Raw genomic sequence first — 57,671 nt, 5'->3', positions numbered from 1 at the left:
GACAAGGTCGCGGCCGAGATGGTCTTCCCCACCGATCCGGTGGTCGCGGACGCGTTCAAGGGCAAGGAGGACTTGGTCTCCGGCGAGATCCTGAGACAACTCGCGGGAAGGGACCCGATGCCCCCTGCCCCCGCCGGGACCGCGGCGTCCGCCTGCCCGGTCCGGAAGGAGACGTCTCGGGCGTGACGACTCGGGCGTGACGGCGTGATGTGCGGGTGGCCGGCCCCATCCCCTCCGAGGTTCACAGAGCAGGCTGGTGGTCCGGGGTGTAGGCCCACGGGCGGAGCTGTTCCAGCGCCTTGCCGATGCGGAAGACGGTCGCGTCGTCGTAGGTGTGACCGACGATCTGGACTCCCGTCGGCAGGCCCCAACTGCAATGGCCGCTGGGAACGTTGAGGACGGGGCAGCGATTGTTGATGTTGAAGGGAATGGTCATCGGCGCCCACAGCGGCTCGCCGTGGTCCTCGCCGTTCACCACCAGTCGTCCCAGCAGGTCGTCCCCCGCGGGCAGGCCGGGGACGGCCGACGTGGGGCAGATCAGGGCGTCGAAGGGTGCCATGGCCTCGCCGAGCTCGCGCTGCAGTGCGGTCTCGGCCCGCAGGCCGTCCAGGTAGCTGATCCGCTCACGGGCCACAGCCATGGTGTCGGCGAAGGCCACCGCGTACGCCGACATCTGCTCGCGGTGTTCCGCCGCGATCTCGGAGACGAGGGCGCCGAAGATGGTGGAGAAGTGGGCCGCGAGGCACTTCAGGATGTCCTCCCTGGTCCAGGGAAGCTCGATCTCCTCGACCACCGCGCCGGCGTCCCTCAGTGCCTGGGCGAGGTCGCGGGTGTTGGCCTCGACCTCCGGGTGGACGTCGTACGCGCCGAGGCGCACGCACAGGGCGATACGCATCCCCGCGACCGGGTCGTACGCGGTCGGCAGGACGAGCTTGGGGCGCAGCGACACATGGTCGCGCGGGTCCGGGCCCGTCAGTACGTTGGCGAAGGCGAGGCAGTCGTCCACGGTCCGGGCCATCGGCCCGTCACCGCGGTAGTGGTCGGCGGACAACGGCGCGACCCCCGGAACACGTCCGTAGGGGGCCTTGAAGCCGACGGTGCCGGTGAAGGCGGCGGGAATGCGGGTCGATCCGCCGATGTCGGAGGCGGAGGCGAGCAGCGCGGTGCCCGCCGCGAGTGCGGCGCCCGCCCCGCCGGAGGAGCCACCGGGGGTGAACCGGGGGTTCCAGGGGTTGCGGGTCACGCCCCAGAGGCGGCTGTGCGTGAAGGTCGCGATGGAGAACTCGGGGGTGGCGGTGCGGGCGTGGATGATGCCGCCGGCATCCAGGACGCGGTCGATCACGGGGGCGTTCTCGGTCGCCACGGTGCCGACGTTGACCAGCGAACCCTCGGTGAGCGTGCGTCCGGCGATGGCGTGCTTCTCCTTGGTGGCGACCGGGATGCCCTCCAGGGGACGCGGCGCGAGTCCGCCCTTGCCGAGGAAACGGTCCTCGGCCTGCCGGGCTCCTTGCAGTGCCTCGTCGAAGAGCCGCTCCGTGAAGGCGTTGACGACGGGCTCGACCTTCTCCGCGCGGTCGATGACCGCACGCATCAGCTCCACCGGGGACAGCTCGCGGGCCTCGAAGAGCCGTCGCGCCTCGGTCGCACTGAGATAGACGAGGTCGCTGCCGGAGCCGTACGAAGTCATGGGAGTTCCCTTCCGGGTGGTGTCCGATGCCGTGTGCTCCACGTGGTGCGGCGGGCCGCCGCCGTTGTGGTGCCCCGTCAGGGTCCGGGGCCCGCCGCCCGCTCCCCCGCGATTGCATGAATCCGCCAGCGGGGGCGGCAGACTGCCGGAATGCGCAGCTCCGGCATCCCCGCTCAAGCACGGCCTACGCCCGCACGTCGGCCCAGACGTCCATCGGCACACATCCCTGGCTGCTGCCGTCGGGCCCTATGACGCGACCCATGCGTTTGATCCAGCGCAGGGTGACCGCCCTGTTGAGAATGCGCAGGTCCCGGAAGTTCGCGGCGATTCGGGCCTCGTAGCGGGCGATGTCATTCGTCCCGTGGGCCCACACCACAGCCAGGAGATTGGCCTCGGTGGCCGTGGAGGCCGACAGGCGGGTGTCCCGGAGTGCGGCCAACTCCGACGCCACACGGCCGAGTTCAGTGGGAGGCACGCTGATCCACAGCGTGACGCTGGTGTGCCAGCCGGTGTACGGCTGGGCCGCCTCGCAGCGCAGCACCGCCTTGCCGCTGCCGAGCACCCCGGCCAGGAGGCGGCGCACCGTCGACTCCGGGCGGTCGAGCTCGGTGGCGAGCGAGACGAGGGAGCGGCGGCCGTCCGGGGCGAGGGCGAGCATCAGGCGTCGCTCCTCCCGCGTGACCGGACCGGGGTCGGGGCCCGGTCCGGGACTGTGGTCGGGGAGGCCGCGCCGCTGGTCGCGGGAGAGCGAGTCGAACCGCCACTGGCTGCCCTCGCGGTGGAGGTGCTGCACGAGGTGGGTGCGGGTGCCGGTCACCTCGGGGATACGGCCGAGGGCGAGGACGTACTCGGTCATCATGTCCCTGCTGGTCGTGGCTACGGTGAGGAGCAGGTCACCTGAGCCGGCGACGAGTTCCACGCTGAGCGCCTGGGGGTGCAGGGCGCACCGGGCGGCGAGGGCTTCCCGCGCCTGGGGCAGGCAGGTGACCTCGATCAGGGCCAGGGCGCCGTACGCCACCTGGGAGGCGCCGCTGTAGCAGGTGACCCAGGCCGCGCCGGAGTCCCGGAGTCTGGCCCAGCGCCGCGAGAGGGTCGCCGCGTCCACGCCGAGGGGTCCGGCGAGCTGGGCCCACGGGGCCCGGGGGGCGGCCTGGAGAGCGGTGATGAGCTCCAGGTCGAGTTCGTCCATTGTCGCGGTCGTTGCGTATTCCTGCATCCGATCCACCTCCGGAGTCGGATTCTTGCAATTCCCGGGTGCCGATGGAAGGGGGCTGATCCTTTAGCCCATCTCACACCAGCCCCCATTCTTCCGGGAGTATCGCCATGCACCGTCCCCGGTTTCTCAGCGGCGCCACCGCGGTTGTCGCCGCCTCGCTCCTGACCACCTCATGTACCACCGGATCGAGCCCCTCCGCGGAAGGCGGAGGGGCGGGGGGCCCCTCGGGCGGCGGGACCGTCAGGCTCGCCCTCACGTCGGACGTGACGACCTTCGATCCCATCAAGCAGCAGGCCGCCAGCGACTACGTCGTGGGGCGTCTGATGTACGAGACGCTGGTCGGGCAGGACGACGGCGGCCGGATCGTGCCCCGCCTCGCCGAGAAGTGGGAGGAGTCCCCGACCGGTGCGACCTTCACCCTGAAGAAGGGCGTGACGTGTTCGGACGGCACGCCGCTGACGGCTTCACAGGTCGCGGCCTCGCTCAAGCGCTATCAGACGGACTCGGCCGGCACGGCGATGACCTTCGGACCCGGCAACACCGGGAAGGGGACGAGGATCACCGGCGACGACGGGGCGGGCACCGTCGGCATCGAGCTGGCCAGCCCCTGGGGCGAGCTGCTGCCCGGTCTCGCGAACACCACGACCGGCATCGTCTGCTCCTCGGGCCTGCGGGCCGGGGACGGGCTGGGCACCGGTCCGGTGGCGGGCGCGGGCACCGGCGCGTACGAGATGGTGCGGACCGAGCGGGGCTCGGCGTACGAGCTGAAGCTGCGCGAGGGGTTCGACGCCTGGCCGGAGTACGCGGCGATGCCCGCGGGGAAGGCCGCGGGCACCCTGAAGGTGTCGGTCGTCAAGAACGAGTCGACGCTCGCCAACCAGCTCCGGACGGGCGCCGTCGACTACGGCGGGTTCACCGGCCCGGACGCGGCCCGCTTCACCAAGGGCGGTTTCACCGTGGAGGCGGCCCCTCTCATCCGTAACTTCGTCGCCTTCAACCAGCGCGAGGGCCACCCGGGCGCCGATCCCCGGGTCCGCAGGGCGGTGGCGCAGGCACTCGACGCCGAGGCGTTCAACAAGGTCTTCGGCGGGGCGGGCGATGTCATGACGTCGTACGTCGACGACGAGGCTCCGTGTGTCTCCACGGACGCCTCGCTCCTCACGAAGGCCGACCCGACCGCCGCGAGGAAGATCCTCAAGGGTGTGAAGATCAAGCTGGTCGGCTCCAACGCCGTCGGCCAGGGCGCGGGCAACACGTATGTCCAGGAGGCTCTGCGCGCCGCCGGCGCCGACGTGAAACTCACCAACGCCGACAACGGCACCTGGGCCACGCAGGTCACCGGCAACCAGGGCGACTGGGACCTCACGGTCTTCCCGTTCATCTCCGGCCAACTGGCCCGCGGGGGCGTCTACTTCATCGGTGACGAGCCGGCCGCGGGCCGCAACTTCGGCGCCGTGGACAACAAGGCGTTCCTCGCCGGGTACGGGGCGGCGACCGCCACCGTCGACCGGAACGCCAAGTGCGCCGCCTGGCAGCAGGCCCAGGACGCCCTGCTGCGGGCGAACGACGTGGTGCCGCTGGCCACCGTCAACGTGCACTACGTCTTCCGCGAGGGCATCTCGGCGGCTGTCCCCGCGGGCTCCTTCGACCCGGCCACGCTGCGGATCGCCGACTGATGGCCGCCCCCGCACAGGTCCCCCGCCAAGAGGCCCCGGACGCGCGGAAGGGCGCGGGCCCGTACCGGCCCGCGTACCGACCGGGCTTCGCCCCCGGGCCGTGGGGCGTCTTCCTGATGCGGCGGCTCGGCGGTCTGGTCGCCGTCGCCGCCACCCTGGTCGTCGTCACGTTCCTGATCGTCCAGCTCATCCCCGGCGACCCGGCCCGCGTCCTCGCGGGCGCCGACGCCTCGCCCGGGGACATCGAGCGGCTGCGCGGGCAACTGGGGCTCGACCAGCCCCTGCTCACCAGGTTCGTGGACTATGCGGGCGGGCTCTTCCACGGCGACCTCGGCCTGTCGTTCCAGACGCGCGAGCCGGTCGCCGACATCATCGCCGCCCGGCTGCCCTTCACCGCCGAACTCGCCCTCCTGGCCGTGCTGGTGGTGCTGCTCGTAGCCGTTCCACTGGGCCTGGCGATCGCCGTACGCGGAAACCGCCGTACGGACAGCGCCTTCACGTTCACCACTTCGCTGGTGGGCGCGACCCCCGAGTACGTCATCGCCACCCTGCTGGTGCTGGTCTTCGCGATCACCCTGGGGGTGTTCCCGGCGGCGGGCGCGGAGACGCTGATGTCCCTGGTCCTGCCCGTGGCGGCGATCGCTCTGCCCGGCACGTCCGTGATGGCGCGCATCGTGCGCCGGGAGGCCGCCTCCGTACTCGCCCAGGACTACATGCGCACCGCGCGCGGCCGCAGGCTGCCGCCGCTCACGCTGTACACCAGGCACGCCCTGCCCAACCTGCTCACCGCGACGCTGACCCTGGGCGGCCTCATCCTCACCTCCCTCCTCGGCGGCACGGTGATCGTCGAGTCGGTCTTCGCCTGGCCGGGTATGGGCCAGCGCGTCGTCGAGGCGATCCTGGCCCGCGACTACCCGGTCATCCAGGGCTGCGTCCTCGTCCTCGGACTGCTGGCCGCTCTCCTCAACCTCGTGGTCGACGTGGTGCTCGGTCTGCTCGACCCGCGCACGCTGGCCGGAAAGGGCGGTCACTGATGCGTACGGCATCCGCGCGCCCCACATCCGCACGCTCCCCGCACCGTCCGCGCCGGAACCCGGCCCTGTGGGCCGGGGTGACCGGTCTGGCCCTGATCGGTGTGCTCGGCGTGATCGGCCCCCTGTTCTGGAACGATCCGGCGACCGCACTGTCCGGCGCCGCCCGCGAGGGGGCCGGCGCCGGACACTGGCTCGGCACCGACGCCCTCGGCCGCGACGTCTTCGCCCGTACGCTCGTCGCCACCCGGCTCACCCTGCTGATGACACTTGCGGCCACCGCGATCGCGGGCGTCTCCGGCATCCTGCTCGGCACGGTGGTGTGGGTGTCGGGGCCGCGCGTCCGCGAGTTCGGGCTCCGGCTGATCGACGTGATGGTGTCCTACCCCGCGCTGATTCTCGCGCTGGTCGTCGCGGCCGTGCTCGGTGCGGGACCGACGGCGGCCGTCGTCTCCATCGGCCTCGGCGGCTGCCCCGCCTTCGCGAGGCTCACCGCCAACATGGCCGCATCCGTCGCCCAGCGGGACTTCGTCCCGATGGCCCGGCTGATGGGCGTACCGCCCCACCGGGTCCTCGCACGGCACCTGTTGCCGAACATCTCCGGTCCGCTGCTCGTCCTGCTCTCCGTGGCGTTCGCCCAGGTGCTGACCGCCCTGTCCGGGCTCTCGTTCCTCGGACTCGGAGTGCAGTCACCCTCGTACGACTGGGGTGCGCTGCTGAGCACCGGCCTGGAGGCGCTGTACACCAACCCTGCCGAGGCGGTCGGCCCCGCCGTCGCCATCACCGTGACCGGCATCCTCGCCTCCTTCGTGGGCGACGGACTCGCGGCTGCCGCCGACCCCCGGAGTGGTCCGGTGACCAGGGCGGCCGCACGGCACCCCGAGCGGGCCGAGCCGTCCGGCCTGGCACCCGACGACGCGCTGCTCACCGTCGACGGCCTCACTGTCGAGCTCCCCGACGGCACCCGGCTCGTGGACGGCGTCTCCTTCCACGTCGTGCCCGGCGAGATCGTCGGCCTGGTCGGCGAGTCCGGCTCCGGCAAGTCGCTCACCGCGATGGCGGTGGCCCGGCTGCTGCCGGACGTACTCACCTCGCACGCAGCCCGGCTCGCCCTGGACGATCTGGACCTGGACGCCCGGCGGGTCGACGCGGCGCGGCTGGCGACCGAGATCGGCATCGTCTACCAGGATCCGTCGGCGTCCTTCAACCCGGCCCTGCGGATGGGCGGTCAGCTCACCGAGGTGCTCCGCACCCACCAGGGGGTGAGCAGGGCACAGGCGCGTGCCAAGGCGGTCGAGGCACTGGAGAAGGTACGCATCCGGGACCCGGAGGCCGTCGTCCGGCAGTACCCGCACGAACTGTCCGGCGGCATGCGGCAGCGCGCGATGATCGCCTCGGCCGTTCTGCCCGACCCCAAGCTGATCGTGGCCGACGAGCCGACGACGGCGCTCGACGTGACCGTCCAGGCCGAAGTCCTCGATCTGCTGCGTGAGATCAACGGCCGACGCGGCACCGGGATGCTGTTCATCTCCCATGACATCGGGGTCGTGGGCACCCTGTGCCACCGGATCGTCGTGATGTACGCCGGGCGTGTGGTGGAGGAGCTGTCGCCTGCCGACCTGCGCGCCGGCCGCGCCCGCCACCCCTATACCCGGGCCCTGCTGGCAGCCGCTCCCCGGCTCGCCGACAACGACGACGGATGGGACGAGACGGGCCGCCCCGGGCCCCTCACCACCATTCCGGGACGCCCGCCGGCCCCGGCCGACCGCCCGGCGGGCTGTGCGTTCGCCGCGCGCTGTCCCCTCGTCCATCAGAGGTGCACGGACGAACTCCCGCTGCTCCGCGGCGGTGTCGCCTGCCACGCCGCGGCGGCCGGTGCCCCGGCCACGACGACTGTGCGAGGTGAGGCATGACCGCCGCGCTCGCCAACCCTGGAGGTAGCCCCGTGATGGCCCGCAAACTCGCGGTCGAGGATCTGACCGTGGTGTTCGGACACGGCTCGCGCGCCAAGACCGTCCTCGACGGGGTGTCGGTGGGCGTGCGGGCCGGGCAGACGCTCGGTCTGGTCGGTGAGTCGGGGTCCGGGAAGTCCACCCTGGCCAAGGCGGTCGTCGGCATCCACCGGGCCCGTTCCGGCCGGGTCACGCTCGACGGCCGGGACGTCACGGGTCTGCGGGGCAGGGAGCTGACGGCCGTTCGGCGCCGTGTTCAGCTCGTCTCGCAGGACCCCTACGCCTCCCTCAACCCCCGTATGACCGTCGCGCAGGCGATCGCGGAGGCCGTCGACCCGGTGCGTGCCGATGCGAAGAAGCACGGGGAGACGGTGACACGCTGGCTGGAGACCGTGGCTATGGACGCCTCAGCCGCCGACCGCTACCCGCACGAGTTCTCGGGCGGGCAGCGCCAGCGCATCGCCATCGCCCGCGCACTCGCCGTCGAGCCGGAGGTCGTCATCGCCGATGAGATCACCTCCGCGCTCGACTGCTCGGTGCAGGCCGAAGTACTCAATCTGCTCGCGGAGTTGAGGCAGACACTCGACCTCACCATGGTCTTCATCTCGCACGACCTGGCCGTCGTGCGCCACGTCAGCGACGAGGTGGCCGTGCTGCGGCACGGCGAGCTCGTCGAGTACGGGCCGTGCCGGGAGGTCTACCGCGCCCCGGCGCACCCGTACACCCGCCGGCTGCTCGCGAGTGTGCCGAGCCCGACCGCCCACGCCGCCGACCAGGAGAGTGCCGCATGACCGCAGCCCGCCTCACCCACGAGCTCACCGCCGACCTCAAGGGGGCCGGACTGGAGGACTTCTACCGGGATCTGCACCGCCACCCCGAACTGTCCATGCGCGAACACCGCACCTCCGCGACGCTCGCCGCGCGCCTGCGCGCCGCCGGGTACGAGACCACCGAGGCGGTCGGCGTGACGGGCGTCGTGGGCGTCCTGCGCAACGGCGAGGGCCCCACCGTGATGCTGCGGGGCGACATGGACGCCCTGCCGGTACAGGAGGCCACCGGCCTCGCGTACGCCTCCGAGCACGACGGGGTGATGCATGCCTGCGGGCACGACCTGCACGTCACCTGGCTCGTGGGCGCCGCGGAGACGCTTGCCGCCGGGCGCGACACCTGGTCGGGGACGCTCGTGATCGTGGGGCAGCCCGGCGAGGAGACCGGCGAGGGAGCGCGGGCCATGGTGGCGGACGGCCTGCACACGCGTTTCCCGCGCCCCGACGCGGTGTTCGGGCAGCATGTGGCCCCCGGGCCCAAGGGCCTCTACTCGCACACCCCGGGCCTGACCATGTCCGCTTCCACGGAGGTCGACATCGTCATCCACGGAATTGGTGGCCACGGCTCACGTCCGGAGTCCACGGTCGACCCGATCGTGACGGCCGCGTACGTCGTCACGCGGCTCCAGGCCGTCGTGGCCCGGGAGATCGCCGCCAAGGACTCGGCCGTGCTGACGGTCGGCCGGTTCCACGCGGGCAGCAAGAACAACATCATCCCGGCCGAGGCCCGCCTCGGCCTCACCCTGCGTTCCCAGTCGCCGCGGGTGCAGCAGCAGCTGGTGGCGGGCATCCGGCGCATGGTGGCGGGCGAGTGCTCCGCGGCCGGCTGCGCGAGGCCGCCGGAGATCACCGTCGGGAACGAGTTCCCGGTGACCGTCAACGACGCGGCGCTCGACCAGAAGGTGGCCGCCGTCCACACCGAGGTGTTCGGCGCGGGTTCCGTCTTCGACTTCGGTCCGGCGATGGGCAGCGAGGACTTCTCCCGGCTCGCACCCGACGGGGTCCCGTACGACTTCTGGCACGTACCGGCGACCCCGGACAGCACGTGGTCGGCGGCGCCGGGCGCGGACCTGGAGGAGAAGTTCGGCAACGTTCCCGGCAACCACAGTCCGCTGTTCGCCCCCGATCCTGCCGTGATCACTCCGGGCGTCCAGGCCATGGTGGCCGCCGCACTCACCACTCTCGTCTGAGGGTCCCCGGCCTGTCACCGCAGCAGGGCAGTTCCGCTGAAATGACCGGTGGACCCGACCCCATCAGCGCCGCCGCCCGCGAGGTCGGTCATCGGCGCGTGACGCGTCAGCCCGTGACGATCCCGGCCACGAGGTTGATGGTCGTGGCCAGGATGCTGGCACCGAAGACGTATGACAGCAGGCAGTGGAGGGCGACCGCGCGGATCGTGGCGGTGGAGACGTCGGTGCCACAGGGCGATCCACCCCACCACGACGAACACCGTCTCCGCCACGGCGATCCCGGCGAGGATGCCCAGCGCGCGTGGGTCAGTGAGCCGACGACCGCACCGACAGCGGCTCCGATCGCCGCCGCGCCGGCGAGTCGGGGCGGACAGTACCGACGAGTGGCTCATGGGCGACCCAAGAGGATTGCCTCCGCGGCTCGGTGAAGGACAAAGCAGTGAACGGGCCGCACCGGAAGCGGTACGGCCCGTCGCGGTCCTGCGGTTGCCCTACTCCGGGGCGTCCCCTTCCGGGGGCAGACCCGCCTCTTCACGGTCCTCCTCAAGGCGTTCGTCGAGCTCCTTCGCGTCCGGGCGCCTGGGCATGCCACCCCCATGTCCGCTGCCCGGGTCGCCTTCGACTTCCTTGTTGGACTTGTGGTGGGGCGCCATCGTTCTCTCCTTCGGTATGCGGTGCGGGCGGCTGAGTTGCCGGCGCGGTCGGCGCGTACGCCTCGGCGCCGGTCGGGAAGCCTGCGCGGACGGGACGGCTTCGCGGCGCACCGTGCGGTGGAGCGAGTCGTCCTCCACATCGGCGACGACCGTGCCGCCGGGGGGCCGGTCTCGCCGCCGAGCAGCGGGGAGCCGACGCGCTTGCCGAGTTCCGTCCGAATCGTGCGGCGCAGCGGGCGGGCGCCGAACTCCGGCTGGTAACCGTGAGCGACCAGCAGCTTCGTCGCCTGCAGATCACTGAAGCGATCAAAAGGACCGGAGGGTGAAGCGAGCGCCATCGACATGCCGGCTCCTGGTGCACGAGGGGGTCCCCACCACTGAAACGCGATGCCCCCTGCTCCGCAAACGCAGGGGCCCGCGGCCTGCGGGCGTGTCGGTCCCACTGGGCGGGAGGACCGACACGCCGTAGGGATAATTTCTCCCCCTATGCCCCACTTGAGGGTCCGCCCGTCGACGATGGCCGAGCACGGATCGCGGGTCGTACGGGATCCCCGACCGGCCCGGGGGTCCGTGCGTCCGCCCGCCGTGTCCGTTCCAGCACCCTCGGAGCACCATGCCCTCCGCGCCTTCCCCGAGCCCCCGTGTCCCGCAGGCCCGTGCCGGCACCCTCGTGCGGCACGCCGGGCTGTGGCTCGTACCGACAGCCCTCAGCGCACTGGTCGCGCTGCTGCTGTCCCTCCTCTACATGGGCGGCATCCTCAGCCCGAACGACAACGTGCACCAGCTGCCGGTCGCCCTCGTCGACGAGGACCGGAGCCGGCCGCTGCCCGGGCAGCGGGAGAACCTCGGGAAGCAGGTCACCGACTCGATCGCCTCGGCCGGCTCCTCGGACGCCGTCGAGTGGCGTCGGCTCGGGCGCGCCGAGGCCCAGGACGCGCTGGCCTCCGGCAAGGTCTACGGTGCGCTGGTCGTCCCGAAGGACTTCACCACGTCCGTCGCTGCCCTGACCACCGACCGGGCGACTGCCCGGCCGACGCTCACCGTGCTCACCAATCCGGGTCTCGGCAGCCTGGGTTCGTCCATGGCGGCCCAGATCAACCAGAGGGCGGCCGGCCAGGCGTCCCTGGCCATCGGCAAGCAGCTCACGGCCTCCACCGCCGTCCCGACGACCCGCCTGCTCCTCACCGACCCCGTCACGGTCACCACCCGAGTCGGCCATCCGATCGGCCGGCACAGCGGTCTCGGCCTCACCGCCTTCTACTACACCCTGCTGCTGGTGCTCAGCGGCTTCATCGGAGGCAACCTCATCCACAGCGGTGTCGACACCGCGCTCGGCTACGCGGACAGCGAGATCGGGCCCTGGCACGCCCGCCGGCCGACCGTGCCCATCAGCCGCACCCAGGCTCTGGTGCTGAAGATGCTCATGACGGCTGGAATCTCGGTACTGACCACGACCCTCGTCATGGTGGCCACGGTCGCGATCCTCGGCATGGACGCCACGCACCTGCCCCTGCTCTGGGTCTTCTCCTACTGCGCGACGGTCACCATCGGCCTGGGAGTCCAGGCCATCAACGCCGCCTTCGGCGGGATCGGGCAGCTCGTGTCCATGTTCGTCTTCATCGCGCTGGCCCTCCCCTCCTCCGGGGCGACCGTGCCGCTGGAGGCCACACCGGGCTTCTACCGCTTCCTGGGCATTTTCGAGCCGATGCACCAGCTCAGCGCCGGCGTACGGGCCATCCTCTACTTCGACGCCCGCGCCGACGCCGGACTGACCCGCGCCTGGATCATGATCGCGGTCGGGGTCGCCGTGACCTTCGCGTTCGGATTCGCCATGACCCACTACTACGACCGCAGGGGGCTGCACCGCCTCACGCCACAGCCCGCATGAGCGCCGAGCAGGGCGCGCAGGCCGACGGGCGCCGTTCTGGCTGCGCCGGGCCGCCGCCGTCGAACAGTGGGTGGCCCTGGGCCTGGCCGTGGTCGTCCTGCCCGCGCCGGCCTTCGTCTCCGCTCTCGACGGACAGGCTTGGACGGCGACCGTCAACTGCCAGGTCAGCAGAGGTACACAGACCGAGAGCAACCGTCTGATCGAGCTGGGCCGCAGGGGCAACGGTGTCGTGGGCTGGAACCTGGACGCGGAGGAGGTCTCCGACGGCGTGGGGTGTACGGGCGAAGAGAGCCTCTTCGTACGCGAGCCGTGGTGGCGTACCTGAACACGACCGTGCCGCGTGGCCCGTGTGGCGTGTCCGACCGTGTGTTCGCCCCCGTGACGAAAGAGAAACCTGACGCTACCTAGCGGTAACAAGCCACGGCGTGCCAGATTCCGTAGGCCACCGGCCGGCGGCTGTCCCCCGCTCCTCTGCACCGACGCAGGAGAACACAGCCATGCGCTCTTCCCCCTACCGCGCCGTTCGCGGGCTTCTCGCCCTCTCCCTCGCCGCCGCCGCGGCACTGACGGCCGCCGGCGTCTCCCCCGCCGCCGCGAGTCCCGGCTCCGGACCCACAGCCGTCGTGACGATGGGCGACAGTTACATCTCCGGCGAGGCCGGCCGCTGGCAGGGCAACAGCCTCACCACCAGCGGGAGCCGCAGCGGAACCGACCGGGCATGGACGGGGAGTGGGTACGACCCGAGCCGCGTCTACGGCCCCACCGCGGCGAACGGCTGCCACCGCTCGGACTCCGCCGAGGTCAACGGCGCGGCCGGCGCGGCGCAAGCGCTGATCAACATCGCCTGCTCGGGCGCCACGACCCAGAACGTCTTCCGGGCGGCGCACGGCGGCCGCTCCTACAAGGGCGAGGCCCCGCAGGCCGACCAGCTCGCCGGCATCGCGGCATCCCACGACGTGAAGCTGATCGTCCTGTCCCTCGGCGGCAACGACCTGGGCTTCGCGGACATCATCAGGGCCTGCGCGACCGACTACATCGTCTGGTACTCGTACTGCCACGACGACCAGCAGACCGCCGTGGACGGGAAGATCAACACGGTCATGGCGAACGTCGGCAAGTCCGTCGACGAGATCCGCGCGGTCATGTCCGGGGCCGGATACGCCTCGACGGACTACCGGATCGTGCTCCAGTCGTACCCTTCCCCCATCCCGCGCGGTGCCGATAACCGCTACGCGGAGAGCGGGTGGAGCCGGACCAGCACGGGCGGCTGCCCCTTCTGGAACAAGGACTCCGACTGGGCGCGCGACTCGCTCGTGCCCCAGATCGCGAGCCGCCTCAAGGGCGTCGCCGCCACCAGGGGCGCGCAGTTCATGGACCTGCGTGACATGCTCCAGGGGCGCGAGGTGTGCGCGAGGACCAGCAAGCTGGTCAGCTCGACCGTGCCCGCGGCGGCCACGACGAGTGAGTGGGCTCGCTGGATCGACAGCAACGAGACCCAGGGTCCGGTACAGGAGGCCGTACACCCCAACCACTACGGGCAGTTGGCGCTCGGCCGCTGCCTCGCACTGATCCATGCCCGGCCGAGCGGCGACTACAACTGCCGCAACACGGCGGGGGCGGGTGCTTCCGGCATGTATCTGACCCCCGTCTCGTAGGGGACTCGGGTCCCGGGCCCCAGCGGGCCCGGGCGGCTGCTCGCCTCGATGGGTAGGGTCGTTCGCGTGCGCGATGTGCGGGTTGTGCTGATCGGCGGGACGTCGCATGCCGGGAAGTCAACCGTCGCCCGAGCGGTGGCGGACGGGATCACTCGCCGGAGTCACCCCAACTCGCGTTCCGCGACGGTGCGGAAGCTCCGTGGCGCGCGCCCCAGGAGGCGCTGAACGGTGTCGGTGGTGCGGTCCTCGGCGCCCTCGGCGATGGTGCGGTCCATGCCCGCGAGCATGGCGGCGAACTCGGCGGGCATCTCGGCGGCCAGGCGGTCGCGCATCCGTTCGTAGGTCAGGTGCCGGTGGGTGACGGTCCGGCCGGTGACATCGGTGAGAACGGCCGCGATGTCGTCGTAACTCAGCGCTTGCGGTCCGGTGAGGATCAGGCCGGCGTTCGGGGCGTGCGCCTCGGTGAGTGCGTGCACGGCGACGGCGGCGATGTCGTCGGCGTCGACGAACCCGACTCGCCCCTCACCGGCCGCCGTGCGGATGGTCCCGTCGGCTCTGACGGTCCGGGCGTGCGCGTGGTTGCCGGTGAAGTTCTGCATGAACCACGAGGGGCGCAGCACCGCCCACTGCGGGAACAGGCCCGGGAGCGCCTGGTGGACCTGTCCCACGGCAGGGCCTCCGGCGGGGATCGCCGAGGAGCTGAGCAGGACCGCGCGGTCGACGCCGGCGGTGCGGGCCTGTCGGAGGAAGGGCAGCATGACGGCCTCCGGGTCCGAAACGCCGAGCGGCGGGATGAGGTAGACCCGGTCCGCGCCGTCGAGGGCGCCTTCGAAGGAAGCGGGGTCGTCCCAGTCGAACCGCACGGGAACGGCACCGTCGACGGGGGTGGCGCGCCGGCCGGCCGCCTTCACGCGTCCGCCCGTGGCGGCGAGGCGGGCGACGACGCGGCTTCCGGTGGTGCCCGTGGCGCCGATCACCAGGGTGAACTTCTCGTGCGCGTTCATGCGGTACTCCCGGCGAAGTGGGTGGCGGGGTCCTGGACCGCGAGCGGGTTCCAGTAGTCGCGGTAGCGGGTGATGAGGCCGTTCGTGTCGGCGACTACGGCGATGCTGGACATGCCGAAGTGCCTGTCGGTGTCCGCCAGGCGGCCCACGCCGTGCATCTCGACCACGACGGCGTCCGGCACGAGGGTCTGCATGATCTCGGCGTGGGGGAAGTCGTGGAGGTCGATGTGATCGGGATAGTCGCTCATGTACGCGGCGACGGCCACCCTGCCCTCCAGCCGCTTCGGCCGGCCGCCCGGCGCGAAGGGGAACTCAAGGATTGCGTCCTCGTCCCACAGGTTCACCCAGCCGTCGACGTCCTTGGCCTGCAGCAGTCGCAGACCGTGGCGGAGCAGGTCCGCCGGTGCGGTGTCGGCACGCATGGTTACTCCGTCCCGTACGATACGGACTCCGAGTCCGTTTCACGTGATGACGATACGGACCCCGGGTCCGCTTTGCAACCGGAGGAACTCCATGGCCGAACGCAAGCCGCGCGCGGACGCCACCCGCAACCGGGAAGCCGTCCTCGCGGCCGCCGACACGCTCTTCGCCCGTTGCGAGAGCCCCGAGGCGGTCACCATGGCCGACATCGCGGTGGCAGCCGGCGTCGGCAAGGCGACCCTCTTTCGCGGGTTCGGTGACCGCACCGGCCTGATCCACGCGCTGTACGAGGCGCGGCTCGCACCGCTCAGGCTCGCCGCCGAGGAGGGGGCACCGCCGCTGGGACCCGCGACCCCGCCTCTGGAGCGCGTACCCGCCCTGCTGGACGCCGTCCTCTGCTTCAAGATCGACAACCGCCATCTCGCCCTCGCTCTGGAGGGAACCGGCGGCGACAGCCCTTATGCGGCAGAACACTACGAACGGTGGCACGGCACGCTTCAGGCGGCGCTGGAGCAGATCCCCGGACTCACCGACAGCGACTTCGCCGCACATGCCCTGCTCGCCGCCACCCGTGCCGACCTCGTCGAGCACCTCGTGGGCCGCCGGCGCATGACGCGCGAGCAGATGCGTGCCCAGCTGGCCGCGTTCACTGCCAGGGTGCTCGAACCTCGCGCACCGAAGGACTGAACGGGGCCGAGTCCGCCCCGGCGCCACCGACCGGCGGCGCCGGGGCCACGCGATGCGAAGAGTGACTCGCGCGTCGCCGAGAACAGTGCCGTGAGGGCCTTGGGCGGGGCCCGGGCCGCGTTCCGGGGCCCGTCGCCACTCCCCGTATCGCTTGCCTCGATCTAGCCCCGGACGAGCGCGGCCACCGCCCCCAGGCACCCGGGCTGACCTGCAACTCCTCTGCATTTTGAGTAGAGTTGGAGCACCAGGAGGGGCGGGATCGGAGCGCCGCGGAGGTCTCTGTCGCAGGTGCTCCCGGGGCGCCGCCGCGAATTCACCGACCTCGGGCAGCCCCTTCGGCGACATCAGCCGACCAGATACGCAGGACGACCAAGCGAGAGGGCACTTCCTTGACCGAATCCGGCAATCCCGACCAGTCCGCCGATGCGAACGTGACCTCGTACGAGGCCAGTCACATCCACGTCCTGCACGGCGTCGAAGCCGTCCGGAAGCGGCCCGGCATGTACGTCGGCTCGACAGGCGAACGCGGTCTGCAGGAGCTGGTGTACACAGCTGTCGACTTCGCGGTCGACGAGGTCCTGGCCGGCCACGCCGACACCGTCGATGTCACGATCACTTCCGATGGCGGCGGTGTGCGCGTCGCGGACAACGGGCGGGGCATCCCGGTCGCTGTGGAGGCGTCCACGGGCAAGCCGGCCGTCGAGACCGTGCTGACCGAGGTGCGCACCGGTACACGACCCAGCGCCGCCGGCTACCCGGTCACCGGCAGCAGGAGCGGCGTGGAACTCCCCATTGTCACCGCGCTGTCGAGCCGCCTCACCGTCGAGATCCGGCGTGACGGGTTCCGCTGGAGCCAGGAGTACGAACGCGGCGTCCCGGTCGCCCCGCTGACGCAGCACGAGGAAACAACGGAGCACGGCACGACGATCACGTTCTGGGCCGATCCCGACGTCTTCTCCACCACGCAGTACACGTTCACCCTGCTGTCGCGGCGCTTCCAGGAGCTGGCCTTCCTCGTCGAGGGCCTGACCATGTCCCTTACCGATGAGCGTCCGGAGCGGACCGGCGGACCGGGTGAGGCGGAAGCGGCACGGACTCTCTACGACGGCGGCGTCCGGGATTTCATGGCCCACCTCCGCTCCGGCGAGGACGACCTGCTGCACCCCGGTGTCATCGGCTTCGGGGACGAGAACGAGGAGAAGACCCTCTCCGTCGACATCGCCCTGCAGTGGTCCGCCTCTTCCCAGGACCGTGTCCATTCCTTCGGCAACACCCACAGCACCCCCGAGGGAGGCACCCACGAGCAGGGGTTCCTGAGCGCACTCGCCACGCTGATCACCACGCACGCGCGCACGCGACAGCTGCTGCCGGAGTGCGACGAACTCTCCGCCGACGACATACGCGAGGGGCTGACCGCGATCATCTCCGTCAAACACCGCCACCCCGAGTACGAGGGCTGCACCAGGGGCCGGCTCGCCAACCCCGAGGTGCGCCCCTACGTGGAGAACGTCGTGCGCGGCCACATGACGACCTGGCTTGATCACCACCCGGACGAGGCCGACGCCATCGTTCGCCACGCCATCGGAGCCGCCACCGCGCGCAAGGCATCGGGAGAGGCCGGTGTGCGTCCCGGCCCCGAGCACGGCCGCTGACGGAGACGCGCCCGGCAGTTGAGCGCGCCCCGTCCACCCACCGCATCGAGGAATGGCAGTTGACCCCGTACTCCCTGGCGTTCTACATGGACGTAATCACCACCGGGACCGTGCTCGGCCTGGACCCCACCGACTCCCCCGATCGTGTCACCGCCGTCCTCGGGGAGAAGTTCGCCGAGAACCGCTTCGGCGCCCACAGCCTGCACCGCGACTACGGTCTGGCCGAGTTCTCCTGGCACCGTGATGCGCCCGGCCGGGCCTGGTCGGGCCACCACATCGCCCTGCAGGTGCACCGGCTCGCGCGCCGTGACCGTACGCTCCCCAACGAGGCCATCCGCGCCCGGTACGGGCGGTTCGCGCCCCGGCTCCGGTTCGAGAAGGTGCAGCGCCTCCTGCGGCGCCGCGGCATTGCCCTCCAGGAGATTCCGGAGATACCCGCGAACGCGCCGTACTACCGGACGTTCTGGCAGCCCGACTCCCGCGTGGCCGTCTCCGTCATCGGCATGCACGGCGAATACAGCACACCGGACCATCTCCAGGTCGGAGACGTCTACAGCATCGTGACGCCCATGACCACCGAGGAGGTGGAACGGCGAGGACACGGCCCCGCGGCGGGTTGTCCGCGCACGGATAGGCCGGAGCGGCGAGACCGGCCGGCCGGGGAGGAAGCATGATGAAGTTTTAGAGGGGCAGGCCGGACCGAACACCTGGACCGGGACACCTGGCCCGGCGGGTTCACGCGCCGCGGCAGAGGGCGTTGTCGACCAGGTCACGCAGGGCGTCCTCCTGGCGGGCCGCTGTCCGCGGATCGCCGGGGCGGCTGTGCGCGGAGACGGTGACGGTACGGCGGCCGTCCGTCGTGGTGGCGGCCCGGACGACGTAACCGAAGCCGCTTCCGCCGTGGCCGAGGTAACCGCCGCCGCAGGACAGCGGCGTGAAGAACAGCCCCGGGCCGTCCTGTGTGCCCGCGGGGTGGCCACGGTCCTGCGGCACGGGGACGGCGGTTCGCATGGCGGCGAGCGCGGCGGGCGTCAGGAGCCGTCCGCCGGCCAGGGCGGCGAAGAAGTCGTTGACCTCGTCAGCCGTGCCGGTCATCGAGCCGTCGGCCCCACTGTCGAAGGGGCGGTACGGGACCGTGGTGTCGATGAGGGGTCCGTTCTCGGTGAACTGCTGGTAGTTGGAGGCGTGCGGCTGCGGAAGGTGGGGCGAGGTGCCGGGAGTCTCTGTGCGCCGCAGCCCGAGCGGGCGCAGGATGCGTTCGTGGACCTGCTGTTCCCAGGTGCGGCCCGTGACCTTCTCTATGATCATTCCGGCGATCACGTAGTTGGTGTTGGAGTACGCCCAGTCCGTCCCCGGCGGAAAGCCGGGTTCATGGCGCATGGCCATGGCAACGAGCTGCGCGGGCCGGTAGGCGTGCCATCGGTACGTGTAGTAGGTGCGGGCGCCGGGGTCCGGGAACACGTCAGCCGTGTAGTCGTACAGGCCACTGGTGTGCTGGAGCAGGTCGCGGACGGTGATGGCCCGGCCGTCGTTCCCCGCGCCGGAGACGACCCCGGGCAACACCTGCTCCACCGTCTGATCGAGCGACAGCCGCTTCTCGTCCACGAGTTGCAGCATGACGGTGGCGACGTACGTCTTGGTGATGCTCCCAAGACGCAGGTACCCGTTCAGAGGGACCTGACGGCCACTTTCGAGTTCACCGGCACCGGAACGCGCCGTGACGGTCCCGCGGGGCGTCGTCAGCCGGACCGACACCCCTGTGACGCCGGTATCCCGCAGCAGGTCGGCGTCATGCTGCACGGACCCGTCCCCGGCCGGCGGGCGTGAAGTGACCGCAGGGGCCGCGAAGGCTGATGGCACCGACACGGCCAGCGTCAGGACAGCGGCTGACACCCATGAACAACGCGTTCTCATGGCCCGAGGTTAGGAACAGCGGGAGCGTCCGCACGATGCGGGCGACCCCCCAGAACTTCGGGGGCCAACCGGATGGACGGTTCCCTCGTCCGTTCGTCGGTGCCGTCCTTGGCGAACGCCCAGACAGCCAGCGCGAGTGCACTGAACGCGGCGCCCAGTACACACACGGCGCCCCACCCGGCCACGGCGTACAGCGCGGTCGAAGCGATGGCTCCGGCGGCGCTGCCGATCGAGTAGAAGACCATGTAGCCGCCGATCAGACGGCTGCCCGCGTCGGGGCGCAGGGCGTGGATCACGCTCTGGTTGGTCACGTGTACGGCCTGCACGGCGAGGTCGAGAAGGATCACCCCGGCCGCGAGGGCCCAGAGCGAGTGCGTGGTGAACGCGAGGGGCAGCCAGGACAGGGTGAGCACGGCGAGGGCGGCCCCGGTCGTCCGGCGGGCGTGCCCGCGGTCGTTGAGGCGGCCCGCCGCGTTGGCGGCGAGGGCCCCGGCGGCTCCGAGCAGTCCGAACGCGCCGATCGCGGTCGGGGACAAGGACATGGGGGGCTCGCTGAGGACCAGGGCGACGCAGCTCCACAGGGTGCTGAACGCCGCGAAGACGAGGAGCGCGAACAGTGCGCGCCGACGCATCAGCCGTTCGCCGGTGAACAGACGGACGGTGGAGGCGAGCAGGCGCCCGTAGCCCAGCGCGGGTACCGGTGTGTCGCGTGGCGGGATGACGCGGTGGAGTACGAGGGCCGCCGAGCAGGCGAGTACCGCCGACACGAAGTAGACCGAGCGCCAGCCCGCGAGGTCGGCGAGCAGTCCCGAGACGGTACGGGCGAGCAGGATGCCGGTGACGACGCCGCTGGTGACGGCTCCGACGACGCGCCCACGACGCGCCGGCTCGGCGAGCGACGCGGCGCAGGCGACGAGGGACTGGGTCACGACCGCGAAGAGTCCCACCGAGGCCATTGCGGCAAGGAGGACCGTGGCGGTGGTTGCGGTCGCGACGAGGAACAACGCTGCTGCCAGCAGAAGGAGTTGGGCTGTGATAAGGCGTCGGCGGTCGAGCAGGTCGCCGAGTGGGACGACGAAGAAGAGGCCGAGTCCGTACCCGACCTGGGTGAGCGTGACGACAACGCCCAGGGCCGCGGGAGAGAGGGCGAACTCCTTGCCGAGTGTCACCAGGAGCGGCTGCGCGAAGTAGACGTTGGCGACCGCGATCCCGCAGACGACCGCGAAGAGCGCGGTGGCCCCGCGAGGCAAGCGGGTGGCAGTGGACGCCTGGCGCATGGTGGGACCTTCCGTAGAACGGTTGCATCTTGCTACCGGAGACCGTAACCGTGAGTGGTAGCATGATGCAACCGCCTTGAGGGATGGTCGAGGAGCGAAGGAGGCCGCAGTGGTGAAACGGACCCGGTTCGACGACAACGAGTGCCCGGTCGCCCGGTCGGTCGACGCGATCGGGGACTGGTGGTCGCTGCTGATCGTGCGGGACGCGTTCGACGGGAGCCGGCGCTTCGGCGAGTTCCAGCGCAGTCTCGGAGTGGCCAAGAACATCCTGAGCGCCCGGCTCCGCACGCTCGTGGCGGGCGGCATCCTGGATTCGGTCCCGGCAGCAGACGGCGGCGCCCACCACGAGTACGTCCTGACCGAGAAGGGCCGGGGCCTCTTCCCCGTCATCGTCGCGCTGCGCCAATGGGGCGAGGAGCGGTTCTTCGAGCCGGGCGAACCGCGCTCCGAACTCACCGACCGGCGCCACGGACGCCCACTGCGTCCGCTGGAGGTCCGCGCGCACGACGGCCGGCTGCTCGATCCGGATGAGACGGTCGTGCGCAAGCCGGCCGACGAAGCCTCACCCGGCTGAGCTGCCTGCGTTACGGAACAAGCGGAGCGGATCGCTGCGACCCTCGGAGTGCCGAGTCGATGTCCGGCGCCGGCAGCGGTCCGCAGCCGTCGAGGCCGTCGTAGTGGTCCACGTCGGCCCAGCCTCCGGCCCGACGGGCGCCGAAATGTGCCCCGCCGGGCCAAGCGGCCATGCTCTCTGCGGGGCTTCGCGGACGAATCACTCACCGGTCCACGAAAGACCCCTGTGCGTAACCATCGTGACGGCTCGTCAGCTGACTTTCGCATCGATAGTCGACGGCACCGGCAGCGACACACGCAGCCCATCGCGGGGACGCACCCAGACGGGAATTAACCCGACATCACGCACAAGAGCGTCCAGTCAAGTCGTCAATAAAACGCTGCCTGTTGCGGCGAAATCGGACCATACCGGCGCTTCGGGGAATGAGGTGATCCAACGCGCAACCACTCCCCCGCGCGGCTGGAAACACCTTTCTGAAAACCTTGCCCTGCGGCTCGGACTGCCGATACTCTCCGGCGGTGGTGATCGAACGTCAGAGCCATCGGACACGTGGGACCTACATGACTACTGCACCATTCTCGACTTCCGCTCTTTCCCTGCATCACGGTCTGGTCATCGAGAGGGGAGACCTCCCCCTCACTGAACTCCCGCACTCCGACATCACGGACTTGTTCAAAGATCACGGAACTCTGCTGTTCCGTGGATTCGAAGCGAACGCCGAAGATTTCCGTGAGCTGGTTCAACGCTTCTCCACGACGCTGTACTTCCACCAGAATCCCAATCGCGAGACACTGACAGACGACGGTGCGGTTCTCCTTGTCGATGCGCATCGGAACCCCATTCCCGCGCACGCCGAAATGAGCTATTGTCCGCTGCACCCCGGCCTTCAGTGGTTCTTTTGTGTGCAGCCGGCCAGTTCGGGCGGGGCCACAACGGTCTACGACGGCGTGGAAGCGTACAACCGGCTCGCGAAAGAGACGCGTGATCTCTTCGACGAACGGCGTCTGACGTGGCGGCTGCCGTTCCCGACAGGCCCCGAGCACCAGGAGCGGGTGTTCGGGACGTCGGACCGCGAGGAGCTCGACGCGATGTTCGCCGAATACGACGACTTCGCGTACGACTTCGACGACGCCGGGAATCTGAACTGGAATTACACGGTGTCGGCCGTGCCGCAGGCCCCCTATGCCGACGCCCGCACCCTGTGCAACAGCTACTTGGGTTCCGGCGCGATCGTCACCTTCGAAGACGGCTCCCCCATACCGCAGCACTGCCGCTGGGACGCGCTCGACGCCACCGAGCAGGTGGCGGTCGATATCGAGTGGCAGGCCGGGGACATCGTGATGATCGACAACCGGCGCGTCATGCACGGGCGGCGCGGCTTCGAGGACCCGAACCGGAAGGTCGCGGCGATGTTGTCGCGGCCGAACTTCTGAGCAGTCCTCCGTCACCCTCATAGTTTGGACCCTTCTGTGCCCCAACCCGTCGCAGGTCTGGCCGCAACGTCAGCTCCTCCCACCTCCCTGTCCTCCTTCTACGGACAGGCCCTCGATTCCCTGGAGCTCTCGGACCCGGTTCTGCACGGACTGCTCGGGGACGAACTCGACCGGCAGCGGGAGACACTGGCGCTCGTCGCCTCGTGCAGCCCGGTCACGCCCGCGGCGCTGGTCGCCGAAGGCAGCTTCTTCGCCAACGTCACGGCGGAGGGGTATCCGGGCCGGAGGTTCCACGCGGGGTGCGTGAACGTCGACAAGGTCGAACAGCTCGCCATCGACCGGGCGAAGGACGCTTTCGGCGCCCGGTACGCCAATGTCCAGCCGCACTCGGCCAGCACCGCCAACCAGGTCGTCATGACCGCACTGCTGCGCCCGGGCGACCCGATACTGGGGCTCGACCTCGACGCCGGCGGCCACCTCAGCCACGGAGCCTCCGTCAACGCCTCCGGGCGCGTCTTCACTGCGCACAGCTACGGGCTCGGCCCCGACGGGCTCATCGACTACGACGAGGTGCGGGCGGCGGCCCTGGAGCATCGCCCCCGGCTGCTCATCGCGGGCACCACCGCCTATCCCCGTACGATCGACTGGGCGGCGTTCCGGGCGATCGCCGACGAGGTCGGGGCGTTCCTGCTCGCCGACATCACCCACATCGCCGGTCTGGTCGTCGCGGGTCTGCACCCGTCCCCGATGGAGCACGCGCATGTGGTGACGACGTGTACGCACAAGCAGCTGTACGGCCCCCGCGGTGGACTCATCCTCCTCGGGGAGTCCGCGGACATGACGCTCCCGGGCGGCCGGACGCTGGAACAGACCATGCAGGCCGGGGTGTTCCCGCTCATTCAGGGCGCGCCCGTGGTGAACAGCATCGCCGCCAAGGCGTACGCCCTGGGCGCGGCCCGCACTCCGGCGTTCACCGAGACCATGCACCGGGTGCGCACGCTCGCGGCAGAACTCTCGGACGCATTGATACGGCGAGGTATCCGCGTTATTTCGGGAGGCACGGACAACCACATCGTGGTCGCCGACGTCCTCACGTCCTTCGGGATCACGGGTGTCAATGCCGAGAAGGCCCTGGAAGAATGCGGCATTCTCGTCAACAAGAACCGGATCGTCGGTGACACCCACTCGGCCAGGGTGACATCGGGCGTGCGTTTCGGCAGCAACAGCATGGCCGCACGCGCTTTCGACAGCGCGGATGTCGCAGAGATCGCCGGCCTCGTGGTCGAGATTCTCTCCGCCACGAAAAGCACATCTCCCACGACGTACGCGCTCGACCCTTCGGTCCGGACGCGCGCGCAGGAGGAAGTCCAGGAAATGTGCCGCCGCCGCCCCATCGCCGGGTACTGAGGCCGCCGGCGGCTGTCGATACGCCGCCGTTCTTCCTGCCGGATTTCTCCGGCCGAAATGTCAGCAGAGGGAGCCCGGTGGCCCGGGGCCGGTGATCATTCCGGCCCCGCACCGATCCCCGGCCACGGAATCCTCCTGGTCGCGCTCCCCGCTCTCCCCCACCCCAGCCCGGCTCCCGAGCCCACGCCGATGCGAGAACGGTTCATGGACACACAACACTCTGTAGTTGACGTAATCCGCCGCAATGTACGGGAGCGGGGCGCCGACGTAACCTACGAGTTCCTCGCGGAGAGCGGGGGGACCGAGTCGAAGCTCAGCATTCTGGAAATCGACGCGCGTGCGCGCGCCGTGGCGGCGGCCCTGCTCAAGGAAGCCGCACCGGGCTCCCGGGTCATGCTGCTCTATCCGCCCGGCGAACTGTTCGTCGTCGGGTTCCTGGCGACTCTCTACGCCGGAATGGTCGCCGTTCCCGTATACCCGCCGGATCCGATGCGTATCGCCCGCACACTGCCACGGCTCCGTGCGGTCGTCCACAATTCCGACGCGCAGATCGTGCTCTCCACGGAGCTTGTGCAGGCATTCACGGCCGAACTGTTCGGTCAGGCACCGGAGTTGGCCCGGCTTCCGTGGCTGGTCACGGAGCAGGTGATGCTGGGCGGAGCCGAGGAGTGGCGTCCCCCGGTGCTGGCTCCCGAGTCGGTCGCCCTCCTCCAGTACACGTCCGGGTCCACGGGCTCGCCGCGCGGCGTCGTCGTGACGCACGCGAACCTGCTGTCCAACGGCGGTGCGATCGCGGAGAGTTTCGGCCTGACCACCGACGACGTCACCGTCTCGTGGCTGCCCTTCTACCACGACATGGGGCTCCTCGGCGGCGTCCTGCAGCCCATGCTCTCCGGCATATCGAACATCCTGATGTCGCCGCTCGACTTCATGCGCCGGCCCATGCGCTGGCTGGAGACGATCGCGGCGCGCGGGGCGACGGTCAGCGGCGGGCCCAACTTCGCCTTCGACCTCTGCGTAAACAAGAGCACCGAGGCCGAGCGGGCGGGCCTGGACCTGTCGGGCTGGCGGGTGGCGTTCTGCGGAGCGGAGCCCGTCCGGCATCACACGCTGCAGCGGTTCTCCGACGCCTTCGCCGGCAGCGGCTTCGACCCGTCCTCGCTGCTGCCGTGCTACGGCCTCGCCGAGGCGACCCTCTTCGTATCGGGCAGCGGTCGCGGCAACGGTGCGGAGCGTGCCCGGATCGACCGGCAGGCCCTGGAGAAGGGCACTGCCGAGACTAGCCCCGACGGCGACCACGTGGTGTCCTCCGGCCGTGTCGCCGCCGGACACGAGCTCGTCGTGGTGGATCCCGAGACACGCAAGCGCGTCGCGCCGGGCGGCGTGGGAGAGCTCTGGGTCAGCGGTCCGTCCGTCGCCACCGGCTACTGGGGCGACGACGAGGCGACGGCTGCCACGTTCACGGCGCGTCTCGCCGGTGAACAGCGCCCCTTCCTGCGCACGGGCGACCTCGGGTTCACGCGCGACGAGCAGCTCTTCGTCACGGGCCGCCTCAAGGAAATGATGGTGATCCGCGGCCGTAACCTCTACGCCCACGACATCGAGGAGACGGCGCTGCTCGCCACGCCGTGGGCGCGCCCCGGCTGCGGCGCCGTGTTCTCGGTCGAGGTGGAGGACGGCGAACAGTGCGTCGTGCTCCATGAGGTCAAGGCGGACACGCCCGCCGAGCAGTTGGCCGGGGCCGCCGACGCGATCGCCGCCGCGGTGCTCGACGAGTACGGCGTGGCGGTGTCCGACGTCGTTCTGCTGAGCCCGCGGAGTCTGGCGAAGACATCGAGCGGCAAGATCCAGCGCCTCGCCGGGCGCACCGCGTATGTCGACGGTCTGGTCGAGGGCGAGTTGTACCGCCGGGCCGCGACCGGCAGCCCGGCGGCCGGGGACCTCACCCTCGCGTTCCCGTCGCGCGCCGAGCTGGTGCGGCTCCCGCAGGACCAGCGGGTCGAGGAGATCGAGCGCGCCCTGAGCCGCGCCGCCGGACGGCGTGGCGACCTGCCGCGCGCCACCACCGTCGCCGATCTGAACCTGGACTCCCTCGCCGCGGTGGAGCTCGCCTTCCGCGTCGAGGAGCACCTGGGCACCGTCGTCGACCCGACGCTCCTGCTGCGGCCGACGACCTTGCACGAGGTGGCGGTCGCCATCGACGCCCAGCTCCTGCTGGCGCCCCGTCCGTCCGCGCGCAGTGCGGCGGCCGAAGGTGTGACACACACCGGTCCGCTGTCGGCAGGGCAGGAGTCGCTGCTGTTCATCCGCGAGCTCGAAGGCCCGGACTGCCAGCAGAACGTGTCCGTCGCCGTCCGGCTGGCCGATCCCGTCGACCTGGACGTCCTCGCGGCCGCGGTACGCCACCTCGGTGAGCGGCACCCGATCCTGACCTCGCACTTCGGCACCGACGGCAGTCGGAGGCAGCAACGGAGCAACCCGGAAGGCGCGTTCGAGCTCGACGTCCGTGATCTGGCCGGTCTGGCGGAGTCGGCGCTGTATGCGCGGGCGGACGCGTGTGCCCTCGAACCCTTCGACATCGAAGGGGGTGACGTCGCCCGTGCGTGCCTGTTCACCGGAGTCGGCTCCCCCGTTCTGATGCTGGCGCAGCATCACGCGATCACCGACTTCTGGTCCGTGGTGACTCTCCTCGACGAGCTCGCGGGCGTCTACGGCAGCCTGCTCGCCGGGCAGACCCCGCAGTTGCCGCCGGTGGTCGGCTACGAGGAGTTCGTGCGCTGGCAGCAGGACTACGAGCGTTCGCCGCAGTGGCAGGACGACGAGCGCTACTGGCTCGATCTGCTGGCCGGTGAAGTTCACGCCCCGACCCTTCCGTACCAGGAGCGCCCGCAGCACGACAAGGGGGTCGCGCAGCACCGCGTCACGGTCGCGCCGGAGCTCCTCGCCGAGCTGGAGCGGATCGCCAAGGAGTGCGAGACGACACTCTTCTCCGTCCTGCTCGCGGCGTTCGAGGTCCTGGTCGACGCGCACAGCGGTGACGGCGAGTTCATCGTCGGCGCCACGACGACCGGCCGCCCGGAAGCCCGCTTCCGTCACACGCTGGGCTATTTCGCCAACACGATCGCGGTACGCGCCGAGCCCTCGGCCCACGCGAGCGTCGCCGAACTGATCCGCGGCACCGGACAGCAGCTGCGGGAGTCGCTGAGTCACCAGCACTTCCCGTACAGCCGGCTGGTCGAGCTCCTGCGGGCGCGCGGCAACGCCTCGGCCGTCGTCAACGCGGCCGTGGTCTTCGAGCGTCCGCACAATGCCGTCGGGCACGATGTCACCTCCGTGCTGTTCGGTGCCGGCGCGTCGTCCGCGGCGCTCGGTGACCTGACCGTGGAGCCCTTCCCGGTCGGTGTGCTCGCCTCGCAGTTCGACATCACGCTGCACGCCGTTCCCGTCGACGACGCGCTGCTCGCCCATCTGCTGGTGCGCGCGGACCGCTTCGACCCGGCGTTCGCCGAGCAGCTGGCGCGGCAGTACGTCGACCTGCTCGGCCAGATCGCGTCCCGTCGCGAGGCTCCGGTCGGCGCGCTGCGCCTCGCCGGGGCGGCGCAGTCGCTCGCCCGGGCAGACGTCCCGGCGCGGACCGTGCCGGGGATCACCTCGGTCCACGAGCTCTTCGAGGCGACGGCCGACCGTACGCCCGACGCGCTCGCGCTCGTGTCCGGTGACCTCGAACTCTCCTACGCCCAGGTGGAAGCCGAGGCGAACCGTCTCGCGCACGCGTTGCGGCAGCAGGGTCTGGGGCCCGAGGACACCGTGGGCCTTTGTCTGCGGCGCTCCCCCGAACTCGTCATCGCGATGCTGGCCGTCATGAAGTCGGGGGCCGCGTTCGTCCCCCTGGACCCTGGTCTGCCGCAGCCCCGCCTCGCCGACATGGTCGGCGACGCGCGGTGCGCGCGCATCCTCTGCCACGGGGCGACCGCCGAGCTCGCCGGCGTGCTGGGCACCACGCTGCGCGTCGACGGGCAGGGCGGCACCGGGGTGCTCACGCCCGTCGACCGGCCCGAGCCGGCTGTCGGCGGGAACAGCCTCGCGTACGTCATCTTCACCTCCGGCTCGACCGGGCGGCCCAAGGGCGTCCAGATCGAGCACCGTTCGCTGCTGAGCTATCTGCGGTCCTTCCTGGACGCGTTCGACGTCGCCGCCGGAGACCGGGTGCTGCAGTTCGCGCCCCTGACCTTCGACCCGTGCCTGGAAGAGATCTTCTCCACCTGGATCACGGGAGCGACGCTCGTGCTGCGCGACGAGGCGGTGCTGGACTCGCCGGAGCACTTCTGGACCTGGTGCGAGGAGCAGCGGCTCACCCTGGTCGACATTCCCACGGCCTTCTTCCACGTCCTGGTCACCGCCCTCGACAGCGGGATCGCGGTTCCGCCGGCCCTGCGCTCCATCCTCATCGGCGGCGAGGCGGCACACCCCGACAAGCTCGCCCAGTGGTTCGCCGCGGACCGTGCGCACGTCTCCCTGTACAACCGCTGGGGAACGACCGAGACCACGGTCTGCTCGACGGTGGCCCTGCTGGGTCCCGAGTCCGGCAGGGTCACCGGCGCCCGCGACATCTCCGTCGGTGCCGATATGACGGACGCGGTCATCCATGTACTGGACGCCGCGCTCGAACCCGTGGCCGACGGGGTGGTGGGCGAGGCGTACATCGGTGGCGTGGGTGTCGGACGGGGGTACGCCTCGGCGCCGCGCAGGACGGCGGAGCGGTTCGTCCCCGACCCCTTCACCTCGGAGCCCGGCCGCAGGCTGTACGCGACGGGCGACCTCGTACGCCGGTCCGGCGACGGCGAACTCCGCTACATCGGGCGGGCCGACCAGCAGGTCAAGGTCCGCGGCTACCGCATCGAGCTCGGCGAGGTCGACGTGGCGCTGCGCCGCCATCCCGAGGTCGCGGAGGCCGCGGTCGTGGCCTCGCGTGCGTCGGGCGAGACGGAGCTGATCGCCGCCGTCACGGGCGACGGCGTCGACATCGGGCGGCTGCGCGACTGGCTGCACCAGGAGCTCCCGAGCTACATGGTTCCGACCCGCCTGCTCGTGCTGGACCACATCCCGCTCACCTCGAACGGCAAGGTCGACGCCGAGGCGGTCCGGGAGCGCGCGCACGCGGCGGCCCAGTCGGGCGAGTCCGCGGCGATGACCCCGGTGGAGAGCAGGCTCGCGGCCGTCTGGCGCGAGGTGCTCGATGTCGCGGGAGTCGGTCTCGACGACGACTTCTTCGCGCTCGGCGGGCACTCCTTGCGCGCGGCCGACCTCAATACGCGGGTCCGCAAGGAGTTCGGCGTCAAGCCGCCGCTGCGCATGTTCTTCGAGTCGGTGACCGTCCGCGCCCAGGCGGCGCGGCTATCCGAACTGGCTCCGGCGGACGTGGCCCCCGCCCGACGGGCGCCGGAACCGGGCGGCACGACCGAGCCGCGCATGTCCCTCGGACAGCGCCGCCTGTGGTTCCTGGAGAAGTTCGCCCCCGGCTCCAGCGCCTATGTGGTGCCCGGCGTGCTGCGGCTGTACGGCGTGCTCGACCGCGGCGTCCTGAAGAGCGCCCTGGACACGATCGTGGCCCGGCACTCCGCGCTGCGGACCGGCTTCCGGGACGAGGGCGGCACACCGGTTTCCTTCGTCGGGGACGGCCTGACATGCCCCTTCGACCTCGTCGACCGGACCGCGGTCGCCCCGGCGCTGCGCGAGTCGGAGCTGACCTCGCTCGCCGCCGCGTACGCCGGCCAGGCGTTCGCCCTCGACGAGCCGCCGCTCGTCCGCGCGGCCCTCGTGGAGTTCGCGGACGACGAGTCCGCCCTGCTGCTCGCCTTCCACCACATCGTCTCCGACGGCCGGTCCATGGAGATCATCGCGGGTGAGCTGGCGGAGCTGTACGCCCGCCGCACACGGGGCGAGGACGAGGTGGCGCCCGCGCTCACGTACGACTGCGCGCAGTGGGCCGCCGACGAGAGCGCCCGGCTGGACTCCGAGGAGGGGCGGCGTGGGCTGGAGTTCTGGACGCGGCATCTGAGCGACGCCCCGCGCGCGCTGGACCTGCCGGTCGACCGGCCCCGGCCCGCCCTCCAGACCTTCACCGGTGCCCGGGTTCCCCTGGTGCTGAGCCCCGAGGACTCCGCGCTGCTGCGGGGTCTCGCGCGGGAGCAGCAGGCCACCGTGTTCATGGCGCTCTCGGCGTGCATGGCCTCGACGCTGTCGCGACTGTCAGGCCAGGAGCGGGTCGTCATCGGTGTGCCCGACGCCAACCGCCCGGACGACGGGGCGTTCGACGACGTCGTCGGTTTCTTCGTGAACACCGTCCCGCTGTGCATCGAGGCAGCGGGCGGTGACAGCGCCCGGAAGCTCATCGACCGGGCGCGTTCCAGGACGCTGGAGGCCAAGGCGTGGAACTGGGTGCCGTTCTCCGCGATCGTGGAGGCCGTCGGCCACGACCGTGATCCGAGCCGTAGTCCGGTCTTCCAGGCGATCCTCGACGTCCGCAGCGGAGCGCTGCCCTCGCCGGCCATTCCCGGCCTGCGGGTGGAGACGGCTCCGCTGTACACCGGCACCGCCAAGACGGACCTGACGTTCGAGATCACGGACGCCGGGGGCGCGCTGACGGGGTGGCTGGAGTACAACACGGACCTGTTCCTGCCGGAGTCGGCCCAGCACATCGCTCGGCTCTTCGCCGAGACGGCGCGGGCGATGGCGCACGAGCCGGATCACGCTATCTCGACGCCCGGGGCGGCAGCCGTTCTCACGCACTGGCCGTCGGGAACGGACGCCGCGGACGCCGCCGCCGACGTCCTCGGCGTCCTCGGCGCACAGACGGCGGCCGAGCGGGACGACACCTTCTGGGACCGGTTCGAGCGGGTGGCCGAGGCACACGCCGGAGCGGCCGCCCTGGAGAGCGACGCGCGCACGATGACGTACGGGGAGGTACGCGCGCAGGTCGAGCGGCTCGCCCGAGTCATCGCCCGGCAGTTCGCGGTCGCCCCGGGTGATGTGGTCGCCGTGGCGGTGGAGCCGTCCGTCGAGGCCGTGCTCGCCGTACTCGCCGTACAGCGGTGCGGTGCGGCGTACCTGCCGATCGACCCCGCGTACCCGGCGGAGCGCAGGGAGTTCATGCTCGCCGACTCCGGCGCGCTCGGAACGGTGACCCGTGAGCTCGTCGAGGACGCGCTCAGCGGTCCCCCGGTGGCGCATGCGCTGCCCGACGCCCTGCCCGGTTCGGCCGCGTATCTGATGTACACCTCCGGCTCCACGGGCCGCCCCAAGGGGGTCCTGATCTCGCACCGCAGCCTCGCCAACCTGGCTGTCACGCAGGCCGGTTGCTTCGGCATCACCGCCGCATCGCGGATGCTCCAGTTCGCCAGCATGAGCTTCGACGCCTCCGTGTGGGAGATCTTCCCGACCCTGGCGTCGGGCGGCACGCTGTGCGTCGTCGCGCGGGACCACGCCCTGGTGGGCGAGACCCTGGCGCGGGTCCTGGAGGATCGCGCGGTCACGGTCTGTCTGCTGCCGCCTTCGGTGATCGCCTCGCTCCCCGAGCGGGCGCTGCCCCGGCTCGAAACCCTCGTCTCGGGCGGTGAGGCGGCCCGCAGCGACCTGATCGCACGCTGGCAGCCGGGCCGCCGCTTCGTCAACGCGTACGGGCCGACCGAGGGGACGGTCGCGGTCACGGCGTCCGACTGCCTGCCGGACCGTCCCGTATCGCTGGGGTCGGTCCTGCCGGGCGCCACCGCCCACATCCTCGACTCCGGTCTGCGTCCGGTGGTGACGGGCGCGATCGGTGAACTCCACGTCGGCGGCGCCGGTCTGGCCCTCGGCTACCACAACCGGCCCGCGCTGACGGCCGCGCACTTCCTGCCGGACCCGTTCTCGGGTGTTCCCGGTGCACGGATGTACCGGACGGGCGACCTCGTACGCCTGCGCGCCGACGGAACGCTGGACTACTGCGGCCGTTCCGACAGCCAGGTCAAACTGCGTGGCTACCGGATCGAGCCCGCGGAGATCGAGTCCGTCCTGCTGGCGGACGCCGGGGTGTCCGAAGCGGTGGTGAGGCGGATGGACGGGGTGCTGGTGGCCTACGTCGAGGCCGCCGATCCGGCGCTGACCCCGGCGGTGTTCGCGCAGCGCTGCACGGCGGCGCTGCCCGCCCACATGGTGCCGGCCGCCTTCGTCGTACGCCCGGAGCTGCCGCGCCTGCCCGGTGGCAAGGCCGACATCGGCCGGTTCGGCCGTCCGCAGCGGGACGACTACGTCAGCGGCGGGTTCACCCGGCTCGAAACGGACACCGAGCGCGCCGTCGGCCGTATCTGGTCCGAGGTGCTGGACCTCGCGACGATCGGAAGCAGCGACGACTTCTTCGCGGTCGGCGGGCACTCCCTGCTCGCCACGGTGATCACCTCACGGGTGGGTGAGGAGCTGGGCCGCGACATACCGCTCCGGGCCCTGTTCGAGGCGCCGGTGCTGCGCGACTACGCCGCTCTGTGCGAGCGCGCCGTGCCGGGCACCGCGACGGGTGCCATCGCGGCCCACGCCCGTGGCGACGACGCACCGCTGTCCCTCATGCAGGAACGGCTGTGGATCCTCGAAGAGCTCGAACGGGGCTCGGGGCAGCCGGACGCCTCCAGTGGCCTCTACCACCTGGCGGGCGCGATCCGGCTCTCCGGGGCCCTGGACGAGGGCGCGCTGCAACGCGCCGTCACACGTCTCGTGGAGCGGCACACGACGCTGCGCACCACCCTGGCCGACACCGGCGACGCACTGACGCAGCGCACCCTCGACCACGTCGACGTCCACCTGTCCCGGTCGATTCTCACCGGCGCCACCGTCGAGCAGCGCGCCGCCGAGGCCATGGACGTCGTGGCGCGCGAAGCGACGACCCCGATGGATCTGGCGACCGGCCCGCTGTTGCGTGTACGGCTGCTGGAGATCGGGCAGGACGACGCGGTACTGGTTCTGACGCTGCATCACATCGTCGGTGACGGCTGGTCGATGGAGATCCTCAAGCGGGATCTGACGCACTTCTACGCGGACGAGGTGAGCCGGGAGCCGATCGCTCCGCTGCCGCCGCTGGACGTGACCTACGAACAGTTCGCCCGGTGGCAGCGCCACCAGTTGGACTCGGGCGGTCTCGACGGTTCCGTCGCGTACTGGTGCGAGCAGCTCGACGGCCTGCCCAGGCTCACACTGCCGATGGCCCGCAGGAGTGCGGAGCCGGTGACCGCGCGCGGTCACCGTGTGCGGGCGGAGATCCCCGCCGCGCTGCGCTCGGGCATCGAGCGGCTCGCCACCGGTTCCGGTGCGACGAGCTTCATGGTGCTGGCCGCGGCGCTTCAGGTCACGCTCGGCCGCCTCGCCGGTCAGCGCGACTTCGGGATCGGCGTACCGATCGCCGGGCGCCGCCACCGCGAGGTGGAAGACCTCATCGGCTTCTTCATCAACTCGATGGTGCTGCGCGCCGATCTCTCCGAGAACCCCTCCTTCGCCGAGCTGCTGGGCCGCGTCCGCGCGACGACGCTCGACGCGTACGAGCACCAGGACGTGCCGTTCGAGACGCTGGTCGGGAAGCTCGCCCCCGAGCGTGATCTGACCACGACGCCGCTGTTCCAGGTCTACCTCAACATGCTCAACATCCCGCGGCGGAAGGCCGAGTTGCCGGGTCTGGAGGTCAGCTCGTTCTCCGTGCCCGACCTGGGCGCGAAGTTCGATCTGACCTTCTACGTGGAGGCCGCGGGGACGGCCTTCTCGCTCGACCTCGTGTACGCCGCCGACCGGTTCGACGAGCCGGCGATGAACGAGCTGCTCGCCCAGTGGGTCCGCGTCCTGGAACAGGCCGTCGCCGACAGCGGGCAGCCGATCGACTCCCTGCGGCTGGACACGCCGGAGGCACGGCGCCGGCTGCCCGACCCGACGGAACCGCTGGACGCGACCTGGTTCGGTTCCGTCGTCGAGCAGTTCGAGGACTGGGCGGCGCGCGAGCCGCGGCGCACCGCGATCAGTGAGCCCGGACAGGACCTCACCTACGGGGACCTCGCACGGGGCACCTCGGCGCTGGCCGGCATCCTCACGCGGAACGGTGTGGCGAAGGGTGACGTGGTCGCCATCTACGGCGAGCGTTGCGCATCGCTCGTGTGGGCGATCCTCTCCGTCATGCGGACCGGCGCCTCGTTCGCCATCCTCGACCCCAGCTACCCCGCTCACCGCATCGCCGACTGCCTGGCCGTGGCCCGGCCCACCGCCTTCCTGCAACTGGAGAGCGCCGGGGCCGTGCCGCTCGCCGTGGAGAGCGCCCTTCAGGAGCACGGGCTGCGGTGCCGCTTCGAGCTCCCGGCGAATCTCGACGACGCGCGGCATCTGCTGCCGCAGGGCCTGGAGCCGCCGGAGGCCGTCGCGGTGGGACCGAGGGACTGTGCGTACATCGCCTTCACCTCCGGGTCCACCGGCAAACCGAAGGGCATCCGGGGCTCGCACGGCTCCCTGACGCACTTCGTTCCGTGGATGACCGAGACCTTCGGGCTCCGTGACACCGACCGCTACAGCATGCTCTCCGGGATCAGCCACGACCCGCTGCACCGCGAGGTGTTCACCCCGCTGGTGACGGGGGCGACGATCTGTGTCCCCGCCCAGGTGGACGTGGAGACGCCGGGACGGCTCGCGCAGTGGTTCCGCACGCAGCAGATCTCGGTGAGCCACCTGACCCCGCCGATGGCCAGGCTGTTCGACCAGCTGACGATCGCGCCGGGCACCATGCCGTGGCTGGAGCGGGTGTTCTTCCTCGGTGACGCGCTGACCAGCCGTGACGTGCGGGCCATCACCCGTATGGCGGGCTCGGCGACCTGCGTCAACCTGTACGGCTCCACCGAGTCGCAGCGGGCGGTCGGCTACTTCGTGGTGCCCGCGGCCGACGGAACCGCCGACGAGGACCCGGGGGTGACCTATCCGCTCGGACGCGGCATGAAGGACGTCCAGCTCCTCGTGCTCAACGAGGCGGGCAACCCGGTGGGCATCGGCGAGGCGGGCGAGATCGTCATCCGCTCCCCGCACCTGGCGCTCGGCTACGCCCACGACCCGGAGCTCAGCGCCGCCAAGTTCCTCAAGGGGCCGTTCACCGACAGCGCGGACGACCGTGTGTACCGCACGGGCGACCTCGGCAGGTACCTGCCCGACGGGTCCGTGACCTCGCTCGGACGGGCCGACAACCAGGTCAAGATCCGCGGCTATCGCGTCGAAATGGACGAAGTCCAGCGGGCGATGCGTACGGTGCCCGGCGTGCAGGACGCCCTCGTGGTCGCACGGGAGGACGCGAGCGGTGAGACCACACTGATCGCCTACATGGTGACGAAGCCCGGGGCCAAGGTCGCCGGCCACGACGTCAGGGCCGCCGTGGGTACGCGCCTCCCGGCGTACATGGTGCCCTCCTCCGTCGTACCGCTGGACGCGTTCCCGCTGACGCCCAACCGCAAGATCGACCGGGCGGCGCTCCCCGAGCCGTCCAGCCTGCCGGGAACGCACGAGGAGGGTCAGCAGGCGGTGGCGTCCCCCACCGAGGAGCTGGTAGCCGGTGTGTGGCAGGACGTGCTGGGTGGTCCCCGCGTGCTGCCCGACGACAACTTCTTCAACCTGGGCGGTCACTCCCTGATGGCGACGCAGGTCGTCTCGCGCGTCCGCCGGGTGTTCGGCTGCGAGATCGCGCTGCGCACGCTTTTCGAGAAGCAGACGGTCCGGCAACTGGCCGCGCACATCGACTCGTTGGCGGGTGGCGCGAAGCCGTCCGAGCCGATCCCCGTGCTGCCGCGCAGCGGCCCGCTCCCCTCGTCGTACGGGCAGGAGCGGCTGTGGATCCTCGACCAGCTCGAAGGTGACACGGGTGCCTACAACAGCGCCACGGTCGTGCGGATGCGCGGCCCGCTCGACAGGGTGGCGCTGTCCGGGACGCTGGACGAACTCGTCCAGCGGCACGAGGTGCTGCGTACGCGGTTCGTCATGGACGAGGGGATGGTCCACCAGATCGTCGAGGACGGCGCGGGCATGACCATGCCCCTCGACTTCGTCGACCTGAGCGACGAGCCCCAGGAGACGGTCGAGCGGCGCTGGCAGGACTGCGTCGAGGAGGCGGCGAAGACCCGCTTCGACCTCGGCCGGGCCCCACTGGAGCGTGCGACCCTGATCCGCGTCTCCGCCGAGGACCATGTCGTCGTCCTCACCGTCCACCACGTGGTGGCCGACGGCTGGGGCCTCCAGATAGTCGTACGCGACTTCGCCGCGCTCTACCGGGCCCGGTGCCAGGGCATGGCCTCCCCGCTGCCGGCGCTGGACGTCCAGTACGCCGACTGGTCGAGCTGGCAGCGGGCCCGGGTCGAGCAGGGTGACTACGACGCCCAGCTCGACTTCTGGCGTGAGACCCTCGCCGAGCCGCCGTCGCTGCTGGAGTTCCCGGCGCAGCTGTCCCGGCCGGCGACGATGACCAACCGGGGCAGGACCGTGCGCCGTGTCATCTCCGCCGAGCTGGTGGACGGGGTCCGCCGGATCGGCCGCGAGCACAACGCGACGCTGTTCATGACGCTGCTCGCCGCGTTCAACTGCCAGTTGCACCGGTACAGCGGGGCCGGGGACATCGCCGTCGCCACTCCGGTGTCGACGCGTTCGGTCGAGATCGAGGACGTGGTCGGGTTCTTCGTGAACACGATCGTGTTCCGCAACCGGCTGTCGGGCGAGGACACCTTCGCGGATCTGCTGGACAGCGTGCGCACGACGACCCTGGCGGCCTACGCCAACCAGGACGTGCCCTTCGACCGTGTCGTGGACGCGTTGCAGCCCCACCGTGATCTCAGCATGAGCCCGCTGTTCCAGGTGATGTTCACGCTCCACAACGCGCCGTACTCGGAGATCGACCTCGGCGAGCTCAAGCTGGAGCGGCTGCACGCCCCCACCAGTACCGCCAAGTTCGACGTCAGTCTCGACCTGGCCGAGGACGCGGACGGCCTGCACGCGATGCTGGAGTTGAACGCGGACCTGTTCGACGCGGAGGCGGGCGAGCAGCTCCTCGACCACTTCGAGGCGCTGCTGGCCGGCATCGTCGACGATCCGCGGACCACGGTGGCCGGACTGGAGATCCGGCCGGAGGCCGAGGCCACGGCGCAGGACGCGCTGGCCACCGGTCCGGACGCCTTCGCACCGCCGGCCACGTCCGAGGCGCTGGAGCGCTGGTCGCGGCTGACGCCCAACGCTCCGGCCGTGATCGACGGCGACCGCGTCTGGAGCTACCGCGAGCTGCGCGACCGTGTGGCGGCGCTTGCCGGGCGGTTGTCCGGCGCGGCCACCACGCCCGAGCCAGCGGTGATGGTGTGCGCGGAGCGTTCCGCGCAGTACATCGTCGCGGCCCTGGCCTGCGGCGAGATCGGGGCGACGTACGTCCCGGTCGCCCCGGCCGTTCCCGACCGGCGGATCGCCGCGATGCTGGAGCGGCTGGGCGGGGTCGTCGCGGTGACCGACGACGAGCAGACGGCGCGTGTGGCCGCTCTGCTCGGTACCTGCGCCCACGACAGCGCCCATCTGGTCCTCGACGAGGCCGCACCCGCGGACGGGGCGCCGGCGCTGGGGCTGCACCCGTCCCCTGCCCGTCAGCGCGCCTACGTCATCTTCACCTCGGGGACGACCGGGGAGCCCAAGGGCGTCGAGATCGAACAGGCCGGTCTGCTCAACCACCTGGAGCTGATGGCCCACGAGCTGGAGCTGTCCCAGGACGACGTCATCGCGCAGACGGCCTCGCAGTCGTTCGACATCTCGGTGTGGCAGATGCTCGTCGCCGTGATGCGCGGAGCCACCGCGGTCGTCAGCCGCGACGAGACCAGCCGTGACGCCGGGGCGCTGACCACCCTGGTGCGGGAGCGGGACGTCACCGTGCTGCAACTCGTCCCCGGCATGATCAGGGCCCTGCTCGATCAGGCCGATGAGGAGGACCTGCGGTCGCTGCGCTTCCTGATCGCGACCGGTGAGGCGCTGCCGCCGGACCTGTGCGCCCGGTGGCTGCGCCGCTTCCCCGGCATCCCGCTGGTCAACGCGTACGGTCCGGCGGAGTGTTCGGACGACACCCACCTCGCCGTCCTCGCGCCGCAGCCCGCCGACCGGGCGGTCACGATCGGCCGCCCCGTCGCGGGTGTCACCAGTCATGTCGTCGACGAGGCGGGCCGGTCCGTACCGTTCGGGGTGTCCGGCGAGCTCGCCATCGGCGGCCCCGCCGTGGGGCGCGGCTATCTCGGGGACCCGCGGGCGACCGCGGAGCGTTTCGTCCCCGACCCGTACTCCGCACGCCCCGGCGCACGGCGCTACCGCACGGGTGACCGGGCCCGACTGCTGCGCGACGGACGGCTGGAGTTCCTCGGCCGTTTCGACGACCAGCTCAAGGTCCGCGGTTTCCGGATCGAGGCCGGTGAGGTGGAGACGGCCCTGTGCGACCTGGCCGGGGTGAGCGAGGCGGCCGTCGTCCTGCGCGACCTGGACGGGGAGGCCACGCTGATCGGGTGTCTCGCGGGCAGTGAACGCGATCCGGCCGTGGTCGCCGCCGCTCTCGGCGCGCGTCTGCCGAAGTACATGGTCCCCAGTGGCTATGTGTTCGTCGACCGCCTTCCGCGTACCCCCAACGGCAAGGTCGACCGGGCCGCCCTGCAAGGGGAGGACATGGTGGTCGAGCGGGTGCGCAGGCACTTCGAGGAGCTCGTCACACCGACCGAACGGCTCGTCGCCTCGCTCTTCGGGGAACTGCTCGGCACACCGGCCGTCGGCGCCCTGGACGACTTCTTCGCGCTCGGCGGTCACTCGCTGCTCGCCACCCGTCTGGTGTCAGAGCTGGCCGCGCGGACGGATACCGAACTGCCGCTGCGCACCGTCTTCGAGGAGGCGACAGTACGGAGCATCGCCACCGCACTCGACCAGATGCAACTGCAGAGCCTCAGCGAGGCGGACCGGCTCGAACTCGAAGCACTCCTCGCCGGAGTGAGCGACGACGAGGCGCGTGCGCTGCTCGCTTCCGATGACGAGGGGAACGCGTGATGGCGCACACCGACACGGGACAGGATTCGTTGGAGAACCTGTCCGACGCCAAGCGCGAGCTGCTGGCTTCGCTGCTGCTGGCCCGGGGCAGGAAGCGGGCCGCCGGCCGGATGATCCAGCGACGCGACCCGGCGCTGCCGGCACCGCTCTCGCGGGGGCAGGAGCAGCTGTGGGTCGCCGAATCGCTGGCGGACGGGCAGCCGCTGTACAACGTCCCCTACGGTCTGCGGCTCCGGGGCGATCTGGAGGTGCCCGCCCTGCGGGCGGCGCTCGACGGCATCGTGGCCCGGCACGCCATCCTGCGCACCGTCTACCGCAGGCGTGAGGACAGCGGCCTGGAGCAGCTCGTCGAGCCTGCCGCGCCCGTCGCGCTGCCGGTGGAGGAAGCGGCGGACGAGGAGGCCGCGTTCGCCGCGGCACAGCGCGAGGCGGCGGCGCCGCTCGATCTGCACTCCGGGCCGGTCGTGCGCGGGCGCCTGTTCCGTATCGCGGCCGATGACCACCTGCTGGTCCTGGTCGTCCACCACATCGCGACCGACGCCTGGTCGGTGGGCGTGCTGCTGGAGGATCTCGCCGAGCTGTACGACGCCGCGCGCTCGGCGCGCGAGCCTCGGCTGCCCGCGCTCGGCATCGACTACGCGGACGCGGCGGCGCACGAGCGGGGGCGGGAGCCCGAGGACTACGACGCTCTCGTCGGCCAGTGGCGTGAGCGGATGGCCGGGGCCAGCCCCCTCGCGCTGTCGCCGAGCGCGGACCCGGACACGGCGCGGACGGGCAACCGTGTCCGCCGTCATTGGGACGGCGGGCTCGGCCACGCGCTCCAGCGGGTGGCCGACGCGCGGCGTACGACGGTGTTCAACGTGATGCTGACTGCGTACGCCGTGCTGCTGCACCGCTACACCGACACGTCCAGGTTCGCCATCGGTACGGTCATGGCGAACCGCGGCCGCCAGACCGACCCGCTGATCGGCTACTTCGCCAACACCGTGCCGGTGGTCGCGGACGTGGCGCCAGGGGCGGCCCTCTCGGACGTGCTCGCAGGGGTGACGCGGCAGTCGCTGTGGGCACGCGAGCACCAGGTGCCCTTCGACGTGCTCGTCGACGGGCTCGCTCCGCGGCGTTCGCTGGCCGGCAGTCCCCTCTTCGAGGCCATGTTCGTGTTCAACAACGCGCCCGGTCACGAACTGCGTCTGCCGGGGCTGACCCTGTCCCCCGCCCATCTGCACTCCAGCACGGCGAAGTTCCCCCTGGACCTGTCCTGTGCGGTCGCGGACGACGACGTGATGGTGTCGCTCGAATTCGACGCGTCGGTGCTCGACGACGAGGGGGCCCAGCGCCTGCTCGGGCACTACCGGAACCTGTTGGAGAGCCTGTGCGCGCGCCCCGGGCTGCTGGTGGACGAGGTGGACATGTTGACGCCGGCCGAACGTGAGCTGGTGATCGGCACGTGGAACCGTACGGAGCAGGAGTTCCCCTCCGCAGCGACCGCGCACGGCCTGTTCGAGGAGTGGGCGGACCGCGCGCCCGGCGCCGTGGCCGTCGTGTGCGGCGAGGACACCGTCACGTACGGCGAGCTCGACGCCCGCGCCAACCAGCTCGGCCACACCCTGCTCGCTCGGGGCTGCGGCCGCCACGAACGCATCGGTGTGTGTCTGGAGCGCGGGATCGACCTCGTCGTCGCCCAGCTCGCCATCGCCAAGATCGGCGCGGGATACGTCCCGCTCGACCCGGCCTATCCGCAGGAGCGCCTGCAGTGGATGCTGGCCGACTCGGGCGCGCGCTTCGTCATCGGCGGCGCGGCGGTCGTCGGGGGCCCGGGCGCCGAGGTGACGGCCGTCGAGATCGCGTCCGCCGCTTCCTCCCCCGTGTCGCGTCCCTCCGTCGAGGTGCGGCCCGAGGACCTGCTGTATCTGATCTACACCTCGGGTTCGACGGGCCTGCCCAAGGGCGTTCTGCTCGATCACCGGGGCCGTGTCAACAACTTCACCGACTTCAACCGGCGCTTCGGCGTCGGACCCGGCGACCGGGTCTTCGGTGTGTCGGCGCTGGCCTTCGACATGAGTGCGTACGACGTGTTCGGCACGCTCATGGCGGGTGCGACGCTCGTCTTCCCGACGCCCGACGACGAACGCTCGCCGGATCGCTGGATCCAGGCGATCGAGCGCGAGGGCGTCACGGTCTGGCACTCCGTCCCCGCACTGTTCGGACTGCTGATCGAGGAGGCGGAGGCCCTGTCCGGCGGCCGCCTGCCGATCCGGCTGGTGCTGCTCGGCGGCGACTGGATTCCGCTGGCGCTCCCGGCCCGGGCACGCGGGCATCTGAGCGAGGGCGCGCAGGTGGTCAGCATGGGCGGGGCCACCGAGGTCTCGATGGACTCGACGATCCATGTGATCGAGCGCGTCGACCCGCTCCGCCGGAGCATCCCCTACGGCGCCCCGATGGCCAACCAGACCGCGTACGTCCTCGATTCGACGCTGTCCCCGCTGCCCGTCGGCGTCGCCGGCGAGCTGTACCTCGGTGGTACGGGCGTGGGCTGGGGCTACCACAACCGGGCCCGGCTGAGCGCCGAGCGCTTCCTTCCCGATCCGTTCGCCGCCGCTCCCGGAGCGCGGATGTACCGCACGGGCGACCGCGCCCGGTGGATGCCGGACGGCGATCTCGAACTCCTCGGTCGCATCGACTTCCAGATCAAGATCAACGGATATCGGGTCGAGACCGGAGAGATCGAGGCGGCGCTCCGCGACCTGCTCGACGGGGGTTCCTGCCTGGTGGCGGCCCACGGGGCACGCGACGGGGCCAAGACCCTCGTGGCGTACGTCGTCTCCACGCCCGGCGCCGAGGTGCCGAGCGACGACGAGCTCGAACGGGCCCTGGCGACGCGCCTGCCGCGGCACATGGTCCCCGCGGCCTTCGTCCGGCTGGACGCCTTCCCGCTGACGAGCAACGGGAAGATCAACCGGAGTGCGCTGCCCGCCCCGGTGGCCGCGGCCCGCCGCGGACGCGGAGCGGAGAGCGGCACCGAGCGGACGCTCGTGACCCTGTGGCGCGAGGTGCTGGGCATCGACGAGGTCCCGGTAGACGCGGGCTTCTTCTCGCTCGGCGGCAACTCCATCGCGGTCATCCGGATGGTGAGCGCCGCCCGCCGGGCGGGGCTGACCATCACCCCGCGCATGGTCTTCTCCCATCAGACGATCGAGACCCTGGCGAAGGCACTCGACGAGGCCGGCGCCCCCGCCGCCGCCGAACCGCCCCGCGCGCGGCCGCGGGACACCCGCCCCGTGGCGACGCCCAGCCAGCGCCACATGTTGACGGTGCTGGAGACCGAACCGGTTCCGGGCCTGTACCGGATGCAGTCGACGACCCAGCTGCCCTTCGCCGTCGATCCGGATGCCTTCACGGACGCCTGGCGCCGGCTCTCGCGACGTCACGCCTGTCTGCGCACCGGCTTCCGGCGCGCGGAGGACGGCACCTGGCTGCGTGTGGTGGCGGAAGACGTGGAGCCTGCCGTCGAGGTGCTCGACTGGAGCGACCGCGAGGAGCGCACGCTCGCCGACGAGCTGATCGGCCATCTGGAGAGCGAGCGTTCCCACCCCGTCGACGTGGCCGCTGCCCCGCTGTGGCGGGTGTGGCTGGTCCGTGGTCCGTCCTCGTGGTGGATGGGGCAGGTCCAGAGCTATCTGCTGGCCGACGGCTGGTCCAACCTGGTGCTCCTCGACGAACTGCTGGAGATCTACCTCGCCACCGTCCAGGGTCAGCAGGCCCAGCTCCCGCCGGTCGTGGAACTCGGCGTTCTCGGTGACGAGTCGGACCTGGAGAAGGACACCGCGTTCTGGCGGCAACAGCTGGCGGGGGCGCCCTCGGCCCGGCTGGCCGCCGCGCCCGGCCTGCTCGGCCCCTCGCGGTTCGCGCGGGTGGCGGCGCGCCTGGAGCCGTCTGTGGGCGAGGCGTTGCGGGCACGCGCCGCGGAGCACGGGCACACGTTCTCGACGTGGGTGTGCGCGGGCTGGGCCCTGCTCGCCGCGGCGCGCCTGGAGCGGGCCGATGTCACCGTCGGCGTCGTGTCGGCAGGCCGCGACCGCGCGTACGAAGGTGTGGAGCGTGCGGTCGGACTCTTCATCGCCGCTCTACCCGTACGGGTCGCCGTCGACTGGGACGAGCCGCTTGCGGACCTGCTCGACCGCTTCCAGCTCGCCCGGGTCGAGGGCGCCGAGCGGACGTCGGTGGACACCGGGGTTCTTCAGCGGATGGGCACGGACGACGGCCCGCTGTTCGACTCGGTGGTCGTCGTCGCCAACTATCCGGTCTCGTCGGCCCTGCGCGCCCAGCAGGAGTCGGCCGGGGAGCCGGGTGCCGAGAGCGACGGCACCCGCAACCAGACCGAGTTCTCCCTGCGCCTCGACGTCACCGACGATGCCGAGTCCCGCATCGTGCTCTCGTACTACGGCGATCGCCTGAGTGACTCCGAAGCCGGGCGGCTGCTCGACGACTACCTCGCACTGCTGGGCGCCATGGCCCGCACACCTGCGTCCACCCCGGGGCAGGTCCGCCCTCCCCACCATCTGACTGGAGCCTCCCGATGACCGAACTCGCGGCCGTAGCCGACCCCACGCAGGTGTTCGATGAGCGCGAATCCAACACCCGCTCGTACTGCCGCGTGTTTCCCGCCGTCCTGTCCTCGGCGCGGGGCAGCACGGTCGTCGACCAGAACGGCAGGGCGTACCTGGACTTCTTCGCCGGAGCCGGCGCCCTCAACTACGGCCACAACCACGAGCACATCAAGCGGCAGGTGGTCGACTACCTGTCGCAGGACGGGCTGGTGCACGCGCTCGACTTCTACACCCCGGCCAAGCGTGACTTCCTGGAGCGCTTCTGCCGGGAGGTGCTGGAACCGCGCGGTCTGCGGCACCGCGTGCAGTTCTGCGGCAGTACGGGCACGGACGCCGTCGAGGCGGCCCTCAAACTGGCGCGCAAGCACACCGGGCGGTCGAAGGTCATCGCCTTCTCCGGTTCGTACCACGGGGTCAGCCGGGGCAGCCTCGCGGCGACCTCGGACCTCACCCTGCGCAAGGCCGCGGGCATACCGCTCGACGAAGTGACCTTCCTGCCCTTCCCTGTGGGACCGGGCGGCCCGTTCCCGAGCGTCGCCCTGCTGGAGCGGTTCCTGACCGACGATCTGTCGGGCGTCGAACTGCCCGCGGCCGTGATCCTCGAAGTCGTCCAGATGGAGGGCGGTGTCTACCGCATCCCCGACGCGGATCTGCGACGGCTGCGCGAACTCTGCGACGCGTACGGCATCGTGCTGATCGCCGACGAGATCCAGGCCGGCTGCGGCCGGACCGGCGGGTTCTTCTCCTTCGAGCAGGCGGGGATCGTTCCGGATCTGATCACCGTCTCCAAGTCGATCAGCGGCCTGGGGCTGCCGATGTCGCTCCTGCTCATCGGCGAAGGTCTGGACGCGTGGGACGTCGGCGACCACCCGGGCACGTTCCGCGGCAACCAGCTCGCCTTCGTCGCCGCCTGCGCGGCCCTCGACCTGTGGCGGACACCGGAGTTCGTGACCCACGCCGCGGCGGGCGCCGAGCTGCTGCGCACGTTCTGGGAGAAGAACACCCTGCCCGGCGTCGAGGTCCGCTGCGAGGGCCACGCCGTGGGCATCGACCTGACCGCCGTCGGCGGAAGGGCCCTGGCGAGCGCCGTGGTCACCGAGTGCTTCGAGCGCGGTCTGATCGTGGAGTCGACCGGTCGCGGCAAGGCGGTCCTCAAGCTGCTGCCCGCTCTGAACATGGACCTTGACGCGTTGACGCGCGGCTGCGAGCTTGTCCACGCAACGCTTCGGTCCCTCCTTTCCCACGCGCCCCTCCCTGAAGCCTCAAGCATTTCCCTCGCCGAGAACATCTAGACCAGGAGGAACCATGACTGCCGTCAATCCGCCCCAGAAGGACGTGGCGACGACCGGGACGATATTCGGTGACATCGACGTGAGAAGCGATGCCATCGACCGGGTCCACGCGCCTTCGCCCGAAGACTTCAAGCGCGACTACGTGTACAAGCGCAAGCCCGCCGTCATCACCGGACTGATGGACTCCTGGCCGGCGATGGAGAAGTGGGGATTCGACTACTTCAGGACCCACTTCGGCGACCTGGACATCCATGCCAACATCCAGAAGCTGGACTCCAAGCTGATCCTCGGTCAGGTCGGCAAGTTCCAGCCGATGAAGCTCGGTGCCCTGCTGGACGACATCGAGAACAACACGGACCCGGACCGGGCACACTATCTGCGGGCCTATCCCGTCCACCGGATGATCGACCACTACCCGGGCCTCGCGGACGACTACGACCTTCTGGACCTGGTGCCGAACTGGGCGGACATCCGCTACCCCGCACAGTGGAAGACGGGCACGAAGAACCCGGCACGGCTGCTCGGGCTGTTCCTCGCCAAGACCTTCCTCAACCGCGGGAGCAACAAGCCGGCTCCGCGCAGCACCGTGTCCTCGCGCGTCGCGGCCGTGATGTTCGTCGGAAGCAAGGGGACGGTCACCCCCTTCCACAGCGACGGCATGCAGACGGCGGCCTACCTCAACCAGGTCGTGGGCAGGAAGCGCTGCTACTTCGTCTCGCCCGACCAGCACGCACGTCTGTACCCGCGGGCGTTCCGCCGTCAGTTCGGCATGGCGCAGGTCGACTACCGGCATCCCGACCTGGAGCGCAGGCCGCTCTTCCGGGACGTCGTGGTGGAGGAGACGATCCTGAACCCGGGCGAGACGCTGTACGTGCCCAGCGGCTACTGGCACGCGATCGAGGCCATGGACGCCTCGATCTCGTACAGCCACCAGATCGTCAACGAGGACAACGCGCTCGGCTGGCTGACGTGCATCCCCGAGCGCTACCTCGCGCAGGTGTACTTCAAGTCCCAGGGCGGTTTGCGCAACGTCACCGGGGCGAAGGACTGGGACGACTGGGCGTAGTGAGCACCCTTCCGAGCACGGGCCCGAGCACCGGCGCCGCCGAGACCGGCGAGGACACCGGCACGAGCCTGCTGCGTGACCGTGACTTCCTGCTGTTCGCGGGCGGGCAGGGCGCCTCAGCGCTCGGGGACTCCCTGAGCAAGACCGCCCTGCCGCTGCTCGTGCTCGCGCTCACCGGTTCGGGCCTGCACATGGGGATCATCTCCATGCTGTCGGCGCTGCCGATGCTGGTGCTGGGCATCCCGGCCGGCGCGTGGGCCGACCGGTTCGACCGGCGCCGCATGATGCTGTGGTCGGACATCGGTCGCGCGCTGCTGGTGGCGCTGGTGCCACTGGCGGCGGCGCTCGACATCTCCGTGGTGCCGGTGCTGTACGCGATCGCCGTACCGGTCGGCGTCCTGTACGCCGTCTTCGAAGCCGCGTGCCTCTCCTGCGTTCCTTCCCTCGTGGGACGGGACCGGCTCGGCGAAGCCAACTCGCTGCTGTCGATCGGGAACGCGCTCGGCTACATGACGGGACCGGCCCTCGCCGGCGTGCTCGTGGCGGGGGTCGGGGGCGCGGTGACGCTGGGCGTGGACGCGGTGACGTTCGCCGTCTCGGCGGTCACGCTCATGCTCATCCGACGCCCCCTGCAGATGGCCGTCGAGCGCGCACCGGGCACGATGACGCAGGAGGTCCGGGAGGGGATGCGGTTCATCGTCTCCCATCGTCTGCTGCGTTCGACACTGCTCTACTGGGCGGCGATCACCTTCTTCACCTCACCGGTCATCATCTGCGCCACGTACTTCATCCGTGAGGATCTCGGCTGGTCGCCGAAGGTCATCGGGCTGATCATCACGACGTACGCCTTCGGGGCGATCCTCGGCGCCGTGGTGGCCACGCGGCTCAAGCAGATGTCCGGAATGGTCATGCTCGGCGGCACGGTCGTCGGAAGTGTCGGCCTGCTCGTCCTGAGCACCACGGCCTGGCTTCCGTTGACCCTGTGCGTCGCGCTGGTCGTGGGCATGGGAGAGGCGCTCTCCGGCATCCTCTACACGACGCTGCGCGCACAGCTCATTCCCGACGAACTGCTCGGCCGTGTGACGACGACCGCGCAAGTCGCCACGTTCGGCCTGCGACCGCTTTCCCTGTTCGTGGCGGGTATCGCCCTGGAAACCACCTCCGGGTCCCTCACCCTTGCCGCGATGGGCATCGCATGCCTGCTCATCAGCATCGCTTTCGCCCTGCGCACTTCCATATTCTCCGCCACCGCTTCCGTGACGAGGTAGACACATGACAGAGACCACTCCCGAGACGCAGTACGCCGTCGTCCTGAACGACGAGGAGCAGTACTCGATATGGCGCAACGACCGCGAGCTGCCCGCCGGATGGACCCGTGAGGGGAAGGTCGGCAGCAAGGAAGAATGCCTCGACCGCATAGAAGAGGTGTGGACCGACATGCGCCCCCTCAGTGTCCGGAGCTGAGTGAATTCCTGTGTCATTGCTCAGGCGGCTCAGTGCCGGTGAAGGAACCAGTCGAATCCTCTGTCTGCCCTACGCGGGCGGCGGCGGATCGGTGTACGAGAGCTGGACGAAGACGATTCCGGCGCACGTGGACGTGTGGGTCCCCGACCTCCCCGGCCGGGAACACCGGATGCTCGACGAGCCGGTGGAGGATCTGTACGAGCTGGTCGCGGCCCTGGCCGACGCACTCGGCGAGGACCCGGTACCGACGAGCCTGTTCGGGCACAGCCTGGGCTCGCTCGTCGCGTTCGAACTCGCCCGTGAGCTGGAGGCCCGCTCGCTCCCCGTCCGCTGCCTGGTCGCGTCGGGGATGTCCGCACCCCGGACGCTGACCCCGCGGCCCGCGCCGACGGACGCTCAGATCCTCGCCGATCTGCGGCGGATGGGGGTGGCTCCCGACGAGCTCTTCTCGCAGCCCGACCTGGTGGAGCTGCTCCTGCCGGGTCTGCGCGCCGACTACACGATGGCGCTCGGGTACACGTACCGGGAGGGGCCGAAGCTCTCCTGCGGGATCTTCGCCGTGGGCGGTACCGATGACGCCCATGTGCCCCTCACCGGGCTCGCGGCGTGGTCGGAGGAGACCGTCAGGGCCTGCGAGACCCGAATGTGGGAGGGCGGTCATATGTATCTCCTCGATCATGCCGAGGACCTGGCCGCCTTCGTCACCACCTGCCATACACGTTCGCTAGGAGAATGACCATCAAAGCACGCACTGTCGAAGTCCCCGGTGGATCGCTGTTCACGACCAGCAGTGGCGGAACGAAGCCCGCTGCCGTGATGGTCCACTCCGGCCTCGCGCATTCGGACATGTGGCTCCCGCTGATGAGTGCGCTGGGCGACGAACTGCCCGGCGTCGCCTACGACTGCCGCTGTTGCGGGCGGTCGGTGACGACGCTCGACGGCACGTTCTCGGACATCGCCGATCTGGCCGCCGTGCTCGACGCCTATGGAATCGAATCGGCGGTCCTGGTGGCCGAATCACGGGGCGGTCGGATCGCGATCGACTTCGCCCTGGCACACCCGGAGAGGGTGCGCGGTCTCTTCCTGCTGGCACCCGACATCTCCGGTTACGACGCGCCGGTCGCCGACCACGAGCGGGCTCTGATCGAGGCCGTCGGGGCCGCCGAGGACGCCTGGGAGGTCGAGGAGATCATCGCGCACGAGCTGCGGCTGTTCGTCGATGGCCCGGCCCGTGAACAGTCGGACAGCCGCGCGGCGTTGCGCAGGACAGTGGCCGAGATGCTGCGTCTCAACTACACGCAGCAGAAGGACACACCCGACTTCGATTCGCCGGAGCCCGCGGCCGGCCGGCTGGCGGAACTCAGCTGCCCGGTCAGGGTACTCGTCGGTGACGAGGACACGACCGGCATGCGGGCGATGGCCGCCGAGATCGAGAGCAGCTGCTCCAGGGCGACGCTGCTGCGGGTGCCGGACGCCGCGCACGTACTCGCGCTGGAGCACCCCGAGCTGATCGAGCGCGAACTGCGCTCCTGGTGGCGGAACTTCTGACGATGAACAGTTGGAAGGTCACCCCGTGACGTCACTCACATCCCTACTCCGCGCCCACCGCTTCGCGACGACCTGGGCGGTGGTGTGCCTGCTCGTCGTGACGTCCTTCGTCCTGGCCCGGCAGGCGACCAGGCCGGCGCCCGACCGCGAGGCCGGGCGCGCGGCCCTCGCCACGGCCGGGAGCCTGCAGGACCTCGGCGTCCGTACGGTCGGCAACAAAGCACTGTCGGACGGTCTCGACCTCGTCGCGCGTGATCTCAAGGCGATACCGGGCATCGAGGTCGCCCGCCAGGACGCCTCCGGCACCTATCGCTTTCACGACCGCGACGTGGCCTACACCGTCGAGAACGTGATCGCCCGTCAGCAGGGCGACATTGACGACGCCCTGCTGGTCAACGTCCATATCGACTCGGCCTTCGAGGGTGTCGGGGCCGCGGACGACGCCGTCGCCGCGGGAGCGGTGATCCAGGCCGCCCGGCAGCTGGCGGGCGACGACCGGCACCGCACGGTCATCTATCTGTTCAACGGCGGCGAGGAGGTGGGGCTGACCGGCGCGGACGCGTTCACCCGCCATCTCTGGGCGAAGAACGTCCGCTGGTTCCTGAACCTCGAAGCCGTCGGCTCCGCCGGACTGCCCATCCTGTTCCAGGCGGGCGAGGACGACGGCAAGCTCATCGGCATCGCGGGGAACACGCCGCGTCCCTCCGGCTCGATCCTCGGCCAGTGGCTCTTCGGCGCGGGGCTGATCAACTCGGACACCGACAGCCGGGTCTGGCGGGGCGAGGGGTGGTCGGGGCTCGACTACGCGGTATTCGAGGACGGTTACGCCTACCACACCCCCCTCGACCGGGTCGAACGCATCGGCCCCGGCGTGGCACAGGCCCTCACGGACCTGACCACCCAGGTCGCCAGGGACATCACGAGCGCACCGGACGTCGGCGCCAAGGAGGCGTCACCGTATTACGTGGACGTCCTGTCGCGGGCGTGGGTGACGCTCGACCCGCTGGTCATGAAGATCTGGACCCTCGTCCTGCTGCTCGCGTCCGCCGCGCTGACGTGGCGAGCCCGCCGGACCTGGGGCACCGGGACCGGTCACGTCGTCGCCTGGGCCGGCGCGGCCCTGCTCGGTGTTTTGCTCGCGGTGCTCGCGGGCGGCCTGGCCGGTGGCGCCGAGTGGCTGTTGGGCGGTTCGCACGCCTGGTACGCGCAGCCGTGGCTCGTGTACGTCGTGCTGCTGCCCCTCGCGCTCCTGGGCGCGCTGCTGCCGCAACTTCTCCTGCACCGCCGTCGCGCGCGGCGCGCTGCCGGGCAGGAGGGAGCGGCAGTGGTGGACGGGCCGCGCACCGCACTGCTGGCCAACGCCTCGGCACTCGCCGTACTCGGCGTGGTGACCGCCTGGCTGGAGGTCGGGCCCGCGTACATCCTGTGGGCCGCCGCCACGGTCATGCTCGCGGCGATCGGCTGCGCCATGGTGCTGCGTGGCGCGTGGCGGGCGCTGCCGCTGGTGGTGGGCGCCTTCGTCCTGTGCGTACTGATCGCACAGTTCGCCCACAATCTGCTGGGCCTGGCGGTCCCGATGATGGGACGGCTCCCCACCGCGATAGCGATGGACCCCGTCCTGGGGGTCGTGGCCGCGGTGGTCGCCGTTCCCCTGGCGCTGGTCTTCGCCCCGTTCGTGTTCTACGCCGGTCATCCGCGCCGGTACGTGTACGCGACCGCGGCGATCACCGCGTGCGGACTCCTGATCGCCGGCCTGTCCTCGCCGTACGACGCCGAGCACCCCAAGCTCGTCTCCGCGTTCCATGAGCAGCGCGACGGGGAGGACGCCCGGATCATGCTGGAGGGACGGGACTACCACACACCGCAGGACATGGGCCTCCTGGACCGGGTCGCGGAGAAGACGGGCATGTCGGTGCGGGAGGACGCACTCGCGGCGCCGAAGGCGGACGTCCCGGCTGCGGCCGTCGACTTCGAGGCGGCCGGCCCGACGGAGCCGGTGACCGTCAGGATCGGCGCCAATGAGGCGAGCCTGGTACGGATCACCGTGACGGGCCCCGGGCTGTCGGTCGACGGCCGGCCGTTCGAGGGCACCGAGGCGGTTCTCGATGTCGTGGGGCGGTCCAAGGGCCACACCGCGACGATCGAGCGCACCGGTCCGGTGAAGATCACCGTCGACCAGGTGTTCCTGAGGACCGGACGCGCGGTCGAGCAGGTCCTGGCCGCACTGCCGGACTGGGCGGTGGGTCACGGCAGAACGGTGATTCAGCGCACGTACGCCGATCCGCAGGAGTGACCCGGCCCCCGGGCCCCCGGCATGTGCTGCCGTGGGCTCGGGCCTTCGGCATGCCCTGCCGTGGGCTCGGGCCGCCGCCGGTCCCCGTGCGTTCAGCCCTCCGACCGAACCCGTACGAACCTCGCGGTCTCATGACGCCCGGCAGCCTGGCGCAGCTCCACGGGAAGCGGCTGGTCCAGCATGCGCACGGGCCCGTGGTCGACGTCGTCCGTCAGCTCTCCCAGGCGGCCACGCACCAGCTCGCCGACCTGGCGCGACTGCGTTGCGGGCAGGCGGGGCGACGTCTTCACGGTTCGTTCGTCGGGAAGCAGGACGAGGAGTGACTGGGGCCGCTCCGCCGGGCCGAAGACACCGATCAGCAGGCCGTCCGCCGTGTCGGAGTGCCGGATCTTGCGCCAGCTCCACGTCCCGCCGGCTCGATAGGGCGAGTTCAGCGCCTTCGCCACGATGCCCTCGACTCCCACCGCTCTCAGGTCCCGGAACCACTCGCGGGCCGTCTCCTCGTCCTGCGTGGCCAGTACGCGCTGCAGGGGCGGCCCGGCATCCTGCAGCGCGGCCCCGAGCAACTCCCAGCGCTCCCGCAGCGGCAGAGCCCTGATGTCCTGACCGGGCACGGCCAGGACATCGAAGGCGATGTACGACACCGGAACGCCCAGCCGCACCCGGTCACTGTGGGACCTGAGCAGATCGGTGAAACTCAGGCGCCCTTCACGGTAGGCGCAGAGTTCACCGTCGAGCACGAGCCCGGGCGGCAGATGCTCGGACAGGTACGCACTGATCTCCGGGAACTCCCTGGAGAGGTCCCGCCGCGAACGCGACTGCAGAACGGCTCTCCCCCCGTCCAGGACGAAGGCGAGGGCCCGGAACCCGTCGAGCTTGAGGGAGTACTGCAACCCCCCGGCCACACCGTGCTGACCGGGGATCTCGTCCGCGGGCCGGGGGCGCATGACATCGACCGGTGGGCGAAGGACCACGGCCGACGAGCTCTCATCCATTTGGTCAGGTTCGGCCCCTGGGTACGCCGAGCCGGTCAGGCGCGCAGTCGGCGGAGTTCTGTCACCGGGACAGCCGCAGGCATGTGGTGAGGCCCGGCCGCCCGTGGCGCACTTCATCGTCACCGAACTGGTCGCTGCCCATGGCGGCCGGGCCGTGTCCTCGGTCAACGCCGCTGCCGTCACGCAGTCCTCCACCGCCATCCCCGGCATCGCCCTGTACGTCGGGCTGCTACGCGGCGTCCTCGGCGACGCCATGGTGGCCCCGATCGGCCAGCTGGTGGACCTGTGGGACCAGCTGACCGGCGCCCGCCCCCTCGACCTCGACGACGCGGGCCGGGTCCGCCTCGACACCTGGGAACTCGACCCCGCCGTACAGAACGCCGTCGCCGAACGCTGGAGCACCGCCACCAGCGACACCATCACCGAACTCGCCGACCTCGACTGGTTCAGCGACGAAGTCCGCCGCCCCTACGGCTTCTCCGTACCCGGCGTCGACTACACCGCCGCCGTCGAAACCGACGTCCCCTGGCCCACTCCCAGCATCTGACCCGCGCCACGAACGCCCGCGACCGCCGTTGACCGACAAGCAGCGGGGACCGACCGCCGCCGAGCTTCACGAGGTGGGGAGCGAAGTACACGCTGTGCAGCGGACGCGGGTGGAAAGTCGTCCCTGGTTTGCCGGGCACACGCGATGGACGCGGAGAAGCGGTTCCAGTGCTGTGCCGTCGCAGCCCCTTCCCACTGACTGCGGCCGATCGGCTACCTGGCCCAAAGATCACACTCGGGCCAGTGGACGTAGTCCTTCCACAGGCCCCCAGCCGCGCTGACGTCGCCTGGCTACTGCCGCGTCGCCGGGTCGGCCCGGGCCGGGATGCCGTATCGCTCCGGGGCGCATAGCTTCCAGGTGTGCTGCTCAACCGGCTCGTGCAGGCGCTCACCCGCCCGGCGGCCCGTGCCGTGCTGATCTGCGTACTCGGTACGGCGCTCGTCCTCGCGGTGTCGCCACCGAGCTCGTACGCCGCGGCGCGCACCGCCGCACCGGAGCGCGGAGGCGGGCCGAACGGCCTCTACCGGTACAGCTACTCCCTGGGCCTCCACCCCTTCACCAGCCCGCACGACGTACGCGAACAGCTCACCGGCAACTTCTGGCTGTTCCCGGTGAGTGGTGGCTGCCCGGATCGGATCCGTACGCACGACGAGTGCGACCTGCTGGGCACGAATCCTGTGCGGGTGGAGCACATCGCCGACGCCCATCTGCAGATCGCCACCCTGCCGGGGCACGATCTCGGCGCCGGTCTGCACATCCGCTTCGCGTTCACCCGGAACCTGGGCTTCCACTATCTGGTCGTCAGCGCCTGGCAGAACGAACCCGCCCGGTGCACGGAGAAGAGGCTGTGCAATATCGCGAGCCGGGTGGGTGCCTGGGGACTCTGGCGAGTCCTCGCCGAGACGCTGACCGTGTCCGCCTACGCCGCCTGACCCGGCTCACCGGCTCCCCCGACCCGCCCGAACGGCACCTGCCCGGAGGCAGATGCCGCGATGGAGGGACCGTCAGCCGTTCGGCCGATCGTCTTCCGGATCCACCCCGTGTACGCGGGCACGATGCTGTAGAGCCCCGGCCCGTCCGCGCACGGCACGTCGGGGGCGCCCGGGCCCGACGTGGTCCCGATCGAGCCGAACCATCCGGGAGACGGGCCCATGCTCCCTGGGGGTTTCCCCCGCCGCTCGGGGGTGACCGGTACACCCCCGGGGTCGGCGGCGCCCCGGCCCGCTGACAGTGGTGTCTGGTGAGATGTCGGCATGACCGTTCGCGATGTGGCTCGACAGTTGCCCCACATTCCTACGCTTCGAAACCGTTGCGGCTGTCCACGGGGCGAAGGACACGGCAGTTGACCTCCGAACCCGCCGGGTCCGAACCCACGGAACCCGAAGCCACGGAACCCGGCCACGCGACGCGGCTTCGCCGACTGGCCGCCAGGATCGACGGGATCACCGGGAGCGCCGGGACGATCCGGGCGGAACACTCCCCCTCCACGGGTGCGTGGACGTTCGCATGGACCGACGGGCCGACGATCGGGCAGGTCCGCAGCGCCGCCCGCGAGGCGGAACCGGGCACCGCCGAGGCGCTGCGGTACGTACGCAGGTTCTCCGAGGACGCAGTCGCCCTCGGTGCCGTCCGGCTGGCCGTCGCCACCACACCTGCCGACGCCCGGCGGCGCCCCGAGATCACGCCGCGCGCGGTCGAGGAGTTCTGGCGGGACGTACCGCTCCCGAGCCCGTGCACGGACCGCGAACGCCGACTGGTCTACACGGTGGTGTACCAGGTACGCGACGCTCACCACCGCAACGGGGCCGACCCGGACGACATCTGCGCGATGGTCGGTCAGGTGGGTCTTGCAGCACTCCTGCGGCGCGCGGGAGGACCATTGACTCCGCTTGAGACCCTGACGGCGCACTACGCCGCGACACACGCTCATCCGGCGTGGCGGTACCGGCTGGCCCCGATGCGCGCGGCAGCCGCCTTGCAGGCCGTCCGCGACGACCCGAGGGCGACCCGGGAGCTCCTCGTCGCGGCCCTGGCTCTGCTCCCCGGACTGCCCGACCCGGGCGGCAGCGCCGCAGCCGAACTGCGAGCCCGCCTGACGCCGAGGTCCGGCAACGGTTGAACCACGCACGGCGCTGCGGCTGCGGCTCCCGGGGCAAGCTGTCACGGGCCGGGGCGGCGGGATGCGTACGCCGGGAAATGTGCGGCGATCCGGTGGTTCGGCGTGCGGGACCACTCCGCCGTGGGAGACGGTGGACCCGGCCCCCGTGCCGGCGGTCGCGCTCCGTGCGGCCTTCGGCTCGTCCGGGGCGATCCGTCCTGTCAGGCGCTCTGGCACTACTGAGGAGACTTTCCATGAACTGGACTCTCGAGGTCATCCCGGTCCCCGTCACCGACATGGACCGCGCGAAGGAGTTCTACGCGGACAAGGCCGGTTTCAAGGTGGACCTCGACGACGAGGTGGCCCCGGGCATGCGCATCATCCAGCTGACCCCGCCCGGCTCCCGCTGTTCCATCGCGATGCTGAAGGGGATGCCCGCCGCTCCCGGCATGAAGGAGATGGCACCCGGCACGCTGCAGGGCCTCCAGCTCTGTGTCACCGACATCGAGGCGGCCCGTGCCGAGCTGGTGGGGCGCGGCGTCGACGTGTCCCCCGTTCGCCACGTCGGTGCCACGGGATGGGAGGACGGCAAGGGAGAGACCTGGAACTCGTTCATGTCCTTCGAGGACCCCGACGGCAACGGCTGGGTCGTCCAGGAAGCCCCGTCGGATCTCTCTGAGCGCTGAGCGGAACCGGGCCGGCCGAGCCTGGCCGGCCGCTCCGTCCGAACGCTCCGGGCCGACCGCGCTCCAGGCACGGATCTCGCCCATTGGAAGCACGCCGTGCCAGCACCCTGCGGTGCGGCAGGATCGGGGCATGCTGATCGCTCATGAAGGCCGCTCTCCGACTGTCCACCCCACGGCGTACGTCGCTCCGACCGCCACCTTGTGCGGGGATGTGCGCGTCGGGGCAGGGTGCCGTGTTCTGTTCGGGGCGGTCCTCACCGCCGAGGGCGGGCCGGTGGAGGTGGGCGAGGGCAGCATCGTGATGGAGAACGCGGTCCTGCGCGGCACCCGGCGCGATCCGCTGACCCTGGGACGGCAGGTCCTGGTCGGCCCCACGTCCTGTCTGACCGGCTGCCGGGTCGAGAACGAGGTCTTCCTGGCCACCGGCAGCCGTGTGTTCAACGGAGCACGGATCGGGACCCGGTCCGAGGTGCGGATCAACGGGATCGTGCACCTCCGTACCGTACTGCCCGCCGATTCGACGGTCCCGATCGGCTGGGTCGCCGTCGGCGATCCGGTGCGCATCCTCCCGCCGGACGACCACGCCGGCATCTGGGCGGTGCAGAAGGAGCTGGACTTCCCTGGCTATGTGTTCGGGCTGGACCGCCCCGCCGACGGCGAGAGCCTGATGCCGGCCATCTCCGAACGCTTCGGCCGCGCTCTCGGGCGCCACGGCGACGACAAGCAGCTCTGACCCCACCTCCACGCCCACGGAATGGGTAAAATCACCCTAAAGGGCTCACCGACCCCTCCCTTTACGCAGCAGCCGAACGGCGAGGAGGGCTGCTCATGGATCCGTGGCTGATCTGGTTGATCGCCGCAGCGGTGCTGGCCGTGGCGGAGATCGCCACCCTCACCGCAGCGCTCGGCATGCTGGGCGGGGCCGCCCTGGTCACGGCGGGATTCGCCGCCGCCGGACTCCCGCTGCCCCTGCAGTTCGTGGTGTTCACCATCGCCGCCGCGGCCGGCCTGCTGTTCCTGCGCCCCGTCGCGTTGCGCCACGTCCGCAAGCCCCAGGCCGAGCGGTTCGGCGTCGACGCGCTGGTCGGCAGCTCCGCCCACGTCCTCTCCGAGGTGACGGGCCTGGGCGGCAGGGTCCGCATCGGTGGCGAGGAATGGACTGCCCGCGCCTATGACGAGACGCTGGTGATTCCTCCGGGAACGACCGTCGACGTCATAGAGATCAGCGGCGCGACCGCGCTCGTCTACCCCCGGGAGTGAACCGTGGAAGTCTCCGCTTTCCTCATCGCCGGCCTGATCGTCGCGGCCATCGCGGTCTTCACCGTGCTGCGAGCGGTACGCATCGTGCCCCAGGCACGCGCGCGCAACGTCGAGCGACTCGGCCGCTACCACCGCACCCTGCAACCCGGCCTCAACGTCGTCGTCCCCTACATCGACCGCGTCCATCCACCGATCGACCTGCGTGAACAGGTCGTTTCCTTCCGGCCGCAACCGGTCATCACGGAGGACAACCTCGTCGTCGAGATCGACACCGTCATCTACTTCCAGGTCACCGACCCGCGGGCCGCCGCCTACGAGATCGCGAACTTCCTCCAGGCGGTCGAGCAGCTCACCGTCACCACGTTGCGCAACGTGGTCGGATCGATGGACCTGGAACAGACCCTCACCTCCCGCGACACCATCAACAGCCAGCTCCGCGGCGTGCTGGACGAAGCCACCGGCAAATGGGGACTGCGGGTCAACCGGGTGGAGATCAAGGCCATCGACCCCCCGCAGTCGATCAAGGACGCGATGGAGAAGCAGATGCGGGCCGAGCGGGACAAGAGGGCCGCGATTCTCGGCGCGGAGGGA

At 70.9% G+C, this 57,671-nt stretch carries 37 protein-coding genes and 4 pseudogenes (2 of these 41 cut by a window edge); 31 read left to right on the top strand and 10 right to left on the bottom strand.

Features of this window, described 5'->3' with window-relative positions:
• Window positions 1-186, top strand: the 3' end of a protein-coding gene (locus tag ACFWSK_RS01985) for a hypothetical protein (RefSeq protein WP_383780605.1). The gene continues 933 nt to the left of window position 1, outside the view; the window shows 186 of its 1,119 coding nt (coding positions 934-1,119); its start codon lies beyond the left edge, outside the window; the stop codon is at window positions 184-186.
• A gap of 55 nt (window positions 187-241) precedes the next feature.
• On the opposite strand, the gene ACFWSK_RS01980 is transcribed toward ACFWSK_RS01985, so the two are convergent.
• Together ACFWSK_RS01980 and ACFWSK_RS01975 are read right to left on the bottom strand one after the other, a co-directional pair.
• Window positions 242-1,687, bottom strand: a complete 1,446-nt coding sequence (locus ACFWSK_RS01980) for an amidase (RefSeq protein ID WP_383780602.1) — start codon at window positions 1,685-1,687, stop codon at window positions 242-244.
• 184 nt (window positions 1,688-1,871) lie between these two features.
• Window positions 1,872-2,903, bottom strand: a complete 1,032-nt coding sequence (locus ACFWSK_RS01975; protein WP_383780600.1) for an Lrp/AsnC family transcriptional regulator — start codon at window positions 2,901-2,903, stop codon at window positions 1,872-1,874.
• 107 nt (window positions 2,904-3,010) lie between these two features.
• Between ACFWSK_RS01975 and ACFWSK_RS01970 the strand changes: the two genes are divergently transcribed.
• The 5 genes from ACFWSK_RS01970 to ACFWSK_RS01950 are packed head-to-tail and all read left to right on the top strand — an operon-like array spanning window position 3,011 to window position 9,579.
• Window positions 3,011-4,579: an ABC transporter substrate-binding protein gene (locus tag ACFWSK_RS01970; protein ID WP_383780598.1), complete on the top strand. Its 1,569-nt coding sequence runs from the start codon at window positions 3,011-3,013 to the stop codon at window positions 4,577-4,579.
• Entirely contained in the window at window positions 4,579-5,613 is a 1,035-nt protein-coding gene (locus tag ACFWSK_RS01965) for an ABC transporter permease (RefSeq protein ID WP_383780596.1), read from the top strand. The genes ACFWSK_RS01970 and ACFWSK_RS01965 overlap by 1 nt, the downstream gene beginning before the upstream one ends.
• Complete coding sequence (locus ACFWSK_RS01960) at window positions 5,613-7,523, top strand: dipeptide/oligopeptide/nickel ABC transporter permease/ATP-binding protein (RefSeq protein ID WP_383780593.1); 1,911 nt, start codon at window positions 5,613-5,615, stop codon at window positions 7,521-7,523. Before ACFWSK_RS01965 ends, ACFWSK_RS01960 begins: the two co-directional genes overlap by 1 nt.
• A complete protein-coding gene (locus tag ACFWSK_RS01955; protein ID WP_383780591.1) occupies window positions 7,520-8,353 on the top strand; it encodes an ATP-binding cassette domain-containing protein in 834 nt (277 codons plus the stop codon). The genes ACFWSK_RS01960 and ACFWSK_RS01955 overlap by 4 nt, the downstream gene beginning before the upstream one ends.
• Window positions 8,350-9,579, top strand: coding sequence for an amidohydrolase (locus ACFWSK_RS01950; protein ID WP_383780588.1), 1,230 nt, complete (start codon window positions 8,350-8,352; stop codon window positions 9,577-9,579). Before ACFWSK_RS01955 ends, ACFWSK_RS01950 begins: the two co-directional genes overlap by 4 nt.
• 106 nt (window positions 9,580-9,685) lie before the next feature.
• On the opposite strand, the pseudogene ACFWSK_RS01945 reads toward ACFWSK_RS01950, so the two are convergent.
• The 3 genes and pseudogenes from ACFWSK_RS01945 to ACFWSK_RS01935 all read right to left on the bottom strand — a co-directional run.
• A pseudogene (locus ACFWSK_RS01945) lies at window positions 9,686-9,805 on the bottom strand (DUF1345 domain-containing protein); the annotation flags it as partial.
• A 265-nt stretch (window positions 9,806-10,070) separates the two neighbouring features.
• Complete coding sequence (locus tag ACFWSK_RS01940; RefSeq protein ID WP_383780801.1) at window positions 10,071-10,232, bottom strand: hypothetical protein; 162 nt, start codon at window positions 10,230-10,232, stop codon at window positions 10,071-10,073.
• A gap of 99 nt (window positions 10,233-10,331) precedes the next feature.
• Window positions 10,332-10,519, bottom strand: a pseudogene (locus tag ACFWSK_RS01935) (hypothetical protein); the annotation flags it as partial.
• Between the two features lie 326 nt (window positions 10,520-10,845).
• Here ACFWSK_RS01935 and ACFWSK_RS01930 point away from each other — a divergent pair.
• From ACFWSK_RS01930 to ACFWSK_RS01920, 3 genes and pseudogenes are all read left to right on the top strand, one after another.
• Window positions 10,846-12,120 carry a YhgE/Pip domain-containing protein gene (locus ACFWSK_RS01930; protein WP_383780586.1) on the top strand — a complete coding sequence of 425 codons (1,275 nt, stop codon included), beginning with the start codon at window positions 10,846-10,848 and terminating at the stop codon, window positions 12,118-12,120.
• A 4-nt stretch (window positions 12,121-12,124) separates the two neighbouring features.
• Window positions 12,125-12,445 (top strand): annotated as a pseudogene (locus tag ACFWSK_RS01925) (hypothetical protein); the annotation flags it as partial.
• Window positions 12,446-12,617: 172 nt separating this feature from the next.
• A complete protein-coding gene (locus ACFWSK_RS01920) occupies window positions 12,618-13,775 on the top strand; it encodes a GDSL-type esterase/lipase family protein (RefSeq protein ID WP_383780584.1) in 1,158 nt (385 codons plus the stop codon).
• A gap of 161 nt (window positions 13,776-13,936) precedes the next feature.
• Here ACFWSK_RS01920 and ACFWSK_RS01915 read toward each other — a convergent pair whose 3' ends face one another.
• On the bottom strand, window positions 13,937-14,779 hold the full coding sequence (locus ACFWSK_RS01915) for an NAD(P)H-binding protein (RefSeq protein ID WP_383780581.1): 843 nt from the start codon (window positions 14,777-14,779) through the stop codon (window positions 13,937-13,939).
• Window positions 14,776-15,201 carry a nuclear transport factor 2 family protein gene (locus ACFWSK_RS01910; protein ID WP_383780579.1) on the bottom strand — a complete coding sequence of 142 codons (426 nt, stop codon included), beginning with the start codon at window positions 15,199-15,201 and terminating at the stop codon, window positions 14,776-14,778. Before ACFWSK_RS01910 ends, ACFWSK_RS01915 begins: the two co-directional genes overlap by 4 nt.
• Before the next feature lie 91 nt (window positions 15,202-15,292).
• Between ACFWSK_RS01910 and ACFWSK_RS01905 the strand changes: the two genes are divergently transcribed.
• The 3 genes from ACFWSK_RS01905 to ACFWSK_RS01895 all read left to right on the top strand — a co-directional run bounded on the left by ACFWSK_RS01905 (window position 15,293) and on the right by ACFWSK_RS01895 (window position 18,212).
• Window positions 15,293-15,886 (top strand): TetR/AcrR family transcriptional regulator, encoded by a 594-nt coding sequence (locus ACFWSK_RS01905; RefSeq protein ID WP_383780577.1) that lies wholly within the window; start codon window positions 15,293-15,295, stop codon window positions 15,884-15,886.
• Window positions 15,887-16,275: 389 nt separating this feature from the next.
• Window positions 16,276-17,538 carry an ATP-binding protein gene (locus ACFWSK_RS01900; RefSeq protein WP_383780575.1) on the top strand — a complete coding sequence of 421 codons (1,263 nt, stop codon included), beginning with the start codon at window positions 16,276-16,278 and terminating at the stop codon, window positions 17,536-17,538.
• 59 nt (window positions 17,539-17,597) lie between these two features.
• Window positions 17,598-18,212: a hypothetical protein gene (locus ACFWSK_RS01895; protein ID WP_383780572.1), complete on the top strand. Its 615-nt coding sequence runs from the start codon at window positions 17,598-17,600 to the stop codon at window positions 18,210-18,212.
• Window positions 18,213-18,273: 61 nt separating this feature from the next.
• On the opposite strand, the gene ACFWSK_RS01890 is transcribed toward ACFWSK_RS01895, so the two are convergent.
• Complete coding sequence (locus tag ACFWSK_RS01890; protein ID WP_383780569.1) at window positions 18,274-19,338, bottom strand: serine hydrolase domain-containing protein; 1,065 nt, start codon at window positions 19,336-19,338, stop codon at window positions 18,274-18,276.
• A 110-nt stretch (window positions 19,339-19,448) separates the two neighbouring features.
• On the bottom strand, window positions 19,449-20,729 hold the full coding sequence (locus tag ACFWSK_RS01885) for an MFS transporter (RefSeq protein WP_383780567.1): 1,281 nt from the start codon (window positions 20,727-20,729) through the stop codon (window positions 19,449-19,451).
• A 109-nt stretch (window positions 20,730-20,838) separates the two neighbouring features.
• Here ACFWSK_RS01885 and ACFWSK_RS01880 point away from each other — a divergent pair, with 109 nt between their 5' ends.
• From ACFWSK_RS01880 to ACFWSK_RS01825, 12 genes are all read left to right on the top strand, one after another.
• Entirely contained in the window at window positions 20,839-21,303 is a 465-nt protein-coding gene (locus ACFWSK_RS01880; RefSeq protein WP_383780565.1) for a winged helix-turn-helix transcriptional regulator, read from the top strand.
• A 518-nt stretch (window positions 21,304-21,821) separates the two neighbouring features.
• On the top strand, window positions 21,822-22,736 hold the full coding sequence (locus ACFWSK_RS01875) for a TauD/TfdA family dioxygenase (protein WP_383780562.1): 915 nt from the start codon (window positions 21,822-21,824) through the stop codon (window positions 22,734-22,736).
• A 24-nt stretch (window positions 22,737-22,760) separates the two neighbouring features.
• Window positions 22,761-24,143, top strand: coding sequence for a serine hydroxymethyltransferase (gene glyA, locus ACFWSK_RS01870; protein WP_383780560.1), 1,383 nt, complete (start codon window positions 22,761-22,763; stop codon window positions 24,141-24,143).
• 204 nt (window positions 24,144-24,347) lie between these two features.
• Window positions 24,348-39,224: an amino acid adenylation domain-containing protein gene (locus ACFWSK_RS01865; protein ID WP_383780557.1), complete on the top strand. Its 14,877-nt coding sequence runs from the start codon at window positions 24,348-24,350 to the stop codon at window positions 39,222-39,224.
• Window positions 39,224-43,804, top strand: a complete 4,581-nt coding sequence (locus ACFWSK_RS01860) for an amino acid adenylation domain-containing protein (protein WP_383780554.1) — start codon at window positions 39,224-39,226, stop codon at window positions 43,802-43,804. The genes ACFWSK_RS01865 and ACFWSK_RS01860 overlap by 1 nt, the downstream gene beginning before the upstream one ends.
• On the top strand, window positions 43,801-45,123 hold the full coding sequence (locus tag ACFWSK_RS01855; protein ID WP_383780551.1) for a diaminobutyrate--2-oxoglutarate transaminase: 1,323 nt from the start codon (window positions 43,801-43,803) through the stop codon (window positions 45,121-45,123). The genes ACFWSK_RS01860 and ACFWSK_RS01855 overlap by 4 nt, the downstream gene beginning before the upstream one ends.
• Window positions 45,124-45,136: 13 nt before the next feature.
• Entirely contained in the window at window positions 45,137-46,189 is a 1,053-nt protein-coding gene (locus tag ACFWSK_RS01850) for a cupin-like domain-containing protein (RefSeq protein ID WP_383780548.1), read from the top strand.
• Window positions 46,189-47,457 carry an MFS transporter gene (locus ACFWSK_RS01845; protein ID WP_383780546.1) on the top strand — a complete coding sequence of 423 codons (1,269 nt, stop codon included), beginning with the start codon at window positions 46,189-46,191 and terminating at the stop codon, window positions 47,455-47,457. The genes ACFWSK_RS01850 and ACFWSK_RS01845 overlap by 1 nt, the downstream gene beginning before the upstream one ends.
• A gap of 4 nt (window positions 47,458-47,461) precedes the next feature.
• Window positions 47,462-47,653 (top strand): MbtH family protein, encoded by a 192-nt coding sequence (locus ACFWSK_RS01840; protein ID WP_383780544.1) that lies wholly within the window; start codon window positions 47,462-47,464, stop codon window positions 47,651-47,653.
• 10 nt (window positions 47,654-47,663) lie between these two features.
• Complete coding sequence (locus ACFWSK_RS01835; RefSeq protein ID WP_383780541.1) at window positions 47,664-48,389, top strand: thioesterase II family protein; 726 nt, start codon at window positions 47,664-47,666, stop codon at window positions 48,387-48,389.
• A complete protein-coding gene (locus tag ACFWSK_RS01830; RefSeq protein ID WP_383780538.1) occupies window positions 48,386-49,201 on the top strand; it encodes an alpha/beta fold hydrolase in 816 nt (271 codons plus the stop codon). Before ACFWSK_RS01835 ends, ACFWSK_RS01830 begins: the two co-directional genes overlap by 4 nt.
• Window positions 49,202-49,226: 25 nt before the next feature.
• The gene (locus ACFWSK_RS01825; RefSeq protein ID WP_383780535.1) at window positions 49,227-51,494 is read left to right on the top strand and encodes a M28 family peptidase; all 2,268 of its coding nucleotides are present in this window, start codon (window positions 49,227-49,229) and stop codon (window positions 51,492-51,494) included.
• Window positions 51,495-51,586: 92 nt separating this feature from the next.
• On the opposite strand, the gene ACFWSK_RS01820 is transcribed toward ACFWSK_RS01825, so the two are convergent.
• Window positions 51,587-52,489 (bottom strand): DNA ligase, encoded by a 903-nt coding sequence (locus ACFWSK_RS01820; RefSeq protein ID WP_383780532.1) that lies wholly within the window; start codon window positions 52,487-52,489, stop codon window positions 51,587-51,589.
• 142 nt (window positions 52,490-52,631) lie between these two features.
• Between ACFWSK_RS01820 and ACFWSK_RS01815 the strand changes: the two are divergent.
• From ACFWSK_RS01815 to ACFWSK_RS01785, 7 genes and pseudogenes are all read left to right on the top strand, one after another.
• Window positions 52,632-53,036 (top strand): annotated as a pseudogene (locus tag ACFWSK_RS01815) (enoyl-[acyl-carrier-protein] reductase FabV); the annotation flags it as partial.
• A 359-nt stretch (window positions 53,037-53,395) separates the two neighbouring features.
• Window positions 53,396-53,968 (top strand): hypothetical protein, encoded by a 573-nt coding sequence (locus tag ACFWSK_RS01810; protein WP_383780530.1) that lies wholly within the window; start codon window positions 53,396-53,398, stop codon window positions 53,966-53,968.
• Between the two features lie 410 nt (window positions 53,969-54,378).
• Window positions 54,379-55,155 carry a hypothetical protein gene (locus tag ACFWSK_RS01805; RefSeq protein ID WP_383780527.1) on the top strand — a complete coding sequence of 259 codons (777 nt, stop codon included), beginning with the start codon at window positions 54,379-54,381 and terminating at the stop codon, window positions 55,153-55,155.
• Window positions 55,156-55,388: 233 nt separating this feature from the next.
• On the top strand, window positions 55,389-55,820 hold the full coding sequence (locus ACFWSK_RS01800; RefSeq protein WP_383780524.1) for a VOC family protein: 432 nt from the start codon (window positions 55,389-55,391) through the stop codon (window positions 55,818-55,820).
• 130 nt (window positions 55,821-55,950) lie between these two features.
• Entirely contained in the window at window positions 55,951-56,553 is a 603-nt protein-coding gene (locus ACFWSK_RS01795) for a gamma carbonic anhydrase family protein (protein ID WP_383780522.1), read from the top strand.
• A 95-nt stretch (window positions 56,554-56,648) separates the two neighbouring features.
• A complete protein-coding gene (locus ACFWSK_RS01790) occupies window positions 56,649-57,080 on the top strand; it encodes an NfeD family protein (RefSeq protein ID WP_383780520.1) in 432 nt (143 codons plus the stop codon).
• 3 nt (window positions 57,081-57,083) lie between these two features.
• A protein-coding gene (locus ACFWSK_RS01785) for an SPFH domain-containing protein (RefSeq protein WP_383780518.1) crosses the window boundary here: on the top strand, window positions 57,084-57,671 show its 5' portion. It continues 453 nt past the right edge of the window; 588 of the gene's 1,041 nt are visible here — the first part of the coding sequence; the start codon lies at window positions 57,084-57,086; its stop codon lies off the right edge, out of view.

Origin of the sequence: Streptomyces sp. NPDC058620, assembly GCF_042717135.1 — a bacterium.
Taxonomy (GTDB): domain Bacteria; phylum Actinomycetota; class Actinomycetes; order Streptomycetales; family Streptomycetaceae; genus Streptomyces.
The sequence above is the reverse complement of the archived record's forward strand: the minus strand, read 5'-3'. Positions and strand labels throughout refer to the sequence as shown.

Coding starts and splice junctions, on each gene's coding strand:
- ACFWSK_RS01980 (WP_383780602.1), bottom strand. CDS start 1,687: ATGACTTCGTACGGCTCCGGCAGCGACCTCGTCTATCTCAGTGCGACC.
- ACFWSK_RS01975 (WP_383780600.1), bottom strand. CDS start 2,903: ATGCAGGAATACGCAACGACCGCGACAATGGACGAACTCGACCTGGAG.
- ACFWSK_RS01970 (WP_383780598.1), top strand. CDS start 3,011: ATGCACCGTCCCCGGTTTCTCAGCGGCGCCACCGCGGTTGTCGCCGCC.
- ACFWSK_RS01965 (WP_383780596.1), top strand. CDS start 4,579: ATGGCCGCCCCCGCACAGGTCCCCCGCCAAGAGGCCCCGGACGCGCGG.
- ACFWSK_RS01960 (WP_383780593.1), top strand. CDS start 5,613: ATGCGTACGGCATCCGCGCGCCCCACATCCGCACGCTCCCCGCACCGT.
- ACFWSK_RS01955 (WP_383780591.1), top strand. CDS start 7,520: ATGACCGCCGCGCTCGCCAACCCTGGAGGTAGCCCCGTGATGGCCCGC.
- ACFWSK_RS01950 (WP_383780588.1), top strand. CDS start 8,350: ATGACCGCAGCCCGCCTCACCCACGAGCTCACCGCCGACCTCAAGGGG.
- ACFWSK_RS01940 (WP_383780801.1), bottom strand. CDS start 10,232: ATGGCGCCCCACCACAAGTCCAACAAGGAAGTCGAAGGCGACCCGGGC.
- ACFWSK_RS01930 (WP_383780586.1), top strand. CDS start 10,846: ATGCCCTCCGCGCCTTCCCCGAGCCCCCGTGTCCCGCAGGCCCGTGCC.
- ACFWSK_RS01920 (WP_383780584.1), top strand. CDS start 12,618: ATGCGCTCTTCCCCCTACCGCGCCGTTCGCGGGCTTCTCGCCCTCTCC.
- ACFWSK_RS01915 (WP_383780581.1), bottom strand. CDS start 14,779: ATGAACGCGCACGAGAAGTTCACCCTGGTGATCGGCGCCACGGGCACC.
- ACFWSK_RS01910 (WP_383780579.1), bottom strand. CDS start 15,201: ATGCGTGCCGACACCGCACCGGCGGACCTGCTCCGCCACGGTCTGCGA.
- ACFWSK_RS01905 (WP_383780577.1), top strand. CDS start 15,293: ATGGCCGAACGCAAGCCGCGCGCGGACGCCACCCGCAACCGGGAAGCC.
- ACFWSK_RS01885 (WP_383780567.1), bottom strand. CDS start 20,729: ATGCGCCAGGCGTCCACTGCCACCCGCTTGCCTCGCGGGGCCACCGCG.
- ACFWSK_RS01865 (WP_383780557.1), top strand. CDS start 24,348: ATGGACACACAACACTCTGTAGTTGACGTAATCCGCCGCAATGTACGG.
- ACFWSK_RS01860 (WP_383780554.1), top strand. CDS start 39,224: ATGGCGCACACCGACACGGGACAGGATTCGTTGGAGAACCTGTCCGAC.
- ACFWSK_RS01855 (WP_383780551.1), top strand. CDS start 43,801: ATGACCGAACTCGCGGCCGTAGCCGACCCCACGCAGGTGTTCGATGAG.
- ACFWSK_RS01850 (WP_383780548.1), top strand. CDS start 45,137: ATGACTGCCGTCAATCCGCCCCAGAAGGACGTGGCGACGACCGGGACG.
- ACFWSK_RS01840 (WP_383780544.1), top strand. CDS start 47,462: ATGACAGAGACCACTCCCGAGACGCAGTACGCCGTCGTCCTGAACGAC.
- ACFWSK_RS01830 (WP_383780538.1), top strand. CDS start 48,386: ATGACCATCAAAGCACGCACTGTCGAAGTCCCCGGTGGATCGCTGTTC.
- ACFWSK_RS01820 (WP_383780532.1), bottom strand. CDS start 52,489: ATGGATGAGAGCTCGTCGGCCGTGGTCCTTCGCCCACCGGTCGATGTC.
- ACFWSK_RS01800 (WP_383780524.1), top strand. CDS start 55,389: ATGAACTGGACTCTCGAGGTCATCCCGGTCCCCGTCACCGACATGGAC.
- ACFWSK_RS01795 (WP_383780522.1), top strand. CDS start 55,951: ATGCTGATCGCTCATGAAGGCCGCTCTCCGACTGTCCACCCCACGGCG.
- ACFWSK_RS01790 (WP_383780520.1), top strand. CDS start 56,649: ATGGATCCGTGGCTGATCTGGTTGATCGCCGCAGCGGTGCTGGCCGTG.